We start from the raw sequence: 57,671 nt of genomic DNA, 5'->3' as shown, positions 1-57,671 counted from the left end.
CGGAGAAAATCCTCGCGGAAAAAGCGCCGATTGCGCCGATCTATCAGTACACCAACGGGCGCTTAATCAAACCCTGGGTGAAAGGGTATCCGATTAACAACCCGGAAGATGTGGCATACAGTCGCACCATCTATATCGAGAAGCATTGATAGAGTATGTTTTCCTTATAACGGATGCTATAACCGGAACTGGCGCGAATTGCAGCGCCAGTTTTTATCTGATTTAGAATTATGCAAGAATCTACCGTAGCTCTAATTTTACGTTATTATCCTTTCTGTAAAAATCATAATTACCCATCGATATTTATTAAAGCATAGATTGAGTATTGATATGGTATTCGCCTCGCAAATACATAATTATTGTTTAATATTACTCACTGACAGGAATTAAAGTTAACTGTTTGATGGAAGTCTACTTTTGGACCAAGAGTTAGTTGATTACATGTAATTACTTGTTCTAATATCGCCTCTGCAAACAAATGTAGTTTTACTTAATAACTATTCCTTAAGGAAAAGGGACTGCTATGGCTGATACATTTCAGAATGAAGTGCCCAGGGCACGTATAAATCTCAAGCTGGCTCTCCATACGGGGGGCGCGCAAAAGAAAGTTGAACTGCCGCTAAAGCTCCTTACCGTTGGTGATTTCAGTAATGGCAAAGAAAAACGGCCGTTATCAGAGAGGGAAAAGGTTAACGTTAATAAAAATAATTTCGACAGTGTACTTTCAGAATTTAACCCGGGAATTAACCTGACTGTACAGAATACACTGGCTGGCGAGGGTTCAGAAGAAAATATCCAACTGCAATTTTCATGTATAAAAGATTTCGAGCCCGAACAGGTTGCCCGTCAAATTCCTCAGCTTCGCGCCATGCTGGCGATGCGTAATTTATTACGCGATCTAAAATCCAATCTGCTTGATAACGCCACTTTCAGAAAAGAGCTCGAGAAAATTCTTAAGGATCCGGCGCTGTCTCAGGAATTACGCGACGAAATGAGCGCGCTTGCCCCGAAATAAAACGTGGGTATCTCTTTTAATGGATTAACCGGGAATATGCTGATGTCTGTAAATACTGAAACTGGCTCTGCTCAAGGGCAAACCACCGTACTTGAAAAAGAGGGCGTTTACGCCTCCCTGTTTGAAAAAATCAACCTCACCCCAGCGTCCAGCCTTGGGGATATTAATGCATTTCTGGACGACGCTGCGCTGGCGGATGCGCCTGCGGGCGAGCGCCTGACGGCTGCGATGCATGTGTTTATGGACTGCATCCTTAAATCAGGCCAGCAGGTGGAAAAGCTCGATAAAACGCTGATCGATCACCATATCGCAGAGCTGGATTTTCAAATCAGCCGCCAGCTGGATGCGGTGATGCACCATGAAGAATTCCAGAAGGTAGAATCCCTGTGGCGCGGCCTGAAACAGCTGGTGGACAATACCGACTATCGCCAGAACGTAAAAACCGAAATTCTTGACGTTTCCAAAGATGACCTGCGCCAGGACTTCGAAGATGCGCCGGAGCTTATCCAGAGCGGACTTTACTGGCACACCTATACCGCTGAGTACGACACCCCGGGCGGGGAGCCGATTGGCTCGGTGATTTCTTCTTACGAATTTGACGCCAGCCCGCAGGATGTGGCGTTACTGCGCAACATCTCCAAAGTCTCCGCTGCGGCACATATGCCGTTTATCGGATCCGTCGGGCCAAAATTCTTCCTGAAGGAGTCGATGGAAGAGGTGGCGGCCATTAAAGATATCGGCAACTACTTCGACCGTGCCGAGTACATCAAATGGAAATCCTTCCGCGACACCGACGACTCCCGCTATATAGGTCTGGTGATGCCGCGCGTGCTGGGGCGTCTGCCGTACGGCCCGGATACCGTGCCGGTGCGCAGTTTCAACTATGTTGAACAGGTGAAAGGCCCGGATCACGAGAAATACCTCTGGACCAGCGCGTCATTCTCTTTCGCCTCCAATATGGTGAAGAGCTTTATCAACAACGGTTGGTGCGTGCAGATTCGTGGCCCGCAGGCCGGTGGCGCAGTGAAAGACCTGCCGATCCATCTGTACGATCTGGGTACCGGCAACCAGGTGAAGATCCCGTCCGAAGTGATGATCCCGGAAACCCGCGAGTTCGAATTCGCCAATCTCGGTTTCATCCCGCTGTCGTACTACAAAAACCGCGATTACGCCTGCTTCTTCTCGGCCAACTCAACGCAGAAACCGGCGCTGTACGACACCGCCGATGCCACTGCCAACAGCCGCATCAACGCACGTCTGCCCTATATCTTTCTGCTCTCCCGTATTGCTCACTACCTGAAGCTTATTCAGCGTGAAAACATCGGTACCACCAAGGACCGTCGCCTGCTGGAGCTGGAACTCAACACCTGGGTACGCGGTCTGGTGACCGAAATGACCGACCCGGGCGATGAACTGCAGGCTTCCCATCCGCTGCGCGATGGGAAAGTGGTAGTGGAAGATATTGAGGACAACCCGGGCTTCTTCCGCGTGCGCCTGTACGCGGTACCGCACTTCCAGGTGGAAGGGATGGATGTGAATCTGTCGCTGGTTAGCCAGATGCCAAAAGCGAAAGCGTAAGGCGGGCGCAGGGATGAAAATTTATCGTCCGCTGTGGAACGAGGGGGCGCTGTTGTCCCCTCAGCAGTTCCAGCAACAGTCAGAATGGGGATCCTTTCGCAGCACAGGCGTAGCGGCGCTCGCCTCGCCGTTTGCGTGGGGCGTGGAGCGGGCTCAATTTGATGAAAGGCTGCTGGGTTCAGGCCTGATTCAGGTGACACACCTGCGGCTCTGGCTGCCTGATGGCACGCTGGTAGATACAGGCGTCAGCGATCTGCCGCCGGAACCACGCGAACTGGATTTATCGCAGCGTTCAGACAGGGTTACGGTGGTGATTGCCCTGCCGCTCCTGCAGTCCGGGCTGAATAACGTGCAGCAGGAACCGGTTATGGCAGACCGGCCGCTTCGCTACCGTGAAGAGTGGGTGAGTGTCCAGGATGCGTTTGGCAGCGAAGAGGAGTCCGTCGCTGTCGCCCGCTTTAACCTCGCTATCCGGTTTGAACATGAGGATAACGCGTCGTGGGAGTGCTGCCCGGTTGCACGGCTTATCCGCGACGGACAGGGATGGCGTCAGGATCCTGCATTTATTCCGCCCATGGCATTGTTTTCTGCCAGCCCGGCGATGCGGGAAAGACTGGTGTTACTGAACCGCCAGCTTCGCTCTCGCCGCCAGCGTCTGATGTCCATGCGCCGGGAAAGCAACGAGCGTCTGGCCGATTTCGCGGTGGCAGACGTCTCTCTTTTCTGGCTGCTCAATGCGCTGAACTCCCATGCGCGGGTGCTGACAGAGTTTGAACGTTTTCCGGCCCGTCATCCTGAACAGGTGTGGGCGGAGCTTGCGCGGCTCGCGGGCAGCATGCTGACGTTTTCTCTCGACAGCGATCTGGACGCCATTCCCGGCTATGACCATGCCGAACCGGAAAAAACGTTTCCGCCGCTGTTTGAACTGATTACCGGCTTACTGGAAGCCAGCCTGCCGTCCCGTGTTATCGCGCTTGACATGCTTCGCCCGGACGAACAGACGTGGAAAGCCTCGCTGCATGATATTCGTCTGCGTGAGGAGGCCGATCTCTGGCTCTCTGTTAGGTCTGACGTTCCCGCCTGGCAGGTGGTAGAGAAGTTCCCGGCATTATGTAAGGCGGGTTCACCGGATGAGGTGAATGCGATTTCGACCGTCGCCCTGCAGGGGATCCCGATTATTGCTGTTAACCGCGTGCCGGCAGCGCTGCCGGTGCGAATGGAGAACCAGTACTTCGCGCTGGACATGGAGAGTGCTGCGGCCAGGGACATGCTGGAGCAGGGTGTCTGCATGTTCTACGTGCCAGCCCTGCTGGGACGGCTTGAACTCGAACTGTTTGCGGTACTGCGATCATGAGAAAAGGTATTGATATTGATGCACTGATGGCCGACACCTGGCTCACTGTCACCCTTCTTAAGCAGGGGGCAACAACACCGGACGGTAATGTGCTGTATGAAACCTGCAGCAAACAGGTGGAACAGGTGCGCGGGGCACTGGAACGTGCCGGATACGACGAGGCCAGCATTGCGCATATTTCCTATGCCCAGTGTGCGTTGCTTGATGAAGTGGTGATGAGCAGAGCGCCGGGTGAAGCCGATGCAGGCCATAAGGCATGGCGAAAAGCGCCGTTACAGGCACGCTATTTCGGATCATTACACGCAGGCGAAGCCCTCTGGGATCGTATCGCTGAGGTGTTGCGCCAGCCTGCGCCGGATATGGCCGTTCTGACCTGCTACCACCGGGTGATCGCGCTGGGGTTCCACGGATTATACAGCAAGAGCTCAGTCAGCCAGTCGCAGCGGGAAGAAGTGATTAAAGCGCTTGCTGAGCGGGTGCCGCCTCTGGATGCGGAGATCTCTCTGGTGGTGCGCCGGACCGCAAAGCACCGTTACAGCCTGCTTCGTTCCGTCTGGTTCTGGATCGTGGCGGCGGCTGTGGTCATGGCCGTCGTGTGGTGGGGCGGTCATCTCTGGCTTCAGGCGCTGTTATCCGCGCAGTTACCGGAGTTGCCCCACTAATGCGCAAATCAGTCATGGTTTCTCTGATACTCCACGTAATGGCGAGTGCCGCTGCGCTTTTGTGGCTTCTGTGGGGTTTCATTCCGGCAGGCACGCTGTTTAAAGGGGTGATGACACTGTGCATCGTTGCGCTGACCGTCTGGCAGATCCGGCGAAAAAGCCGTTTCAGCCAGGCTCGGGGCAATGGCGGAACGTCTGGTACTGAGCTGCCTGTATTCGCTGACGCGGGGCCGATTGTTCTCGTCTGTGGGGACAGCCTGGATGCACTGTTTGGGGTGCAAACGCTGCGTAAAACAGCGCAGGGCTGGTGGCTGCGGGTGAATGACATCAGCAGGCTCACTGATATCGTGCGCGATATCCAGGAGCAGCAGCCGCGGCAGGCCGGACAAATCGCCGTTATGTATACCTGCCACCCCGACGGGCATCAGGATGAAGCGGTGCTGCGCGCGACCCTGAAAGCGTTGCGCCAGCAGATGAAACAATTGTGTCTGATCGCTGGATTCACTCCGCCGGTGATCCTGAGCGGTGAGTTTTCCGGTCCCGAAACCCCGTGGGTTATTGTCCGTGGCGATAAACCGGTTGTTTGCCCTGTTGATGAGACGCCACAGGCGCTTGATGACTGGCAGCAGGACAATCATCTGGCGCTGATGCCTGTCCTTCGGGAAGCCTTTGCTTTTATACGCACCATTCTGATGGATGAACTGGTGAAAGAGGATCGACTGTTCCCGTCGGTTCATCTGTTTGCTGTGGCGTTTCGCAGCGGTATGGCCTCTGCTGACACGGGTTCGCTGTGGCCGCATCACCTGAGTCGTCTGACGCATCTGGTTTTACCACCGGCAGCCGGATCCGCAGAGGTGGCAGGGCGTTTTCCTGATGAGGTGTTACCGATGCTTGCGCCTTACTGTGCGCCCGTCCAGGGTGGGCAGCGTACCCGTCGCCTCGTTTTATGGATGCTGGTATGTGTTCTTGCTGCCATCGGTTTTTCTGGTGTGAATAACGCGGCGCTGATCCGCCAGGTCGGGACGAATTTGCAGCGCTGGTATGCCATCCCCATGAACCATTATGAGCCGAAGGCGCAGTCACTTGCCGCGCTGAAACAGGACGCCCTTCTGCTGGAACGCTGGCAGCGGCAGGGGGAACCGCTCAGGTATGCGCTGGGCTATTACCCCGGTCAGCGTCTGTGGCTGGCGTTACAGAAGGCGATTGACTCGTATGTGCCCCCTCCGGCACCCGCCATTAAGCCAATACCGAAAATCATCCGCCTCGACAGTATGTCGCTGTTCGACACCGGCAGGTGGGCGCTGAAACCCGGCACCACGAAGCTGCTGGTGAATTCGCTGGTGGGGATTAAGGCGAAGCCCGGCTGGCTGATTGTGGTGGCGGGCCATACCGACAGCACGGGGGATGACAAATCCAACCAGGTGCTGTCGCTTAAGCGGGCGGAGTCCGTACGCGACTGGATGCGCGACACCGGCGACGTGCCGGAGAGCTGTTTTGCGGTGCAGGGCTACGGCGAAAACCGTCCAGTCGCCACCAACGACACCCCGGAAGGCCGCGTGCTGAACCGCCGTGTCGAAATCAGTCTGGTGCCGCAGGCTAATGCCTGCCGGTTGCCGGGCAACACACTGGCGTCATCGGATGATGATGTCTCAAAAAATGAAATGGAGTAATTAACATGGCAATTCCTGTTTATCTGTGGCTGAAGGACGACGGCGGCGCGGACATCAAAGGGTCCGTGGACGTGAAGGACCGTGAAGGCAGCATTGAGGTGGTGGCGCAGGAGCATAACCTGTACATCCCGACCGACAATAATACCGGCAAACTGACCGGCACGCGTATCCACACGCCGTTCCTGTTCACCAAGGAAATCGACTCCTCCAGCCCGTATCTGTACAAGGCGGTGACCACCGGCCAGACCCTGAAATCTGCCGAATTCAAGTGGTACAAAATCAACGACGCCGGCCAGGAAGTGGAGTACTTCAACACCAAGCTTGAGAACGTCAAGCTGGTGAAAGTGAATCCGAAGATGCACGACATTAAAGATCCGGCGTTCGAGAAGCACAACCACCTGGAGCAGATTGAGCTGCGCTACGAAAAAATCACCTGGACCTACAAGGACGGCAACATCATTCATTCCGATTCCTGGAACGAACGTACCACCGCGTAAGTCTCGTGCGGACAGGGTTGCCTGTCCGCCGTTTTTGCTGAACGTCTGTAACCGCGGGCGTTCAGCAAAGAACAACACAATCTGCCTGCCTGACCTGATGCGCTTCGGGTTCCTGAATGACAGGGAACAGCGACGGGCGGTAGCGTGCCCGGAACTGATAAAGAGAGAGTCTCATGGAAAACCCAGCCATCCTGTTACGCCGTCTTAACCCCTACTGCGCCCGTGCGATGGAGGGCGCGGCTTCCCTGTGCCAGACCCGCGCCCACGCGGAAATCCTGCCCGAGCACTGGCTGCTGAAGCTGCTGGAGCAGGGCGAGTGCGACCTGACGGTGCTGGCACGACGCTACGAATGGGATATGGACGCCATCTGGCAGGATTTGCTGGTATTTCTCGACACGCTGCCCCGTTCAGTGCGCAGCCGTCCGCAGCTATCTGACAGCATTCAGAGCCTGATGCAGGACGCCTGGCTGCGGGCGTCGCTGGCGGGTGAAGAGCAGATCCGCAGCATTCACCTGCTGATGGCGCTGGTGGAGAAACCGTTGCGGGTGCGCTGCGATGGTCTCTGGCCGCTGCTGGCCCTGGCGCAGAGCCAGCTTGAGCGCCTGCGGCCGCTGCTGGACGCGCAGTCGGACGAGCGCCCGGAGGTGCAGCAGGAGGCGGGGTTGTCGCAGACTGGCGATGCGACGCTTATAGATGAAGAAATCAAGGAAGGTGAACTCACCCCGGCACTGCAGAACGCGCTGGACAAGTTCACCCTCGACGTCACCGCCCGTGCCCGCGAGGGCAGAATCGACCCGGTGTTCGGCCGCGACAACGAAATCCGCCAGATGGTGGATATTCTCTCCCGCCGCCGTAAGAACAACCCGATTCTGGTGGGCGAGCCCGGCGTGGGCAAAACCGCCCTGGTCGAGGGGCTGGCACTGCGCATCGCGGAGGGCAACGTGCCGGATGCGCTGAAGCCGGTCTCGGTAGGCACTCTTGACCTTGGCCTGCTGCAGGCCGGCGCGGGCGTGAAGGGCGAATTTGAACAGCGCCTGAAAAACATCATTGAGGCAGTGCAGCAGTCGCCGCTACCGGTGCTGCTGTTTATTGACGAAGCACACACCATTATCGGCGCAGGCAACCAAGCGGGTGGTGCGGATGCGGCCAACCTGCTGAAACCTGCGCTCGCCCGTGGCGAACTCAGAACCATCGCCGCGACGACCTGGAGCGAGTACAAACAGTACTTCGAGCGCGACGCCGCGCTGGAGCGGCGCTTCCAGATGGTGAAGGTGGATGAGCCGGACGACGATACCGCCTGCCTGATGCTGCGGGGTCTGAAATCACGCTACGCGCAGCACCACGGAGTGCACATTACCGATGAGGCGGTCAGGGCGGCGGTGACCCTGTCAAGGCGCTATCTGACCGGCCGCCAGCTACCGGACAAGGCGGTGGACCTGCTGGACACTGCTTCGGCCCGCGTGCGTATGAGCCTTGACACCGTGCCGGAGCCGCTGACCGGGATGAAGGCACAGCTCACGGCCCTGGCGATGGAAAAGCAGGCGCTGCTGGAAGATATCGCGGTGGGCAACACTCCTCCCGGTGAGCGCCTGGCGGCCATTGAGCAGGACGAAGTCCGCATCATCGTGGAACTCGACGAACGGGAAACGCAGTACGGCCAGGAGCTGAAACTCACGGAAGAACTGCTCGCCTGCCGCGCGGATAATTCTCGTCAGGCAGAAATTGCCGACCTGCAACAGCAACTGAGTGAGGTTCAGCAGAGTAACCCGCTGCTGGGGCTGGACGTGGACGTGCGTACCGTCGCAACGGTGATTGCCGACTGGACCGGTGTGCCGCTCTCTTCATTAATGAAGGACGAGCAGACGGAGCTGCTGAGCCTGGAAACCAGCCTCGGTAAACGCGTGGTGGGCCAGGTTGCGGCGCTGAATGCCATCGCGCAGCGCCTGCGCGCGTCAAAAACCGGCCTCGCGCCGGAGAACGGCCCGCAGGGCGTGTTCCTGCTGACCGGGCCAAGCGGCACTGGCAAAACCGAAACCGCTTTAGCGCTTGCCGGTGAACTGTTCGGTGGCGAGAAATCCCTGATTACCATCAACCTCTCCGAATATCAGGAACCACACACCGTCTCCCAGCTTAAGGGTTCACCGCCAGGCTACGTCGGCTACGGTCAGGGCGGTATTCTGACTGAGGCCGTAAGAAAACGCCCGTACAGTGTGGTGCTGCTGGATGAAGTGGAAAAGGCCCACCGCGACGTAATGAACCTGTTTTATCAGGTGTTCGACCGCGGCTTTATGCGTGACGGCGAGGGGCGTGAAATCGATTTTCGCAACACGGTCATTCTGATGACCTCCAACCTCGGCAGCGATTACATCATGCAGATGCTGGACGAACAGCCGGAAAGTACCGAATCAGACCTGCATGAACTGCTGCGCCCGCTGCTGCGCGATCACTTCCAGCCTGCGCTGCTGGCGCGTTTCCAGACGGTGATTTACCGCCCGCTCACCCGGGAGGCCATGCGCACGATTGTGGGAATAAAGCTGAACCAGGTGAGCCAGCGTCTGGCGCGCCACTATGGTATGCAGACCTCCATCGATGAATCCCTGTACGACGCGCTGACCGTCGCCTGCCTGCTGCCGGATACCGGGGCGCGCAATATCGACAGCCTGCTGAACCAGCAGATACTACCGGTACTGAGCCAGCAACTGCTCAGCCATATGGCTGCGGGGCAGAAGCCGCAGAACCTGCGACTTGGCTGGGATGACGAGGATGGGTTTGTGCTGGCGTTTGATGAAGGTGCGGGCGTATGAGCGAGTCTTTAATAAACGATGCGGCCAGTCTGGTACAGCAACTGCTGGGCCAGTCGCGCTACCGGGTCGATGTTCATGACTGCGCTGAATTTCTTGACGTACTGAAATTCAGCTCGGTGGAATCCCTGAGCAAGCCCTGGCGATATGATATCTCCGTGACCTGCTCTTCGCCGGATATCACAAGTGAAGCCGTGCTGTTAAAACCCGCATCCTTTACGTTCCAGACCCCGGTATTTGACGGGACGCCTGCTTTACCTGTGCGTACCGTTTACGGCGTGATTGAGGAATTTGAGCGCAAATCCACATCAAAAGAGGATACCGTTTACGCCCTGGCGCTGGTGCCGCGTATTGCCTTGTTAGCGAAAACGAAGGGCTGTGAAATTTTCCTCAATCAGTCCGTTGTTGAAGTGGTGGAGCAGATCCTACGTAAACACAGGCTGGAAGGGGCAGACTTTGAATTCCGCCTGTCCCGCGAGTATCCGGTCCGGGAATTGATTACTCAGTGGTGTGAAACCGACCTGGAGTTTATTGAGCGTCTGCTGGCCGAAGTGGGGATTTTCTGGCGGTTCGAGATGGACAGCCGCCTTGAGCAGGATGTCGTCATTTTTCAGGACTCTCAGGAGCAGTACCAGTTTGGTGTGATCCTCCCGTTACGCAACCCTGCCGGGATGAGTGACAGCGGAAGGGAGAGTGTCTGGGATATTCATACCGCGTACCACGTTGTCAGTGGCGGGGTGACGACCCGGGATTACAACTACCGGGAAGCGCTGACGCCGCAGGACAGCACGGTCAGCCTCAGCAGTCAGGAAGGCATCACAACGGGTGAAACCTACCACTACGCAGAGCCGTTTCTGACAGCCGGTGATACGGAAAGCCCCGAAACCGGCGCGTTCTTCGCCCGTCTGCGCCACGAGCGCATCCTGAATAAGCAGTATACCGTCAGCGGGCGCACCTCCAGCCCGCATCTGGCGCCGGGACAGGTGCTGGAAACCAATGCCGGCCTGCCGGAGGTGGTGAAGGACGGGATAGTTATCACCACGGTAAAAGCCAGCGGCTCGCGGCAGGACAGCTTCCGGATGTCGTTCGAGGGTATCCCCTACAGTGAGACCGTCTGTTACCGCCCGGCACCGCTTAACCGTCCGGTGATTTCCGGCACGCTGCCGGCGCGCGTGGAGAGCACGCAGAAAGGGGATATCTATGCCTGGCTTGACCCGCAGGGCCGTTACCGGGTGAAGCTGGATTTTGACCGCAACAGCAGCGAGCAGGGTTACGCTTATCTGTGGCTGCGGCTGGCGAAACCGTACGCCGGTGACACCTACGGCTGGCATGCGCCGTTGCTCGACGGTACGGAAGTGGCGGTAATGTTTGACAGCGGAGACCCTGACCGGCCGTATATTGCGTATGCGCAGCATGACTCTGAACACCCTGACCACGTAACCAGTGATAACCACACGCGCAACGTTCTGCGTACTCCGGCGAATAACAAACTGCGGCTGGAAGACAGGCGCGGTGAGGAGCATATCAAGCTCGCCACGGAGTACGGGAAAAGTCAGCTTAATATGGGCCATCTGGTTGATGCGCAGCGCGAACGTCGCGGTACAGGTTTTGAACTGCGCACGGATGAGTATGGTGCAGTTCGCGCGGCGAAAGGCCTTTTCCTGGCCGCACATGGACAGCCAAAAGCTCAGGGGCCGGTGCTTGAGATGACCCCGGCGGTGACTCAGATTAATCAGGCCAACAGCCAGATGCAGGCGCTGAACGGTGCCGCCGAAGCGGCCGGGGCGCTGGTATCGGATATCAGCACCCAGATCAACCTGGTCACGGGCAGGCTGAAAGACCTTCAGTCGTCGGTGATACTGGCAAGCGCCCCACAGGGGGTGGCACTGACCTCCGGTGAACATCTCCAGCTGACCAGCACGAAGAACACCATGATTAACGCCGGCGCGCATCTGAATATCGGCGCCATGCAAAACCTGTCCGTGACGGTAGAAAAGGCACTGGGGCTGTTTGTACATAAGGATGGGGCGAAGCTGGTTGCGAATCAGGGGGATATTGAGGTTCAGGCACAGCATAACACCATGGCGTTGTTCTCTGAAAAGCAGATGACCATCACCAGTAACGAAGACGAAATCACCATTACCACGCCGAAAATCTTAACGCTGAACGGCGGCGGATCATATCTGAAGCTGAGCCAGAACGGGATAGAGCATGGCTCGGAAGGGATGATGATAATGAAAGTGGCGACGTATCTGGTTCCCTGTACTCCTGCAAGTCTTCCCTGTGACACTCCCGATTTTCCTTTAACCTCTTTAAACCCGGACACTAATAACGAGCCAGGAACGGATAATTCGGACCCATCGAAAAATGATGATCAACATCGACAGAATCAGCCTGAAAAGGATCCTGCCAAAGGTTCTGCAAAATGGGCATGTGATTAACACGGAGGTTTTTTATGGCTGCAGTTATACCTAAACAGAGTTTTCCCGTCCCTTCAGATGCTAAAGGTCAGGAGTTCACTTCTGCTGAAGAGTTATTATCGAAGCTTGAACGTGAAAGGTCGGGACTGTATCTGGTAGGAAGTCAGGGAATGTGGCATGGAGGCATTCATATTACCGATGCTACCATCCCCTGGTGTGCCCTGAGTACGGACAGCGAGGCCGAGAAAGAATATCGCAGTGAACTGTATAAAGGGGAACAATTTATTCGTTGTATGGCCGACGGAGAAATCGTGGCCTGGCGTGTGTGTAAGGACTACGAAAGCGCCGCTATTGAATGGCGGGGAGAAAATCTGCACCTTTCAACGTCCTTTGTGCTGGTGAAACATCATATTCAGCCGGGCGACACGGAAGAAAGTGGACTAACATTTTTCACGCTGTATATGAATCTGGCGCCCTGTGTTGCTTATAAACAACAGGGAAGCCTGTCAGACAGAAAAGTGGCAGGCGTCCAGCGTTACTACACCAGCGCGGAAGATTTGCAGGCTGGGCGCGCAGCCGGAAAACTGGCTAAAGACACCCCTGTCACGCTGAGTGACACCATCGTGACCCGCAGCAGTGACCGGCGTCAGTTTACAGAAGTGACCATTACCAGTGACACAAAAAATACTGCAGGAGAAACGCTTACAGCAGGAACGAAAATCTGGACGGTGTCTGACCGGGGCTCACTGAAAGCAGCGGCGTCAGCGCCCGTTCCCTCCTGGTGGGCAAAATGCGTTCCGGCTTACACCACTCAGTCAGAAGGTATCGTGAACTGCACCTCGCGTACAGACTGGTCATACTATCTGAGCCGTGAAGACGTACTGCAATATAAAAATGCAGGCAGACTGACGGCAGATTTCCCGCTTTCTTACGAGCCCGGTAATACCGCGCAGCAGGTCGTTCGCCCCGGCAGGAACGCCGGCGATGCAGCAAGAACATTCAGTCTGGTCACACTGGGCCGGGATAAGGATAAGCTGAAGAAGGGCGACCGGGTGTGGGTGGTGTCAGATGGTGACAGCCTGACGGCTGCCCCGGCAGCATCCGGTAGTGAGCCTGTTTTCAATGATGTGCATGTCCCTTCCGCGCCAGTGCCTGTCAGTGCCGGAGACAGTCTCGGGCATATGGGTTTTTACCAGCTACCGGAAGAGAACGGGAAACGCTCGCGCTACCAGGTGCACATTGAGTGCCTGAGCATGGATGATATGGAAACGTTCATCACCAATCCCGGAAAGGCGGGGGACGATGCTCCGGTTTACCTGACCTGGCAGAAGGATGCGCCATTATCAGAAAGGGGCGATACCGGAATAACTGCAGGCAGCCGTAAAACAAAGGCTCCGGGTATTCTGACGCTTGCAAACGTGCCCGGTGCTGATGCGGCAGGGAATGCGGTGGCCGGTACTCAGGACGCGGCCTGGTATCAGATACGCCCTGAGGGTGGGTGGTTGCCCGCAGCCAGTGTGAAGAAAGTGTCGCAGTATGCGTTAGGCGAGCTCGGGTTTGTCACGCTGAACAGGGCACCTGCAAGTTTTGAACTGATTGATGGCATACAACAACCGGATAACGTGGTGAAGGGCATTCTGGAGCAGCTGTATAAAGCGGCGCAGGATGAAACGCGTACGACTCACGCGCTGAACAAATATAACTACCAGCGGTTGCTGGAGTTGATTGACAGCAACCATGACGGTTGTTACCCGGAGCAGGAGTACCTTCAGGCGGTGCATAATGCCTCCTACCGCGACCGCTTATACCGTGTGATTGCGAAGCACGGGAGTGAATGGTATTACGGCAAGGATGACCCGCTGTGGAAGACGTACCTGGGGACGTTAAACAGGGATGCGCCGTTGTGGAAGACGTATCTGGAAACGTTTCTGGATAAGATGACGTGGATGAAGAAAGTGTCTGAAAAGGGCGTTGCGCTGGGGCCGGAGGCGTGGCATATGCATCCGGTGGTGTTTTTGGAGGCAATGAACAGTTCATCTAAATGGTTTGATATCGAAAAATTTATTCAAAAGTATAAAGAAAAACATTCTGTAGTTTTTGGATTCTATGATAGCGGAAACAAAATAACCATCCCTGCATTGACTCAAGACTCTGAAGATTCATTGCGAAAACTTTTAAATGAAATGAAGAGACAGTATTATAATTATTTCGAGGATTTTAATGAGAAATATATTTCTTATATGCTTGCTACAATAAGAATAGAGTCTTATGCCTACAAGCAAAGATTGTTCTTTAAACCAATTAGTGAAGATATTTCATATAACAAAGCGGAAGTCGATTATGGTTCAGGTCCAACAGCATCTAACCGACAAAGAGCTATGTTGAACCACAACACAAATATTGGCGATGGGTATAAATATCGCGGGCGTGGTTTAGTTCAGTTAACATGGAAAATTTCCTATGAGAAGTTCAAATCTATAACAGGTACAGATATTGTTACCAGCCCAGATCTCTGCCTTGAAATCGGTACTGCTGTTTCAATTATGATGAAAGGTATGAAAGAAGGTAGTTTCAGGGCCGGCCATACATTAGAGGCTTATTTGGGAACAGGTAAAAAGGATTACTTTAATGCAAGATTAATCATCAATGGTTATCGGCATGGTATTCCTGATAAGGCTGATGAGTTTAAGGATTATGCTGAATTATTTGAGGTGATAATAAATGAAACAATCTAATAATATAGTATGTCTTGTTTTATCTTTATGTTCCTTTTATGTACATGCAAATGTTGACTTAGATGTTTCAGACTGTTCTTTAAAGGGAAGTGTTTCTTGCGATATTTTCTTGAAAATGGAACGGAATATTGGTGATGTATCTTACAAAGTTGAATTGGCAGATATTGAAAATGGAAAAAAAATATTCCCTTATTTTGATATGAATGAAACAACAGAAAATGTCTCTTTGCAAAAATATGGAGAAAGATACGTTTTTTCGAAAGCGTACCTTGATAGTACAAAGGCTATAGAGTTTATTACATTTAAATATAACAATAAACTCCTTTCACCTGTAAGGTATTATTACATTGAAAGCTCTGTTGATTTCAGTAATAACGTGAAAAAATGGTCTGGCAAGGAATGTGATACATCGGCAGGGGAAATTTCTGAAAAAAAAGATGGCTTGCTTTTACAAGTAGCTTCAGAATTATGTGTGAATCAAATTAAGTTAGCATATAAACCCAATGAATATACAGGAAATGATATTTTGTTTTATCTATCACATATTATTAATGGTGTTGAAAACAAACAATTCCCTGTAATTGCTCTTGATAGCAAAGATTCTGACTCTATAAATTTGAATGATATTGGTTGTTTAAGTAACTGTGGTATAGACTCTGATTCGACTAATTATATAGGAAAATTAAACGGAAGATTCAGAATAGGCTTGCATCTCGAATATAACAGTGACAATGTTTCTGGTTATTATTTTTATGAGAAAATGAATAAAAAAATAAATGTAACTGGCTGTCGGAAAGATAAGCGATTGATCTTGAATGCTTTTGTTCCTGAGGGAACGGAGACGTTTGATGGTCTGTTTGAAAAGGGACAGTTGAAAGGGGTATGGTCAAATGCAGCAGGTAATAAAAAATATCCATTCACTTTTTATATGAAGTTAATCCAGTAAAGCTACGTCTGGTATTGTGCATGCCAGGTTCAGAATGAACTAGTATGCGCTGGAATCACAGGGTTTTGTCACGCTGAACAGGGCACCTGCAAGTTTTGAACTGATTAATGGCATACAACAACCGGACAACGTGGTGAAGGGCATTCTGGAGCAGCTGTATAAAGCGGCGCAGGATGAAACGCGTACGACTCACGCACTGAACAAATATAACTACCAGCGGTTGCTGGAGTTGATTGAAAGCAACCATGACGGCTCCTACCCGGAGCAGGAGTATCTTCAGGCGGTGCATAATGCCTCCTACCGCGACCGCTTATACCGTGTGATTGCGAAGCACGGGAGTGAATGGTAATACGGCAAGGACGACCCGCTGTGGAATACGTACCTTCAATCAATAAAATGAACAATAAACTATCTTCATTGGATATCCGACGTGCAAGTAATATGCTTCGTTGCGATGTCCCCTCAAAAGAAAATATAGACAAATATCAACGATTAGCGAAAGAGAATGAAAAAACGAAAAATTTCTAAAAAATGCCATCTCTGATTACTTGCATAGTATTGAAAATGAATCATCAATTAACTTGAAGACACATTTTTTCACTGTTTCAGATAGTAACACACAAACTAAAGCCTATCTTGTAACGCTGAAACAATAAAAATAATACAGTAGTCCTTCGATAATAAATGGGTGAATGTCGGCTATATCAATTCAAAAGGCACTCCACTTGTTGTCTTGGTTAAGGTTGATGCCGTTGTTAAATAAATATTTATTTCAAAGTCAGAAGTGAAGCACGTATTCGATTTTTTTGTGGATAAAAATATCACACCTTACGATTTTATTTTTTATAAATGAACTAAAACTCGTATCTTCGATAAGAGAACAGTAAATCATCTATAAACGAACAATGAGGCTTTAAATAATGCTCCAGATTATTCGAAAAGGCGATAAAACCACTCACGGTGGCTCAGTGATGACCGCTTCCGAAACGATGAAATTTGGCGGGCTCGGTGTGGCGCGTAAAGGTGACATGGTTTCCTGTCCGATACCCGGACATGGCCCGACAACTATCATCGAAGGTAACCCGAATTATCTTGATAACGGGATCCCGGTTGCCTTTCATGGACACAGATGTGGGTGTGGCTGCACATTGATCAGTTCTTATGCACCTGCAAAGGTCGCCTGATTATGCCCGTCTGGCTGGATGCTGTTCCCGAAAAGGCGGCGAAAGTTCCGCGTCCTGATACCCGTCGCTGGATGCTGTTTCTGGTATTTATCATGCTGGGCGGTATTGCCCTGACGCTCTGGGGATGGACCGCTGAGCGTACGGGGTTTGTATTCTGGTTTACTGCACTGGGTCTGCCGTTCTGCTCATGGGGGCTTATTTTTGGGCTTCGCCGGTTCGCCTATAAGGCGGAACAGACTGGAGCCGAATCCCGCAATACAGAACGTGAGCTTTTGATTGAGCGTGAAATTCAACGGGGTCAGCGCTGTGCGTGGATACTGGGTACCAGCGTTCAGCATATTACAGGAAACAAAACGGGTGTACTGATTAAAGCGGTAGAAAGCTCTTCGCTGGCGGCAAAACTTTCAACCCCTCGTGGTCGGTTGTCTGCTGTCAGGTATGCAGCCCTGAATGCCTTCCAGACCGATTTAGATGCTGAAATCATCTCCACTACGTCAACACTTGTCACCCGGGTGCAGAAGATAACGGAAATGCTCCCGAAAGATATTCCCTGCTGCCTCATGCTGGACTGCGATGATGATATTCGTTCCAGAGTAGAGGAACATTTCAGAAATGAACTCTCAGCCAAAACAGGGCGGCTTTTCAGGCTTCTGGCTGGCAAAGGCCTGGCGGCGTTTGATGCCTGGCTCGACCAGCGCTGGGAGCAACCGGGCATTCTTGTAGCAGTGACGTTTTCGTTGCCAGCGCTGCCATATGAAGGTGATGCCGACGCCATCACGCTGCTGGTACTCAGCAACCGTAAGGCTGTCGCCTGGCCTGATGCTGTGTGTCTCCACAGGCCTGAAAAAGGCCAGGAAGCCGGGCTTGAAAAAACACTAAACAGAGCGCTGTTATGGGCCGCAACAGACTCTGTAGCACTGAAAGCCGGCTGGCATACAGGCTCGGCGATAGCCAGCGGAAGTGGATGGAATATGGCCTGTGAGAATAACGGGGTGGTATTTAGTTTGTCGAAAGATAACAGGAGTATTGATCCCGCGCTGGGATATACCGGACGTGCCGCGCCCTGGCTTGCCATTATTCTCGCTTCTGCTGCCTGTAACGACAATGGCCCGCAGGTTATCGCGGCGCAGCCTGCCTCAGATGAAGATGACATCTGGGTCACCGTAATCACCAAAGAAGAAGTTCGCAAGGGATCGTCAGGGAATGTCTAAGGTCAAAGTCAAAACACTCATCGGCTCTGTTGTTACTGTCATTTTTTTCCTGACAGTCATCGTTGCATTTTTGTTTTACGCCTTTCCGGAAAATATGGCTTCGTCCACCGGGTTAGGCCCGTATGATGGACAACGAATACTCACATTTTGTGCAGTGCTAGTGGCCGCGTTGTTACTCCTGGGATGGCTGGTGGAAAGGGCATTCGATTTTGCGGGTAAATCAGGTCTGTACGTCCACTGGAATCAGAATAAAAAGCAGATTCTCGCCCCGGTAGCGCAGGTTATTGCAGGGGCAGAGGATAACAGTGAGCCTGTTTTTCTGCATGAACCGGTAACAGAGCATCTGCGCCTGCGGTACGGGCGTCGCTGGCAGCATCAGGTCAGGATCCTGCTCGTTATGGGCAATAAGGATGAGGTTCAGAAGGCGGTGCCGGGGCTGTGCTGCGATCTCTGGCAGGAAGGTGACGGCAATGTGCTTATCTATGGTGGCAATGCGCAGTCACTGCCGGATGAAATTTTCCTGTCCCGGTTAAAACATCTGCTTTCGGGTAAAGCTGTGGACGGCATCATCCAGGTAATAAATACCTCAGCGCTGCCAACCGACGCTGAGCGTGACGCCTTCTTACGTTGTCGCCAGAAGGCCGATTATCTCCTCGGCTGGCAGGCTCCCGTCTGGATATGGCTGACAGACAAAGAAACGGCTACCGGTGATAAGAGTGAACCGGTAGCCACCGGTGCGCTGTTCGGCCCCGTAGCCACCCCGCAGAATGCGCTCGCCACGCTGGATACGCTGGTGTCGCGTTTACGTCAGGCCGGAATGTCTAAGGTGCTGAACAACCCGCAGCACAACTGGTTGCTGCAGCTCTCCTCCCGCCTGCAGGGTGACCTTAAAGCAAACCTGAACATCCTGCTGAGCGGACTGGTGCAGGGAACGGCGGCATACCGTCTGCGGGGAATAATGTTCAGCCCGGAACTGGCTGTTGCCGGCTCAGTACCCAATACCCGGCTCGATAACCCTGGCTGGAAAGCCGTTATTGATGACTGTGCTGTCGTACGCGCAAGAAAATTGAGTTTCGACTGGCTTAAGGGGCTGCGTTTACTGCTGCTTGGCCTGATTATGTTCTGGGGCACAGGTACAGTCGTGTCCCTCACCGTCAACCGGGCGCAGATTTACCAGGCGCAGAGCACCGCCCGTCTTGCTGCCGATACCAGACAGCCGCTGACCGAACGTTTGCATAACCAGCTCGTGCTTCAGCAGGCCATTGCCCGGCTGCAGAACCGTGAGGCGACCGGTGCGCCGTGGTACACCCGCTTTGGACTCAATCAGGACCGCGACACGCTGACGGCGCTCTGGCCGTTGTATGCCCGCAATAATGCCCTGTTAATGCGTGATGCCACCGCAGCGCGCCTGAAGCAGCAACTGAACGCCTATGTTCAGCTTCCCCCTGCCAGTGATGCCCGCACGCAGGGAGCACAGCGGGCTTACGATGTGCTGAAAAGCTATCTGATGATGGCCCGGCCGGACAAAGCGGATGTCGGATGGCTGGCGAAAAATGTGCTGCTGGCCTGGTCAAAACGACAGGGCGTGCCGGATGGCGCCTGGCATGAACTGGCCCCGAAACTGCTGGGTTTTTACGCGCAGAATCTCCCGGCTCATCCGGAATGGAAAATTAAGCACGATGCTGAACTTGTCGCAACCGTGCGCCAGATCCTGCTCAAACAGATTGGCCAGCGCAATGCTGAATCGGGGCTGTATCAGGACATGCTGAAGCGTGTGGCCAGTAACTGGCCAGATTTAACGCTGGCGGATATGACCGGCGACACCGATGCCTCCACCGTTTTCAGCACGGACGAAGTAGTGCCAGGCATGTTTACCCGCCAGGCCTGGGAAGAGCAGGTGCAGGATGCGATTAACGACGTGGTTAAAACTCGCCGCGATGAAATTGACTGGGTCCTGACGGATAAAACCCGTCAGCCAGGGAGCGATATTGCACCCGAAGCGCTGAAGGCCCGGCTGACCGAACGGTATTTTACCGATTTTGGTAATGCCTGGCTGAATATGGTCAACAGCATTCAGTGGCAGGAAGCGACATCGCTGTCAGAAACCATTGCCCAGCTCAGCCTGATCGGCGATGTGCGCCAGTCACCCCTGGTGGCGTTAATGAACACCCTGAACTACCAGGGAAAAACAGGCGAGAAGGGCGAAGCGCTGGCGGATTCGATCGTGGATTCGGCGAAAAAACTGGTTGGCCGAAAAAAATATGCCCGGCCGTTCATCGAACAGGCACAGGGGCCGAAAGGACCGCTGGATGACGTGTTTGGTCCGCTGACGGGGTTCATGGAGGGAAAAGAGGGCACCGGACGTAACGGTAACCTGAGTTTCCAGTCCTGGCTTGCCCGCGTGACGCAGGTGCGCCTCAAGCTCCAGCAGGTCACCAGCGCGCCGGATCCGCAGGCGATGTCCCAGATGCTGGCCCAGACAGTCTTCCAGGGCAAGGCTACCGACCTGACCGATACGCGTGACTACAGCAGTCTGGTGGCGGCAAGCCTCGGACAGGAGTGGAACGGATTCGGTCAGTCACTGTTTGTTCAGCCGCTGGATCTGGCCTGGCGACAGGTGCTGACTCCGGCGGCAGGAAGCCTTAATACCCGCTGGCAGACGACTATTGTCGATCAGTGGAACAAAGCCTTTGCCGGTCGCTATCCGTTTAAAGCCACCGGTGGTGATGCCTCACTGCCGTTACTGGCGCAGTTCCTGCGCAGTGATTCAGGCCGTATCGCGACGTTCCTGAAAACCAGCCTCGGCGGCATCCTTCACCAGGAAGGGAGTCACTGGGTGGTGGATCCTTCAGCAAACCAGGGTATGGAGGTGAACCCGAATTTCCTTCGGGCCATTAACCAGCTGGCTGAACTGTCGGATATCGTTTTTGCCCAGGGGGACGCGAACGTTCACTTCGAACTGATGGCGCGTCCTTCCCGTGATGTGGCTCGTATGCAGCTGACGCTTGATGAACAGAATCTGGACTTTTTTAACCAGATGGAAAGCTGGCAGAGTTTTACCTGGCCGGGAAACACGTACTACCCCGGTGCGAGCCTCCGCTGGCGCAGCGTCAGCAGCGGAATGCAACTCTACACCAGCAACCAGGGAAACTGGGGTTTCATCCGTCTGCTGGATAAAGCCCAGGTTACCCCCCTTGATGCGAGCCGCACTCAGATGGTTTGGATAGCGCCGGACGGTAATCCGCTGAAATTTGTGATGCGCAGCGAACTGGGCGACGGTCCGCTTGCGTTGCTGAAGCTCCAGGGGTTTACGTTGCCTGAAACCATATTTACGGTTACGGCCAGCGCTGAAGACGTCGAATAAAGATGAGACAAGGAAAAACATGAGTTCACCCCAAGCCCTGTTATCGGCATGCGCCACAAATCAGGAAGAGCAACAACGCCTTATCGATAACGCCTCCGGCACCCTGTCACTTTGGGATAACTGGTTAAAACCTGTCAGCCCTGAGACGGAAACGGGTGACGATCCGGCCTATGACGACAATTTCCAGCTGATGCGCGAAGAAATTAATAAGCTCTCGGGGACCGATCCGGCGCTGCTCTGTACGCTGGCGGAAAAGATACTGTGTGAAAGCGCCAAAGATATCCGTGTCGTCACATGGTATATCCAGGCCCGGCTTAGCCGCGACGGTGAGAAAGGACTGGCAGAAGGGTTATTACTGCTGGTCGCGATGCTGTCCCGCTACGGCAAACGCTGTCACCCACTGCGCGCTAATGCCAGGAAAGCTGCACTGGAATGGTTAAATAGCTCAAAAATGCTGGATACACTTTCGCGCTGGCCGGAAGTGGATCGGGATGATGCCGTGCTGACTGCGGGGGCTGTCAGTTTGCTGGCGGCGAGCGTCGCTGACTGGCCTGAAGATGAAAAACCCTCTTTTGCCGGTTTCTGTGCCATCCTGGATAATCGCCTGGCGCATTCCGGCGGGGTGGAGGTGCTTATACCCCAGAACAGCAGCATTCATGAAACCGGACGCGACACCGTCTTTTCTCCGTCGCCACAACTGACTGCCGTGAAGTCCGGGCGTGATTTGCTCGATCAGGCAAGGCTACTTTCCGACTGGCTGGGTGAGCAACCGCAGGGATGGTTGGCCTCTCACCGGCTGATAAAAACCATTCGCTGGGATACAGTCGATCAGATCCCGCCGCTGGACAGCGCTGGCCGTACCCGGCTGCTCCCGCCTAAACCCGAGTACCGGGCGCAACTGAAGCGTCTGTATCTGCAGAAAAACTGGGCTGAGCTGGTCGAACAGGCCAGCCAGATGTTCTGCGAAGCGGTGAACCATTTCTGGCTCGATCTTCAGTGGTATCTCTGGCAGGGGCTCAGCCATTCGGGGCAGCCGTGGGAGAACTGGTCGGCGTCAGTCCTGCTGGATCTGCGGCTGCTCCTCAGACGCCTGCCCGGGCTGGAAGGACTGGCATGGAATGACGGCACTCCGTTTGCAGATGAGGTGACCATGGGCTGGATTGCGGAAAAGGTACACGAAGAGGGGTTGTCATTTGGTACTGAGCCAGTAACGGCTGCCACTGGGCATGAAGACGACGTGCTGTTACTGGAATCTGAAGCGATGGAAAAGGGCGACAGCGAAGGGCCTGAAGCTGCACTCGCCTGGCTCCAGTCCCGCCCGGGAATGGATACCCCGCGTCAGCGCTGGCTGGTGCGCCTGCTGATGGCCCGGGTGGCCGAGCAGTATGGACGCAACGAGATGGCGCTGCATCTGCTGGGGGAACTGACGGCTTCCGCTCCGCTGTTGACGCTAGCGGACTGGGAGCCGGGCCTGCTGTTCGAGGTTCAGGCCCGCCGCCTGAAGCTGCTGCGCATGAAAGCCAGTCGCAGCGAGTCCGATAAAACCCGGCTGATGCCCGAGATGGATGTGTTGCTGGCGGGGCTGATTGCCATCGATCCGGCCCGGGCCATGGTGCTGTGTGACTAGAATATCTTTGTTAACTATCAGGAATACTGTGCATGGATGACTTAACCCTGCGCTATTACGAGGCCGAAATGCGCTATCTGCGTGAGGCCGGAAAAGAATTTGCCCGCGCCCACCCGGACCGGGCGGCGATGCTTAACCTGGATAAACCCGGTGCCCGCGATCCTTACGTAGAACGTCTGTTTGAAGGATTTGCCTTCCTGATGGGCAGGCTGCGTGAAAAGCTCGATGATGACTTGCCGGAGCTGACTGAGGGGCTGGTGAGCCTGTTATGGCCACACTACATGCGGACCATCCCGTCGCTTGCCATCGTTGAGTTTACGCCGGACTGGCGGAGCCTGCGTCAGGCAGAGACGCTGGCAGAAGGATTTTCGGTGCTGTCGCGTCCGGTGGGGCCACACAAAACCGCCTGCCAGTACCGCACCACGCGGGATGTCCCCCTGCAACCCCTGCACCTTGCGGGTGCGCGACTGCATACCGAAACGGACGGCCGTTCGGCCATCCGCCTGCGTTTTGAATGCCCGGAAAAAGTGGACTGGAGCAAGGCCGGGCTTGAGAAAGTCGCTATTTTCCTGAATGCCGAAAGCCCGGTCAGTTCCGCCTTGCATCTGGCGATGACCCGTCGGGTGCATGCCATGTATGCCCGTCATGCCGGAACCGGCACTGAACGCCATACGTTTGACGGCTGGTGCAGACCGGTGGGTTTTGATGACAATGACGGTCTGTGGAAGAAAAGCGACACGGCATTCAGCGGCTATCAGCTGCTGCTGGAGTATTTCAGCTTCCGTCCGAAGTTTATGTTTGTGGAGCTGCGCGGCCTTGACACTATCGGACTGACGGCGGCCAGCACCTGGTTTGAAATCGACATGGTGCTCAGTGAAGCCTGGTCACCTGACCTGCCGTTTGAAACGGATAATTTCCGCCTGCACTGTGCGCCGGTTATCAATCTCTTCACGCTTGAGGCAGATCCGCTGACGCTCAGTCCGCTGGAGAATGAGTACCTGCTGCGGCCGCTGCGCCTCCAGGACGGGCACACCGAGATTTACAGCGTGGATAATATCCACGGCGCGGTGAAGCTCGGCAAGCACCATTATGTCCCGTTCACCAGCTTCCGGCACCGGGGCGGCATGATGCGCCACGATGCGCCGGAGCGCTACTACCACACGCGCGTTAAGCGCGGCGCTTCCGGTCTTTATGACACCTGGCTTATCCTCGGCGGACGTTCTTTCGAGCTGGATCAGCTTTCCGAAAAACCGGAATCGCTCTCCATGCGGATCACCGGCACCAACGGCCAGCTGCCGCGTAAGGCACTGGAAAGTACCCTGCTGGACAGGGTGGTGAAAGCGGGCAAAGTTCCGGTCAGGGTACTGAACGTCACGGCCCCCACCATGCCCCTGTATCCTCCGGCAAACGACCGGTTCCACTGGAGGGTGATGAGCCATCTCGGCTCAAACTTCCTCAGCATGATGGATAACCCGGAAGTGCTGCGCGGGACGCTGGCGCTGTACGACTGGACCGGTGATGAGATGAACCGCCGTCGCCTTGAGGCCATCGTTGCGGTGAAGCACACACTGATCCGCCGCTTTGAAAAAGGTTTAATGCTGCGGGGCGTGGATATCGAGATCACGCTGAACATGGACAACTTTGCAGGCGAGGGCGACGTGAACCTGTTCGGCGAGATGCTGCACCGTTTCTTCGCGCTCTATGCGGATATTCACCTCTTTAACCAGCTCACGCTGGTACTGCAACCGACAGGGAAACGACTGAGATGGAACGAGAATCACAGCCAGCACGTACCAGGCTGACGTTAACCCTCAATAAGGACATCTGGCAGGCTAATTTTTATCGTTTCTGCCAGTTGCTGGAGCAGGAGCATCCAGATGCGCCGAAGCTCGGTGCGACCAGCCATCCGGGCGACGATCCGGTGCGTTTCCGCTCCTGGCCGGGGATGGGATTCCCGGTCACCGAGCTGCGGACGGTTGAGACCGATGAGGAAAATCCCGGGTTACCCCCGACCGTCCGCACCACCTTCCTGGGGATGTACGGTGTGGATTCACCCCTGCCGGGCGCGTATCTGGATGATATCGCACAGCGCCGGGATGGTTATGAGGCGGTCACGTCGTTTCTGGACATCTTCAGTCACCGCATCACCACGCAGTACTACCGGATCTGGCGCAAATACGCTTATCCGGCCACCTTTGAGGCGGGCGGGGAAGATGCGACATCACAGTGCCTGCTGGGGCTGGTGGGGCTGGGTATCCCGGGCACGGCGGAACATGTGGAAACGCCGGTTTCCCGCTTTCTGGCGCTGCTCGGCACCATGCGGCTGCCCACCCGCAATGCGGAAGGTATCCGCGCGCTGGTCAGCCTGCTGGCTCCGCATACCCGTGTGGTTATCACCCAACCCGACCCGGTTACAGTGCATATCGAAAACCGCACCGGGCTGGAAGCCGGAAACCGTGTCCGACTTTCGCAGCGGGCAACGCTTGGCAAAACCGCCAGGGAAGCCTGTAGCAGGGTGCGGGTTACGCTTGTCACGGAAGATCCTGACGAAGCCGAAGGCTGGTTACCCGGTGGTCAGATCCATACTGACCTGCTGGTTCTGATGCGGGTTTATCTGGGTTACCGCAGCGATGCACGGCTGCGTCTTACCGTACCGGTCCGGTTGTTGCCTGATCCCCGGCTGGGTAAAGCCCGGCGAATACAGCTGGGACGCACCGGACTGCTCGGCCTGAAGGACGGCAGGCTCAGCGATAACCGGGAAACCCTGACGGTCAGCCTGGGCTGCTATGAAGGGCTGCACAGCCAGGCTCTGTCGCCCGCTGAAGACGGTCATTACCGTTTCGATTAATTACGCACTTTCCCTCTTCAAAAGGATTGCTAAATGACACAAGTCACCCGCTGGCTGACGCTGGCGCTTATCGCCTGCACCCTGCTGGCAGGCTGTGGCCTGACCCAGACCGTGACGGACGGTACCGTTAGCCTCACAAAGTCCATTTTTTACAAGAAAATTAATACACTGCATCTGGATTTTACCCCCCGTACCGCGGCAAATGCTGACGGTGCCCAGACGCCGCTGGCCACCATGGTACGGGTTTACCAGCTGAAAGACCGTCAGGCAGTCGATAGTGCTGATTATCAGGCTCTGTTGCGCAATGCTGATGCGGTACTGAAAGACGATGTACTGGCCTCAAAAGCGCTGCTGGTGATGCCCAAAGGCAGCGTGACGCTCAATATGCCGATGGATGAAGACGCACAATTCGTCGCCGTGGTGGGGCTGTTTAACCGCCCGGACATGCAGGACAACCGCTGGCGTCAGGTGCTCACGCGGGATGACCTCGACCCAGATAAACCTCGTATCATTGAACTGGGCGACGGCTGGCTCAGCCTTGTGCCTGTAAAGGAGTGATGTGATGGACAAGGACAACTGGCTGGCGCTGTTTGACGGGCTGCCGCGCTATCTGCTGGAGATTAACGACAGCCCGGTAAAACCTGATGTGCTGAAGTTTACCGGACGCGAAGCACTCAGCGAGCCGTTTCGCTGGGAAATCGACTTCACTACCCCGCAGGGCTATATCGCCCCGGAACAGGTGCTGATGAAATACGCCACCCTGCGTATGCGCAGCGGGAAGGCGGTGCACGGCATCATCACCCGTCTGGAGTGGATATCCACCACCGCCGACCAGTCCCATTACCAGGTGGTGCTGAGCTCCCGTCTGGCACTGCTGACGCGTATCCGTCAGTGCAGTGTATTTCAGAATCAGTCGGTGCCGGAGGTGGTGGAGCAGGTATTACGCCAGCATGGCCTTGAAGGCGCGGATTTTGATTTTCGTCTGGAGCGCACCTACCCGGCACGTGAACTGATTACTCAGTGGCGGGAGACGGACCTGGAATTTATTCAGCGCATACTGTCAGAGGTCGGGATTTTCTGGCGCACGGAAATGGACGAGGCGCGCGGGCTGGATATTTATATTTTTGCCGACAGCCAGCTGAACTACCGGTTTGACGTTCATCTGCCGTACCGCGAGCCGTCCGGGCTGTATGACGGGGCACAGGAGTCAGTGTGGGACGTGTCCACCCTGAACCAGGTGGTGCCGGGCATGGTCAGCGTACGGGATTACAACTACCGTATCGCCGGAACACCGATGGACGCGACGGTGAGCGTGCGCAGTGAGGCGGTGACCACCGGAGAGCATTACCGCTACGTCGCGCCGTACCGGGAGGCAGGCGACGACACCGACCCGGAGCCGGAGACCGAATCCGGTGCCTTTTATGCCCGCATTCACCATGAGCGGGAACTGAACGCCTCGGCGCGTATTCATCTGGAGAGTAACGCCGCATGCCTGCTGCCGGGCCAGGTGCTGGAGCCGCAGGGCGAGGTGATTCGGGCGCTTAAGGAGGGTGTGGTCATCACCACCATGGAGTACCATGCCGCCCGTGACACCCGCCTGCATGTCTCCGTCGACGGGATGCCCTATACCGAACGTTACTGCTTCCGCCCGGCAGAAACCTAACGCCCGGAAGTGCACGGCACGTTGCCCGCACGGGTTGAGAGCCGGGAGAAGAACGACATCTACGCGCATCTGGATGAACAGGGTCGCTACCGCGTCAGGCTGGATTTCGACCGGGACGATACTGGACAGGGGTTTGCCTACCTGTGGCTGCGGATGGCGAAGCCGTATGCCGGTGGGACATACGGCTGGCACACCCCGCTGCTCGACGGTACCGAAGTGGCCATCGCATACAGCAACGGCGACATCGACCTGCCGTATATCTCCCACGCCCTGCATGATTCTGAGCACCCGGACCATGTTGCCCGCGACAACCACACCCGCAACGTGCTGCGCACGCCTGCGAATAACAAGATGCGGATGGAAGACCAGCGCGGGGAGGAGCATATCAAGCTCGCCACGGAGTACGGCAAAACGCAGCTGAATACCGGGCATCTGGTGGACGTGCAGGAGATACCCCGTGGCAAGGGTTTTGAACTCAGAACCGATGAGCACGGCGTGATTCGCGTCGCAAAAGGGCTGTTTATCACCGCGGACGGACAGCAGAAGGCGGCGGGCGAGGTGCTGGAGATGGAGACCGCCCTGAAGGAAATCGATATCTGCCTGCAACAGCTTCAGCAGCTTGAGGTGGCGGCAGAGCAGGCGCAGGCGCTGAAAGCCGACATTGACAGCCAGATTGCGATGTTTGAAAAGTGCCTGAAGCCGCTGAACGAAACCCTGCTGTTCTCCGCGCCGGAAGGGATGGCATTCACCAGCGGTGAGCATCTGCAGATGACCGCCGCGAAGAACATTGCCATTAACGCCGGGAGCGATATCAGCACTGGCGTGATGGGCAACATGACGGCGCTGGCCGGAGAAAAAATCGGGCTGTTTGCGAGAACGGGGCAACTGAGCCTGAAAGCCAGCGAAGGCCAGGTGGAGATGCAGGCGCAGAACGGGAAGATACAGTTGATTGCAGAGAAGAAGCTGACGATGAGTTCGGCGAGTGACATCTTGTTTGCCGGAAAAAAACGCATCACCCTGATTGGTGGCGGGAGCTACCTGCGGCTGGAGGCGGGGAAGATTGAGTACGGCACCCTGGGGACGTATCTGAGAAGGACGAAGCGGACCATGGCTGCGAGGGCGGCGAGTATGCCAGCTAAGGCCGTAACAGGTGGAGGGATTTGCCTCAGTTGCTTGATGAAAGCGGCGATGAATGGTAATGCTTTCGTCATACGGTGGGAGTCATGATTAATAGTTCATATGATTTCATTATGAGAACTTTAATGTCCTATCCTGATTGTTCATTATTTGCACTTGTTGACGGTTTGCAATACGAGCGTCATTTCGGGGATGAGATTCAGCACGAACCGGGGGTTGCTGAACCTCTTTTAAATAGCTGGCCTGACTCCCGTCTTGCATTTGCAGGGCCTTGGTTATTTCGGCTTAATAACTCAGTCAGTCATCGTGACAAACTTAAACAACTGGCAGTGGCTGTTCCATCTGTTTCTTGGATAATTTCCTCCGAGTCACTTGAAAGTTTAATCGACCATTTCAAATTTTTTTTAAATTTGCAGCTACCGGACAGACGGTGTGCTCTTTTCCGATTTTATGATCCAAGGGTTCTGGCAGAAATCGAATTTTTGTTGGATGAAACTCACTATGAACAGCTTGTTAACAGAACGAAGGAGTGGGTATTTTGGGTAGGTGGAGAAATTGGAAGTATGAAAGACAAAGCTAACTATTACACCGGTCGACAATTGGAAGACAGCGAGAATTAAATGATAATTAAATTATCGCAGCAGCAGATTGAACAACTTACACAACTAGAAACAAAAAATTATATTAAGCGCCTGCATGAGCTTATTGTCAGAAATTCCCCCTCTCTTTCTGCAGATAAACAATTGATTACAAGACTAAAAGACGCTGATGAGTTCGTGAGTGTTCATGATTTTCAGAATCAAGAAGTTAAAACAGACTTTTTGATAATGAATGCCTTTGAACCCAATTTCTATAAAACGGAAGCGATGCAAGACTGGTTACTGAATGGTGAAGAAAGCACCGAAAGTGAATACATCAAGTACCAACAAATCAGGGAAAATCTGGTAAAAAGAATGTTCGGAGGAGTCAATGAGTGATATTGGAAGTACGTTCACCGTTCCATCCGGCAGGACAGGGACTTTTCCGCGAACCGGAGGAGGCCGCCTGGGTGGTATAATTGGTGTTATTCAGGAGCTTGACTCTGCCAGAAAAGCATATCTTGTACGGATGGCTGAAATGGAGAAAGTGAAAGCAGAAGCTGCAACAATGACGAAGGAATTAAGTGAGGAAGGTTGTGATCCTTGTGTCTATACTCAAGGGCAGGTTACCTTACAGAATATAGAAGGTTGGTCCGATGTCAGTATTGCGTATCAGTTTTATATTTGTCAGTTCCCTATTCATTTTCCTGTTATGAAAATAATGGAATGGACTTATGGCGTGGCATTTGATGGATTTGCGCCGAAAGAATGCGTACTGAAAGAAAGCAAGGCCAACTATGATCAATTTTTCAATACTAACGGGACGCTAAAATTCTTTATTGCACTAACTAAAGGTGATGATGGTCTTTTTTTGGAACAAGCTAACAGACAAAATGAGTGTGCAATTAAAGGGATGCCTCCAGGTAAACTCGAGTGGTACTTTATGCAACCAGTGAGCGCAAATTATGCACAAGAGATGTTTGCGATGAGTGGGCTGCGGATAAATGTCATCCACAAACCAATGCCTGCTAAATTCATTAAAAATATTTTCCCTGGGAATGTATGAGGTCTTATATGTTTTATAAATTACAGCTTGTATTTTATAGAAACAAACAAACTAAATTAAGTTTAATTTTTGAAGAGTTGGCTGAATTTATTAGACAATTGCCGGATTGGAAGGAGAAACCTAGCACATGGTTCATAGCTCATCCAACGGAAACTATGATCGCAATAGATAATAATTACATAGCGGAAAAAGCTAATGATTATGTTGGTGTCATGATTGCGAAAAAGAAGAATTTCAATATTGTTCTGGCAGATAAAAATAAAGATGATAGTGTTTTGACAGTATGGCTAATGAATACACCGGCAATCTCGGACAATAGATATTATCTGACATTAACAATCGCATCGTTATCTGATAAAAATAATAAAGCAATATTCATTAACTTAATTAAAAGTCTTTTAAAAAACATACCTTGGGATTTCAGGTATATTATGCTCGATACTGAGCAATATAAAATGAAACAGAAGGCTGTATTTAACGATAGAGTACCCGTTGGATGGATGTTATATCTCCCCAAAGTTATTGATGCAAACGATGCAGTTAATGCGTCTGAAATTATATACTGCAATGATAAGTTAGGTACAATTATTGTATCAAAAGAAATTTTTATTGGTAATAACCAAAATGATATAACTATTTCGAATAATATTGAAATTGAATTAGCTGCAAATGGTCACTTACCGTTGATGACGGAGCTTTGAGCCTACCTTACGCGCACGTGAATGAGCAGGGCCGTTACCGCGTCAGGCTGAATTTCGACCGGGACGATACTGGACAGGGGTTTGCTTACCTGTGGCTGCGGATGGCGAAGCCGTATGCCGGCGAAACGTACGGCTGGCACACCCCGCTGCTCGACGGTACCGAAGTGGCCATCGCATACAGCAACGGCGACATCGACCTGCCGTATATCTCCCACGCCCTGCACGATGCTGAACATCCGGACCATGTTGCCCGCGACAACCACACCCGCAACGTGCTGCGCACCCCCGCGAACAACAAGCTGCGGATGGAAGACCGGCGCGGGGAGGAGCATATCAAACTCGCCACGGAGTACGGCAAAACCCAGCTGAATACCGGGCATCTGGTGGACGTGCAGGAGATACCCCGTGGCAAGGGTTTTGAACTCAGAACCGATGAGCACGGCGTGATTCGCGTCGCAAAAGGGCTGTTTATCACCGCGGACGGACAGCAGATGGCGGCGGGCGAGGTGCTGGAGATGGAGACCGCCCTGAAAGAAATTGATATCTGCCTGCAGCAGCTTCAGCAACTGGAAACTGCCGCTGAACAGGCGCAGGCGCTGAAGGCGGACATTGACAGCCAGATACAGATGTTTGAAAAGCGCCTGAAGCCGCTGAACGAAACCCTGCTGTTCTCCGCGCCGGAAGGGATGGCATTCACCAGCGGTGAGCATCTGCAGATGACCGCCGCGAAGAACATTGCCATTAACGCCGGGAGCGATATCAGCACTGGCGTGATGGGCAACATGACGGCGCTGGCCGGAGAAAAAATCGGGTTGTTTGCGAGAACGGGGCAACTGAGCCTGAAAGCCAGCGAAGGCCAGGTGGAGATGCAGGCGCAGAACGGGAAGATGCAGTTGATTGCGGAGAAAAAGCTGACGATGAGTTCGGCGAGTGACATCTCGTTTGCCGGAAAAAAACGCATCACCCTGATTGGTGGCGGGAGTTACCTGCGGCTGGAGGCGGGGAAGATTGATTACGGCACCCTGGGGACGTATCTGAGAAGGACGAAGCGGACGATGGCGGCGGGGGGTAATTCCTTGGAGCAAGACCAGACTAAAATGCCCACACCATTACCCATTTTGTCATGTGGACCAAACTCCGCCTGTTTCAGAATTTCAGATGCATTAACAGGGGCAGAAGATATGGAATTTGCTTATCAGGTTAATACACCCACAGGTGCGTTGCAGGGAAGAACTGATTCAGCACTGACGTATACAGTGAATTCGTATACTGAAGAAAACGTGGTCCTGGACTATGTTTTCCAGATTAGAGCGGGGACTAGGTGATGACCGTTTCATCGACAACGACGTCAAAGGAACCGGAACAGCAGGAAAAGAAAGTCAGTGTGGAATTCTTTCATATTGATAAGATTCCGGATGCGATGAGAAATATGGGGTGGGAGATGGCTCCTAAGTTAATGGAACAGTGGTTTGAAATTTCGCCAGCATTTGCGTTCACTGCTGAAAGTAAAAGAAAATCATTAGATGAGGACGCAAGAAACTTGCCACCAACTCAAGTTAGTACTGAAATAGTCAAAATGTCCTGGGCAATAAAATTTGAACAAGTTAGCGCTGGGATTGAAGAACTTTCTGGTCGTTGGAAAAGTACAAAAGGTATTGCCCGACTAAAAAAACTTCTTCAGAGTAAAGGTGATTTCAATAAAAATGTGATATCTCTTGGGTACACTGACGATGTTATAGAATTGGATAAAACATCCCAGGTCAATCTCATTCCAATAGGTAGTAAATTGGATACGATAAACGATTGGTATGGTGCAATGGGTAACTCAAATCTTAAAATATGCGTTCGTGGAATGACACAAACCAGGAAAGAAAAAACATTTTTTATTGTAGATAAGCTGGGATTCTACTTGAAGGATACCTATGATTTTGTTGATGAAGGGAATTCATCAGAGCCTCTAGGGATTTGGAGTAAAGATCGCATTCTCAATAAAGAAGAAACTAGTATTTACATGTCTACCTACTTATCTGGTTTGTGGGGGCATCTGGTGAGAAGTTTTTCAGGATTTGTACCTATCTTTAATAAAGATTTTCGGGAGTGGCAAAGAAAAAATGATTCAGGTGGGGATTATATTGTTTTTTCTGATGTATTATGGGTCTCACCGAGAGGAAACGACAAGGAGATCCCTCTGTAAATGAAAATAAAAAAAGTACACATTGTTTTTTTCCTATTATTAATTACTTGGTTTTTTTTGCCTTCTACTTTGTTTGTCAATGAAAAAACAAAGAGGTTTGATATGGTCAGCCCTGATGGAAAATACAAAGTAGATATATACCATGCTAAAATAATATCTCCGCTATCACTTTATAAATACCTGAAGAATGAGGATTATTATTTTATTTTATACGACGTTGAAGGGAAAGTAATATTTAAACCTTCCCCATTTTACGGCACATCTGAAGTTGCAGCCTATGACTCTATTGAATTCTTATACGGCACAGATAAAGAACTTCTTTATCCTGGCGAACTAGGTTATGACGGCTATGTCTTAAAATAAACCCATCCAAATCCTGACCTCGGAGAGCGACATCACGTTTGCGGAGAAAAAGCGCATCACGCTCATCGGCGGCGGAAGCTACCTGCGGCTCGAAGCCGTTAAAATCGAGTACGGAACCCTGGGGACGTACCTGCGGCGAACGAAAAGGACGATGGCGGCTGTATCTAATAACTTACCAGTCGTAACAAAAACATTGCCACTAGTAGAGGAGTTGATAAAAGATGGTTTATATGATGAGCAATTTCGTGTGATAGATGACGAAGGTATACCAATAGTGAACACACTATATTTTATTCGTAATAAGAGCGGAGAAAAATTTAAAGATTTTACAGACTCTCAGGGTTATGTAAACGAGTGTTCACTAAAGAATCGTCAAAATTAACTGTTTGGCTTGGAGTGCATGCACTGGGGGTTTCGCTAGGTTTTGTAATGATATATATGAGATATATTGTTATCCCGGTGAGGTTTCTTTCTGTTTTATAAAGATAAAATACACTTTATTGGCTATTGGCTATTGGCTATTGGCTATTGGTTTGGTTATTATCTATATGATCTCTTCTTGGTATGGCACAAATCCACTTCGAGTTAGTTTGATGCTTTCCTGGTGTTTAACCGGATATAGCATAGTAGTTATTGGTGGTGTTGTAAAAAAGAGTATTTATGAAAATAAAGAAAGCACAATAAAGTATGTGATTTGTGCTTCGCTATAGGATTCACGAATTTATTATGAATTATAAACGCCCATCTTTATATGAAACGCTTACTGGTAATTTTACAGGGGATCTCTCCATGGAGCTGGCAAGCGAAGAGGACCAGGTCATTTTGTCTGTACTGGATAATATTCAGCGTATTCTCAATTCAAGAGCCGGAGCCATTTCACATTTGCCTGACTACGGTTTGCCTGATATGACAAAAATCCTTCAGGGCATGCCAGGAACCGCACATCAACTGACAGCGACGTTATCGAATGTTTTATTAAAGTACGAACCCCGGTTGCAGTCGATGAATGTGACTTTACTGGAGCAGCACATTCCGGGTGAATTGAGATACTCCATAGATGCGGAGTTGAAAGGTGTCGGGCTGGTGCGTTACGGCACTGAATTCATGCCTGATGGGAAGGTTCTGCTTCGACATCTGAAGCAGCAAAACTATCTTGATAAACGTTCCTGTTTTTGAATTTCTGTGACCCGTCAAGGACAGCATGATGAATCCGGTAAACACCCACCACCTCAAAACCGGCGGGGACCCACGCACGTTTGTGGATTACGCAGTCCTGCGCGATGAAATGAACAAACTGACCCATCCGGCACGCCCGGACGTCAACTGGCGGCATGCGGATACACTCTGCCTCTCGCTGTTTGAGCACAATGGGGTGGAACTCCAGACCGCCGCCTGGTACACACTCGTCCGCACCCGGCTGGCTGGCATGTACGGCATGAACGAAGGACTGGCGATACTGAAAACGCTCCTTTCCCACCAGTGGGTCAATATCTGGCCGCAACCGGTACCTGCGCGAATGGAAATTCTCAGCAATCTGAATAAACGTCTGCAGCAGGAGATGCGCACCCTGACGCTGTCGTATGCCGACCTCAGCCAGTTGCACCAGGCGGAAGCTCACCTGACTGCGCTGGGTGAGGTGCTGCAGCGTCTGGAGCTGAAGCATGCCAGCCAGCTTGATGCCCTGCGCACCCTGATGCATAACGCGGCGGTGCGGCTGGAAAGCAGCGACGGCGGGAGAAATGCGGGTGGTGCTGTCATCCCGGCCAGCCTTACAGCCCCGTCAGAACACGTAAAGCGGGTGCATGTCGTGCAGCCAGAGCCGCTGCCGGACAGGCAGGTGATGACCGGACCGCCGGTACCTGCGAAGCCCTGGAAGCCATTTACCGCCGGAATGCTGACTATGCTGGTGCTGGCCGGGGCGTGCGTATGGGGTTGGCAGGTAACACATCAGCCGGACCCGCAAAAGGTGGAGTTTGCCGCCACGCTTTCTCCGCTGCCCGTCGCGCTTTCCGGTGAGCAACTGGCCCGGCTGCGACAAAAAGCGCCGTCGTCTGAAACGGGTCTACAGCAAACACAGCAGCAACTCACACGGCTTGCACAGTTAAAACCGGACTGGGCTATCAGTTATGGCGACAGTCTGGTGCAGCAGGCACTGTTCCTTTGGCCTGAAGAGGCGAAACCGCTGGCGCAACAGTGGCAGCAGCAGCTGGAGGCCGCTGTATTACCGTCTGAGTCGCTTGATGGCTGGCATCAGGGGATGACGCAGCTACAGCAGCTGGCGAATCAACTGAACGCGCTGGATGAGAAGCGAGGCAAATACATGACCGTCAGCGAACTGAAAACGGCGGTGTTCGCCATCGCGCAGTCGTTTAACCGTACCATTCCTGTGGAAGAACTGTTACGACAGATGGCGGTACAGGCGCAGGGAGGGCAGATTTCTCCGGCACAGAAAAAACAGACTGAAGCCCGGCTGAATCAGTTGCTGAGTCGTTACGCTTTACCGGAAAACCGGCCCGGAGACAAAACGCGATGAATCGGCTTCAAAAATAACGGAATACCCATACCCCGTGGACTGTTGAACATCCGCAGTATCTGGAGTAGCACTACCGGCATCAGCCATTAATGGAGCTGGCGGCATATCTGGGCCGGACGCCGGGAGCCGTGGCTCTGATGGCGGAAAAAATGGGCGTGCTGAGCGGACGGTTCTTGACTGAGGACGAATGACAGATACTGAAAATGTACTATCCGGACGAAGGATTCGCCATTACCGCTCGTCTACCGGGAAGACATTCCGTAGCAGTGAAGGTGATGGCTAGGCGGATGGGGTTGAAAAAATCCGCACGGAGCACCAGTGGTTTTCGTCCCTGGAGTGATGAAGAATGGCAGAAGCTGGAGAGTAATATGCATCTGGGTGTGGCGGAACAACTGAAAACGTGCGCAGTAGAGTAGGCCCGTGAACGGTTATTGAACAGAAAATCATCGTGTAAATAGCATTTAATATTACCGATTCTGGTCAGCCGGAACGGAATAAAACGTCGGGAGAGAATGTGTCAGCCAGAGAACATTTTTTTAAAAAATTGCAGCATAAAAACGACAGAGTACCGTCCGGCATAAAATCTGCTGACGCAGAAGTCAGAACGTTCTGCTCGCGAATGGATGGACTTGCGCAGCAAATCAGCCAGTGGTTCGCGGGTTCCGGAATCGAGGTGACGCTATCCACCAGACATCTACATGACCTGAGCGCGGTGGGCTACAGCCTGAACAGCGGCATATGCCGTTATGACATCACCGCCATCCGGTTGCAGAACGGCGACCGTAGCGTCCGACTTCTTCCAGAGCAGCTCTGGAATGGCGCTGAGACAGGCATTGTGACCCTGCATGTCGATGCGCCCGGTATCCGCCAGACGTTTTATCTGAGCATGGCGCCGGAAACGGGCTGGTTTATCCGGCGTCAGTATCAGAGCGCAAAAGACAACGTCATCATGACCGAAGAGCGCTTTTTTGAGACTGTAGACAGGCTGGCCTGAAACCACCTACCTTACTTCTGCAACACTTCAGCAAACTTCGCCAGCCACTGCGGATGCGCAGGCCAGGCCGGAGCCGTAACCAGATTGTCATCGACATACGCCTCATCGATACCAATATCAGCGTAGTATCCGCCGGCGAGTCGGACTTCCGGCGCGCAGGCCGGGTAGGCGCTGCAGGTCCGTCCTTTCAGAACATCAGCGGCGGCCAGGAGCTGAGCCCCGTGACATACGGCGGCTATCGGCTTGCGCGCCTGGTCAAAGGCCCGCACCAGTTCAAGTACCTTCTCATTGAGGCGCAGATATTCCGGCGCCCGTCCGCCCGGAATTAACAGGGCGTCATAATCCTCTTCTTGCACCTCAGCAAAATCGGCGTTGAGAATAAAACGGTGGCCAGGTTTCTCGCTGTAGGTCTGGGCGCCGTCAAAATCATGGATCGCCGTCATGATAAAGTCGCCTTTGGCTTTGTCAGGACAGACCGCGTCAACCTGATGGCCAATCATCTGTAATGCCTGAAACGGCACCATGGTTTCGTAATCTTCTGCATAATCCCCGACCAGCATCAGGATCTTTTTGCTCATCTTAACCACTCCTCAAGGAATACATTGAAAGACAGATGGCGACATCACGCCGCCAACACTTTATTACGACCATCATTCTTGGCGCGATACAGCGCATCGTCCACGCGCTTAAACAGATCGTCGATATTTTCCTCCGGGTTATGCCGCGCCACTCCGATGCTGACGGTAAAGCGGGGCAGGCCGGAGATAGCAATGCGGGCAACCGCGGCGCGCAGGGTTTCTGCGATCTGCATCGCCGCGTCCAGCGACGTGCGGGGCAGCAGCAGCACAAACTCCTCGCCGCCCCAGCGGAAAACGTAATCATCTTTTCGACAACAGCTTTCCAACATTCGCGAGAGGGCAATCAACACCTCATCGCCTTTCTGATGTCCAAACACATCGTTGATGCGCTTGAAGTGATCCGTATCCACCAGCAGCAGGCTGAACTCCTGCTGGGCCGGAAGATGATTCGGTGAGGCTTGATCGGTGAGGTTATAAAACTGACGGCGATTGAGCAGGCCGGTTAACGAGTCGCGCAGCGCGGCGTGTTCGAGCTCCTGTTCAAGTCGTTTTTGCTCGGTTATATCGTGAATGATGCACAGCATCAGTTTATCGCCGTAAATCTCAATCGGGCCGGCATAGGTCTGTACGTGACGGGTGGTGCCGTCAGCCAGTCGATGGACAAAGTTGAGCGGCTTATGGCCGCCGGGCAGGCGCGCGATTTCGGTCATCACCGGCAGAATATTGCGCCCGAGGGTGTTGATCTCCCAGGTGTGCTTGCTGCACATCTGTTCATGGGAGTAGCCATAAAAATTGAGTGCCGCGAGGTTGGCATCCACCACCTGACCGTCCCGGGCGGGATCGATTAACAGCATTGGCGCACTGTTGGTCAGGAAAAAACGTGCGTAGAACCCCTGCTTTTTGCGCTGGTAAGTCCCGGAGCTGGTGGCTTTAAGACCCGTTACCGGTTGCCGGGCGATGCCCTCAAAAACAATCACCTCGCCGCAGGTATCAAAAAAGGCCAGCGACAGTCGGCAGCTGAGGCTGATCTGCTGGTTATTTACCAGCACGCTCCAGATTTCAATAATCTCTTGTTGGGTCTTTAAATCGGGCACATACATCGCAAGCGTTGCCTGCGCATGTGCCGAGCAGACTCCTTTGCGCAGGCTGTCCAGCGTCGCGTCCTGCATGATCTTTTTTGCTGCCGTATTGGCGAAAAGAACATCCTCCGTGACCGGGGATACTACCCACACGGGCGTTTTAAGCATATCCAGCGCAGCAAACCCTGAAAGCGACATAGGCCAGTCTCAGTTATCAGCACGTCACGTGCCTGAAATCCACGACGGAGCGGCACGCGTGGGCTTCTCTGAAACATACTCTACTTCATCCGATCGGGCAGGATTTTTTTGTGATATCCGTGTGAAATTTGTATTAATTATACCAGCTGGAACAGTTTTATTTTCCGACGATGTTAGTGCATAAAAAAAAGCTCACTTTTCCATTCGTTAATGACCTGCAAAATATATAGCGTTCCAGGGCGCAGGCATATTTTGTCAGGCTTCAGCCCAAACCGGCACTATATTCTGTTGCTCACATCCCCGGACGGTAAACCGTCCAGCCATTGCGTCCCTCATTCCTGGCGTTAAACAACGCCATATCCGCTTTCAGTTTAAGCTCATGCAGGGTCAGGCCGTGTTCAGGGTAGAGACTTATCCCGGCGCTGAGGGATATATTCAACGCATGACCGCTAAGGTAAAAAGGCTGGGCAATATCACTCACCAGCATTGTACAGAGTGCTGACATCTGGGCTTCGTCACAGTCTGGCCCCGAAATCACAAACTCATCCCCGCCCATACGGGCAAGGGTCATGGCGGGGTGCAATCTGGCCTTGATGAGTTTAACGACATTGATCAGCAATGCATCCCCGACAAAATGGCCCCAGGTGTCATTAATACTCCTGAAGCGGTCGAGATTGAGAAAAATAAGCGCAAAAGGGCGGTTGTTTTCATCTGCCTGGCGCAGATCATCCAGCAACATGAGGTCCATTTGATGGCGGTTCGCCAGTCCGGTGAGGCCGTCGTAGCGCGCCTGGATCTCCAGCTGGTTGTTCAGCTGGCGCAGGTTCTCGGTCAGTTGGTGGGCGCGGTTATGTGAATCGATGTGAGAGATAATTAACATAATGCCGAGCAATAACAGCGTTGTGGCTGAAACCCAGACAGAGAGTCTCATTTCGCCGATCCCGGCGGATATGGCATGTGCGCCCGAATGGAAATCCGCGGCGGCCATGCCGGTATAGTGCATCGCGCACACGGCCGCACCCAGCACCCCGGCGGCGATAATCCGCTTCTTCACCACACCTTTGTGTTGATGGCGAAAATGAAAGGCCAGTCGCAAGCCGGTGCCAGAAGCGATGAGCGAAATCACCCCCGACAGCAGCACAACGGGCATATTCCAGCGGATCGCGCTATGGGCCAGCAGGGCAGACATCCCCACATAATGCATCGAGACGATGCCCGCACTGAGGATGACGGTGGCCAGCAGCAGGCGGGGCAGGGAGAGCGAACCCCCTGACACGGCAGTATTGATAGCCAGCGTTGCCGCGACCAGCGAGATGCCGAATGAGGTGAGGGTGAGCTCCGGATCGTAACTCATCATTACCGGCATGCGCATCGCCAGCATGCCGATAAAATGCATCGACCAGATCCCCGTGCCCAGCGTTACGCCGCCAGCGAAGCGCCAGAACAGCGAGGCTCGCGAGTTGGCGAGCCGTATTTTCCCTGCACTGTCCAGCGCGACAAATGCGGCGAAAAACGCGACCAGCCAGGAAACGCCTATGAGGATGGGATCCCACGCGATGTACATCATCAAAATTCTCACGCTTAACAGTCACAGAAAAACACTGGCGGCGTTAAAACGAACCGCACAGGTATACGAGGGTATCTATTTAATTCAGTATCGGATTAGCGCTGGGAAAACATTAATGTTTTTTTCAGTAAAAACGTAAAATATGTTCCTTAATGCGTTAGTTAAGCGTGGCTAAATTGCCATCATCTGGAGTGGGAATAGGGCTTAAGTATGAAGGTTTGAATAGCTGCATTATCGCTCACCGCTTTGACATTCCCTGGTTACGGCAACATCAGTGTATAGTACTTTAATTATTGCTTTGGTGGGCGCATTTGTTCTACCTAACGCAAATAATAAGAGGTATACCATTTATGAGTTGTCTCTACGAAATGAAGATGAAAAATTAAAAACGCAATGCTATATATTCCTTATCATCTAAAAATTCCGTTGTGGGATATATTATGCTCAGGAACATTAGCGTAAGGACTTTTATTCTTTCTTATCTGATGGTTGTCTTTCTTTTAATTGATGGGTTGGTCATTTCTTTAGCACCGCAAACACCTCTGTTAATTTCACTTAATATTCTGTTTATCGTCGCGTTTATGTTCCTCCGGGTTTACATGACCCGGTACCTGGTTGTGCCCATCAATACGGTAAAAAGAAGCATCGAAGAAGTTGTCTCCGGCAATCTGGGCGTTACTATTCCTGAATTTGGTAATAACTGCGCGGGGCGATTGATCCCGGGCATTAACACCCTGTCGGGCAACATCGCCACGCTGGTGCGTGAGATTCGCTCCTCCTCCGCAACCGCAATGAGTCTGTCTGAACAGCTGGCCACCCGCAGTTCGGCACTGGCAGCGAAAACGGAGCTGCAGTCCGCGTCGCTGATCCAGACCTCTGCCAGCATGGAACAGATGGCAGCTACCACTAAAAACACCGCTGATAACACTCGCCTCGCCAATGAAAAGGCAAACGTGGCGACTCTGCAGGCAAAGAGAGGAGGCGAGCTGATGGGGCAGGTTGCCAACAATATGCACTCCATTACTGAATGCGCCCAGCAGATGACCGAGATCATCACCATGATTGACGGTATCGCGTTCCAGACCAATATCCTGGCGCTCAATGCCGCGGTTGAAGCTGCCCGGGCCGGCGATCATGGCAAGGGCTTCTCCGTGGTGGCGGGGGAAGTGCGCAGCCTGGCGCATCGTAGTGCCGAGGCGGCAAAAAGCATTAAATCCCTGATTGCCGTGACCAGCAGCAACGTCAGTCAGGGGGCGATGGTGGTGGCCGAAGCCGAAAAGAACATGCATGAAATCGTCAGCGGCTCAGGACAGGTCAGCAAGCTGATGGATGAGATTTCCACCTCGACCTATGAACAGGAGAAGGGCATCGCGCAAATCACTCAGGCCCTGACCGATCTGGAAAACGTCACCCAGAGTAACGTGGGGATGGTGGAAGAGCTGTCCGGCTCCTCGACGGTGCTAAAAAATCAGGTGGTTGAGTTGCAGGCCCGTACGCGAAATTTCCATCTGGAACCGGCATCCTCTGCGCCATTATTCGATGGGCAACATCACCCCGCGCGTGCCTGACACGCCATCTGATATAAAAGCCTGGTTCGCCAGGCTTTTTTGTCCGCCGCAGTTGATTCAGGAATAGTCTCTTTTATGAATAAATTCAGCGCGATGGCGGGGTAAATGGTTGCTTAACTTGCCGGTGTGGCTAGACTGACAGCAAAGAACAGCTACTGGCGGAGGCGCTGTGGAAGGCTTAAAAGGATCGGAAGTTAACGTTCCTGACGCAGTTTTTGCGTGGTTACTCGATGGGAAAGGTGGGGCGAGACCGCTCACCGATAACGATATTATCGATCGGCAACATCCCTGCTGGCTGCACCTGAACTATACCCAGCCGGAGAGCGCTCACTGGCTGGCTTCAACCCCGTTATTGCCCAACAACGTGCGCGACGCGCTGGCGGGGGAAAGCCTGCGCCCGCGCGTGACCCGTATGGGCGAGGGGACACTCATTACCCTGCGCTGTATTAATGGCAGCACCGATGAGCGGCCGGATCAGCTGGTGGCGATGCGCCTTTATATGGATGAGCGACTGATTGTCTCGACCCGGCAGCGAAAAGTGCTGGCGCTGGACGATGTCGTCGGGGATTTAAAAGAGGGCACCGGCCCGGAGGATTGCGGGAGCTGGCTGGTGGATGTCTGCGACGCGCTCACCGATCATGCCAGCGAGTTTATCGAAGAGCTGCACGATAAGATCATCGATCTGGAAGATAATCTGATCGATCAGGTTATTCCGCCTCGCGGATTTCTGGCGCTGCTGCGTAAACAGCTGATCGTGATGCGCCGCTACATGGCCCCGCAGCGCGATGTTTATGCCCGGCTGGCAAGTGAACGACTCCCCTGGATGAATGACGATCAGCGTCGCAGAATGCAGGATATTGCCGACCGCCTCGGACGCGGCCTCGATGAAATCGACGCCTGTATTGCCCGTACGGCGATACTGACAGACGAAATCGCGCAGGTCATGCAGGAGTCGCTCTCCCGCAGAACCTACACTATGTCGCTGATGGCGATGGTCTTTCTGCCCAGCACCTTCTTAACCGGGCTATTTGGCGTCAACCTCGGAGGGATCCCCGGCGGGGAGTTCCGCTTCGGCTTTTCACTGTTTTGCATCATGTTAGTCGTTTTAATTGGTGGTGTTGCGTGGTGGTTACATCGCAGTAAATGGTTGTAAATTTACACTATTCTGGCGTTCAGATGCGCCTGAAACGCTATTTTAATTGAGCGAGGTCAATAAACCCTTTACCCATAAGGTGCACTATCTCTCCCGCAGGTGAATGCAACGTCAAGCGATGGGCGTTGCGCTCCATATTGTCTTACTTCCTTTTTTGAATTACTGCATAGCAAAATTGATTCGTACGACGCCGACTTAAATAAGTCGGCTTTTTTTTGCCTGCAACCCCGCAGCGACTACCCTAAAAGAGACAATCCGTTCTTCTGGAGGGTAATATGGCTATGCTCTTGACACTGCTGCTGCAACAAACCCGGCAATCGGATCCGATACCCGTCGATCCAGTGCCCGTTCCTGAACCGATCCCACGCCCGCAGCCGATGCCGGATCCGCCACCGGATGAAGTCCCGATTAAAATGTCGCATCAAAGGCGGAGATCTGCGAGGATACGCGCCTGCTGACTGTGAGTTTTTTACCGCGAGAATAACTGTGACTGCTTTTTCAACGCTGAACGTACTGCCTGCCGCCCAACTCGATAATCTTAACGAGTTGGGTTACCTGACGATGACCCCTGTACAAGCTGCCGCGCTGCCAGCGATCCTGGAAGGACGCGATGTCCGCGTACAGGCGAAAACCGGCAGTGGCAAAACGGCGACATTTGGTCTTGGGCTGTTACAGCATATTGATGCCAGCCTTTATAAGACGCAGTCGCTGGTACTTTGTCCGACGCGCGAGCTGGCGGATCAAGTGGCGGCAGAGTTACGTCGCCTGGCGCGTTTTCTGCCAAACACCAAAATTTTAACCCTCTGCGGTGGCCAGCCGTTTGGCGCCCAGCGCGATTCTTTACAGCATGCGCCGCACATCATCGTCGCCACGCCGGGGCGTTTGCTTGATCATTTGCAGAAAGGTACGGTCTCCCTCGACGCGCTCCAGACCCTGGTGCTGGACGAAGCCGACCGGATGCTGGATATGGGCTTTAGCGAAGCCATCGACGAGGTGACGCGTTTTGCCCCGCCGTCGCGCCAGACCATGCTCTTTTCGGCCACCTGGCCCGAGGCGATTGCCGCCATCAGCGGGCGCGTACAGCAAAACCCGATCGCCATCGAAATTGATACCGTCGACGCCCTCCCGGCGATTGAACAGCAGTTCTTCGATACCACCCAGCGGGGAAAAATCCCGCTGCTGCAAAAGCTGCTCAGCGTGCATCAGCCCGCCTCCTGCGTGGTGTTCTGTAATACCAAAAAAGATTGTCAGGCGGTGTGTGATGCCCTGACCGAGGCCGGACAGAGCGCGCTGTCGCTGCATGGCGACCTTGAGCAGCGCGACCGCGATCAGACCCTGGTGCGTTTTGCCAACGGCAGCGCCCGCGTGCTGGTAGCGACAGACGTAGCCGCCCGCGGTCTGGACATCAAATCTCTGGAGCTGGTAGTGAACTACGAGCTGGCCTGGGACCCGGAAGTGCACGTACACCGCATCGGCCGTACTGCCCGTGCGGGTAATAGCGGTCTGGCGATCAGCTTCTGTGCCCCGGAAGAGGCGCAGCGGGCTAACATCCTGGCAGAAATGCTGCAAATCAAGCTGAACTGGGTCGATGCTCCGGCAAACGTCGGTATTGTGCCGCTGGCCGCCGAAATGGCGACGCTCTGTATCGACGGCGGGAAAAAAGCCAAAATGCGTCCAGGTGATGTGTTGGGCGCGCTGACCGGTGATATTGGCCTCGACGGCGCTGATATTGGCAAAATCGCGGTGCACCCGGCACATGTGTACGTGGCGGTACGTCAGTCGGTGGCGCAAAAAGCGTGGAAACAGCTGCAAAACGGCAAGATCAAAGGCAAAAACTGCAAGGTTCGTCTGCTGAAATAAGCGGGCGGAAGAGCGTCTCAGCGGTAGCGCTGAGACGCTTAAAGATTACTTCACTTCAATAACGTTCAGACGCATCTCATCCAGCTGAGTGTCATCCTCTTCCGGCTGCCAGCCCGCGGGCTGCATCGGGATCTCTTCGCGATCGAATGCCAGATCGCCGCCGTTCACCACTTCTGAACCGTGCTTAATCCCTTTGAAATCAAACAGGTTGATATCGCTCAGGTGCGAAGGCACCACGTTCTGCATCGCGCTGAACATGGTCTCGATGCGGCCCGGGTAGCGTTTGTCCCAGTCGCGCAGCATATCGCCAATCACCTGACGCTGCAGGTTCGGCTGGGAGCCGCACAGATTGCACGGAATGATCGGGAAGGCTTTGGCCTCGGAAAAACGCTCGATGTCCTTTTCGCGGCAGTAGGCAAGGGGACGGATCACAATGTGCTTCCCGTCGTCGCTCATCAGCTTCGGTGGCATGCCTTTCATTTTGCCGCCGTAGAACATGTTCAGAAACAGCGTCTGTAAAATATCATCGCGGTGGTGGCCGAGGGCAATCTTGGTTGCGCCGAGCTCGGTGGCCGTACGATACAGAATGCCGCGACGCAGACGCGAGCAGAGCGAGCAGGTGGTTTTCCCTTCCGGGATCTTCTCTTTAACGATGCCGTAGGTGTTCTCTTCGACAATTTTGTACTCAACGCCCAGCTGCTCCAGGTATTCCGGCAGGATATGCTCCGGGAAGCCCGGCTGCTTCTGATCCAGGTTGACGGCCACTAACGAAAAATTGACCGGCGCGCTTTGCTGAAGATTGCGCAGGATTTCCAGCAAGGTATAGCTGTCTTTGCCGCCAGACAGGCAGACCATAATGCGGTCGCCTTCTTCAATCATGTTGTAATCTGCAATGGCTTCACCGACGTTGCGGCGCAGACGCTTTTGCAGTTTGTTGAGGTTGTATTGTTCTTTCTTAGTAACTTCTTGATTTTGTTGCATTTATTGCTACCTGTGGAACCAAAAGGGGCATAAAAGGGGCAAAGTTTTTTTCAGAGTGACAGTTTGTCATACAACGTCATCCCCTGTCCGCTAATCAATTCTTCATCTACGCATCAGAGTCTTCATCAATGTATTGCGTGTTTACTTTCCCATCTGGTTCGTTAAAAAGACGGAGCCGTACTAACTGATGACAGTTAGCATGCAAAAGCATGTTGCGTATGGTACGGATTACGGCGACGATTTCCAGAAAATTTCCGCTTCTACTCAATTCTGTGGCAGTGATTTACGGTTATGGTTTTTGTTGCAACCTTCCAATGAGACTGAAAACGTAAGAAACACTACGCATTTACTGTACGAATATACAATCCTTACATTTCATTCTTGGGTTGCGGTTTAATAATTGATTTCATTAATTTGTTAAATTGTAAAGAATTTTCAAAAAAAGGTTTCACAACAAAGAATTCAATTGACATTTTTTCGGCTCGCTATTTTAATGAGAAAAAAATTGGAGCTGATTATGTCTCAAGTTGAAAATCAGAGTATGAGTGACTTACTGCCTGTTGAAAAGTTATTGGAAGTTATTGGCGCCATTTCGGATACCAATTATTCACGTTACTACTTAAAACAATACGGTTTCGATACTGGTTTAGGGTGGAAGGATACTCAGTCCAATATTTTAGAACAATTTTCTGGAAAGCGAAAAGCACCAGAAAAAGCCACTTATTCTAATCTGGTTAGAATTACTAAGGCTTTAATGTATTTAGGAAAACATTATTGTGAATTATTTACAATAACGGATGCTGAACACCAAGCTTTGTTAAAAAATGCCATCAATTTTAAATTCGATGGCAAACCTTATTCTGAGTCTTTCCCTCTATTTGTTGAACAAAAAAAATTGACTATGGCTTCATTACCGGTGCTAACCAGTATTGAAAATAAGAAAAGTGGGCTTATGTTTTATTTTTCTACTCCGCGTAAAATAATTGAGCGAGTGGAGGAGCTTAAGAAGGTTGATGGTATTCTTCGGCAGTTATCCTATAAAAAAGAGATAAAAAAGCAATTTATAGACACTGTATTTGTACCTCATGACTATAAAAGGATTGAATTCCGAATTTCAACTGATGTCGGAAAAAGAGACATCGAGCATGAAATGGAAAAATTACAGGATGTTTTTGTGAAAATCATATCTGCTAATGGGATTAAACTTAAAGATACAAATCCTGTAAACTTAAATAATGCAATTACATCGATTTATGACGATTCTTCCATCGGTCGAGTGGTTGATTGTGTGTTTTATAGCCACGATAACGGCATTTCCATTCCTCGTACCTGTCGGAAAGAGGTGGACGTGTGTTTACGTGATCAGGAGTATCACTTGGCTGGAGCAGAAAAGGAAGAGGTTGAATGTGTAGCTGTTACTGTTCGATGGGAACAGACAGTCGCTAAGCTTAAGTTAAAAATCAAAACGCAGGTAAGTCTGGAATCTATGGCAAACTTTAATTATACTTTCTGCAGAAGGTTTATAATCGACAATCCAAAAGGATTGCCACATTCTATTTCATTGATTTCTATGGTTGAACAAGGCGCTGGGTGATGGGGCACTTAGAACAGGTGAAGATAAGAATACAGAATGATCCTGTTCTTCAGTTAGAACTCAAGGAGGAAATGTTCCGCCTTATCACTTATATTGAAAAAAATCCTAAGATAAAATATTTTCCGCTCACAAAAATTAAGTCTATAACTAAATCTAATAATACTGAGTGCATGAATATCGCCATTTATTTTTGTGGCGAAACGTTAAAGATATTTGAGCCACGTTATTCATATATTCTTGAAGGAAACCAAGAGATTGAATTGACTAAGAGTGAATTTAAGTATTATTTGTATCATAGACAAGAATGTTTATCAAAAGATGGGTATGTCATATGCCCTGTTTTAAAGGAACGGCTATTTTTCTATTTCACAACTAGTTTGAGTACATACTCAGATGATGAAGACTGGGAAATAGATTAAATGGATCTGAAGGATGAAGTGTTTGATGCAATGTTGGCTTCTGGCCAATTGGATGAATTTCTTGATTTGATTGATCCTCAAAAATTTGATGAATTTAGCCGAAGTGTTTTTGTTGAACTGCGTAAGGCTGTAAGAGCTCTAGAGTCGAATGCTGATAAATACTATAATCAATCTGAAGAGCAGATTAGTACTACTATATCTTTATTGTTAGAAAAATCTGGTTTCCACACGAAAAGCGAACCGTCGTCTAGAGGTCATGTAGACATTTTTGTCGAAAAAGACAAGTTCAAATGGCTAATTGAAGCAAAGATTGGATATAATAATCAAAAGATCTTTGAAGGGTTGCTACAGTTAACGTCACGCTATCTAAATGATCAGCGCTCAGCTTGTTTGTTATTATACTTCAAAAAAGAAAACATCAAATCTAATTTTGAAAGCTGGAAAAAATACATTCAAAATAAATCTTGGATGTCGTACGCAGTTAATGAAAATATCGTTGATCAATGCGAGTTAATGTATGGCGAGACAGTCATAAAACCTGATAGTTTTTGCATTGGAAATAGTTTCTTATCCGATGCTAAAACAACTGCTGGCGAAGTGTTAGATATTTATAACCTGGGCGTTAACCTACATTTTTGCCCAGTTGATAGTAGTGGGCGCAATGGCAAGGCTTTGAAAAAAGAACAGGCAAAAATATATTTTGAGCATTTGTTTCATGATAGGAAAAATGGTAGTCCTATTGACGAGATAACATTGTTTTCAAAGCTTAATGACTATTTCGAGTTCGAAAAATAGTAATTAAAAATAGTGGCTTAATACTAATTTTTCTCGGTTGGCTGAGCTAACTTATTGTTTAACATGTCAATTTGCTCGCCATTCAATTCTTCAATCCACGCACCGTAGACTTCATAAACCATCTGCGCATTTTCGTGCCCCATCTGATTAGCAATAAAAGCCGGGTTAGCGCCTGCCGATAACAACCAGCATGCGAAAGTGTGCCGTGTATGGTACGGATTGCGACGGCGAATACCAGCACGTTTTACAGCAGAGTCCCATCGAGCGCCAATACTGCTCAGAGAGTAGTATGGTTTCTGCGCACCTTTCCTTACTCTGGGCATGAAAACAAAATGTACCTTCTGTTGTTCGGTCAACCCGTATTCGCGGTGGTGATAGGTAATCTCCGTTTTGGGAAAGAGCGCAGTCAGCTCACTCTGCGCCTTAAGAGCTTCGATTGCCGGCGTAAGCAAAGTCACTGTCCGGAACCCTGCATCTGTCTTGGGAGGGACGAACATCCCCAGTGCATTCAGGTTGCGCCGGACATGCACGGTGCCATTTGCCAGATCGACATCCTCCCAGGCAAGCGCGGCCAGTTCTCCATGCCTCAACCCGGAGTAGATAGCGAACTGCCACATATTTCCTTTTTGCCCATGGTTGGCTGCTATAAGCTGATTGAACTCGGCCCGGGTCAGTGGGTCAGGTTTAGGTCTGCTCTTCTGGAGTTTCTTGATGCCCGAATATGCCTTTTCTGTGGTAAATCCTGACCTGTGGGCAAATCTCAAAAGAGAACAGAGCAGTGAGATATAATTATCGACAGTTCTTACACTGCGGCCGATCTTATTGGAGCGAACATGTACGGCATACATTGTCTGGCCCTCAAGCAACTCCGTTCGGTAGCGCAGTACGTCGTTGTGCTTTATCTCGCGAATAAGAGTATCAGCGCCAACCACGGCCACGATGGTTTTAAGCTGCGATGCTGTTTTGCGCAAGGTATTGGCGCTTAGTTCGATTTTACGGTTAGTTAACCAGGTATCCACGAGTTCACCGAATGAACGGATCTGCACGGTGCCGGAGGTAGTATCTGCCAGCTTTGATTCGGGAAAACGGGTGCGGTAATCAAACTCTCCCAGCGAAATCTCACTGACGATGACCGTTCGTAACTGGCCTGCTTTCTTAATATTTGAAAGGGTGGGGATCCACCCCCTGAGCAGTTCCCGGCAGCGCTTACCTTTATACATGAACCAGATGCGAATGCTTTGACCGCGAAGCTCCACACCCGGTGGTAAATCTGCCATTTATGCGTCCTGTATCAGCTGATTAATCTTTGGATAGTTGTACCAGGTTATACCGCGCGATGTCTGGATGCCTGTGGGTGAATGTCGTTTAAAATGTATCCCCTCAATCCAGCAACCCTGACGATATTTTTCAATCTGGCGGATATCCAGACCAGTCTTTGCAGCCAGCCTCTCCGCAACAACCCACTCTTCGTTAAAAATCACCTGTGCCATCTTTCACCTCAGGTAACCGGCATCAGTATAAAGATGCCGGTAAAGTGTTTGTGATATTTCAATATCAGGCGGCTTGGCCTGGTAAGGATCGCAGGCGGCGCATGCCGGTCATCGCTGTGGCCACGTAGCTCGCCTTGCGGTTCACCACCTCCACCCAGACCTTCACGCCTTCCACCCGCACCGTGTACGTCTCCCTCATCTTGCTGCGCCCTTAGTTACCGTAGCGCTCCTGATGGGCTGCAAGGGCGATGTCGCAGGCCTGACGCGCCAGCGGTGACTGCGTGCTGCGGTTAATCAGTCGCATGGTCATCTCCTTTCGTGCCAGAGATCATGGCGGTGAGGCAGGCGTTCCAGCCCTCCATCCAAACCAGCGCGGTGGCGGCCGGTAGCTGCTTGATGTCTGATGGCAACTCTTCAACGGTCATCTTCTCCGGCGCAGCTGGATGCGGTAACTGTGGTGCTGGCGGGGTGATAATTTGAAACTCAGCATTATGCGGCTGGGCTTTTAAAACAAAATCAACTTGGTCACGTCTTATGGTTTGCCACTCCGTTACCTGACCGTTGTAGCAGTTCCGGATACGGTATTGATAAACCGGCTCAGTCGGAGCAGTCAGCGCTGCCAGTGCGATTTCAAACAGGGCCAAATCTTTCAGGCCATATTCGTCACTGGGTACGGCGGCCAGATACTCCTCCGCGCGTTTTTTATGCGTTTGCGCCCATTCGATCAACTGCTCTTTGGTGAATTTGCTCATCTCGTTACCGGGAGGGCGAACCCTCCCGCCTCCCTTAGGCCACGTATTCCGGTTTCATATCCGCTAGGGTGATGCTGAACTTATCGTGCAGGTCATCGCCCAGGTGACGTTTGGCCGACGCCAGCACGCGCTCGGCTTCTGCGAACCTCTCGGCGGAATCCGCTTCTTCAGGCTGAGGAAGGGAGTTGATCGCCGCCTCGACCTTGTTGCGTGCATCCACCAGGTAGTAACGCTTCACGGCTTTGTTCTTCAGTTCAGTGAACAGGGCGGAGCCGAGGGCGTTCTTGGCGCTTTCGATGTCGGCGCGTACTGCTTTGGCGTTATCCACGTCCTGCGCCGCTTCAATGCGATCCCGGAACTCATCGGCCATAGCATCGATGTTGGCAGCCGATTCCTGTGCGCTGTGAGTGGTTGTTACGGTGTCACCTTTGATATCAGCCAAGCTCACGCGCTGGGCGGGCACCGGGTTGATTTCCTTCTCGGTGCGTGGCTCTACTTCATCCGGGCTGTAGACGCCGAGGATGACCTCAGGGCAGTACAGGCGCGCCCAATACTTCACCGCGAGATAAGCGATCTGCTGCTTGGGGGCCGTTTTCCACAGCGGCGAGTTCCGGGTGGTGATGTCAGCAAGGTAGATGTTCTCTCCCCAGGTGATATCGGTTTCGCCGCGCAGGACAGCGCCAACCCGGACAAACAGTCCCAGCTCATCGCGGCCGTCTTTCTTTCCGGCGATCTTTTCCCAGTCGCCGCCGTATTCGTAATGGAAGCGGCCCACAATCGCGCTGGAGCTGGAGATCACCGCGTTAACCAGTTGCGCTTCGTAACCCAGCACGCCGTTGACCAGGTGCGTTTTCTGCGCGACGGCGTAAGGGTTCATGCCCCATTGCATAGCCTGCATGACGATCGCCATACAGTCGGCAGGTTTCCCCGCCAGGTGCTTCGGTACGGTCACAGCAGATTGCGCCATCAGCTCAGCAAAGGCGGTCAGCTGGCCGAGCGCCTGCACGTTGAATACTGCATTGCTGGCAGAGATGGTGTTCGGTGTCTGCTCAGCAGCGATAATGTTGGTGTTTTGCATAATCATTCTCTCCATTAAGCCAGACGCAGCGCTTCAAGGCGGCGCAGGTCGAAGTCGTTCAGTTCGTCGATGTAGTCTTCGGTGATCGGCGCTGGCCAGCAGTTGGTGTCGTAAGCCTGAGCCAGGGCGCGCATGGTTTTCTGATACTCCTGCATGCCCAGCGCCAGCAGATCCTCCGACGCCTCAATGACCGCCACCCAGTGGTAACCCTCGTCTTTGTTGACGAAGATCCAGAAGAACTGGTCAAAGTCAGCGACGTCGCAGTACATGCCCGCGCTAAGGTGGTAGTCGCGGTCGATAATTTCCCGGTGCAGTTTGGCGCGCAGGCCGTCCTGCTTAATGCGGCCCATGCTGATTGTCTTAAGGTCAACGCCGATACGAACGCCGTTGATTTCAACCTCAAGGTCCGGGCGTACACGGACTTCAAGGCCGGTTTCGTCGTCCATACCGAAGTAACTGGTTTCGACTGAACGGGAAGGGTGGCGCAGTAGCTTCCCGGCCGATTTATGGTTCAGCAGGGCCTGCTGAATTGCAGTGGCCAGCGCCAGTTGTTCACTGGACAGAATGGCTTTCCCGGCCACGCTATCGCGCCATTGCTGCTCGTACTCATCAGCGAAAATGGCATCCAGATACACCGCGCGGATCGCCGCCTGCAGTTCCTCTTTCTTGCCAGTGAGTTTCAGCTGCTCGGCTTTTGGCTTATCCGCATTAAATTCGCGGATGAACGCCTTCATGGAGTCGGTGGTGGTGAACGCTCCCTCCGGCACGCCCGGGAACACAGCGAACTCTTCGTGCAGCTTCTCCGGCTCAAGGGCCAGCGTGTGGGCTAGGCTGCCGAACGTCAGCGCCTCGCTGCTTTCGCGGCGGATTGTCTTAGTTACATGGCGGCCGTGATAGAACATCAGGCTGACGCGGGCATCCTTCACCTGCGTGCTGCTGATCCCGTTCGCTGCGTGATACACGTTATTCGGCAGACCTTCATAGCGGCCCGGTTCGAAGTACGCTGGGTATTCCGGCGCGATGGCGGTTTCCTCCGGCGTTTCGGTGGTAACTTCCGGCGCAGTGGCGTTCGCCAGCTCCGGCACCGCGGCGGCCAGCACCTCAGCCGGGTTCAGGGCAACTGTTTGCGGATCAGCTGCATCGGCGCTTTCGCCTGGTTGAACCGCCTCAATACTTTCTCCTTCCGGCGGGTCAGTCTCTTCCATCTGCACATCGCTGGTGGTCTCCTCTTTAACCGGTGAACGGTCATCTGTTTGTGGTTTGTTTTCGTTCATCAGGCCTTCGATGGAGAACATGCCGCCGCCGAGGTTCGCGACCTGTGGCTGGCTGATAGTTTCTTTCGCCCACTTCGGCAGGGTCTGCGTTTCAGCTTCACTCTCATCAGCGAGTTTCTGCTCGCCAGCTTCAGTCCATTTCGGCAGTGGATGCTCTTCGGCAGTTTGGGTATCTGCTTCTGGTTGTGCGATCGGGAGTGGCATCAACTCAGTTGCGGCGTTGAATTCAGCGGTCATCGTCTGGTTCACGAACTCCAGATGCGCAACCGGCGTCAGGTGGATATTCTCCGGCGCGATGCGCACCAGGTTGAATATGGCCGCGCGGTTCACAGCAAGAACGCCAGGCTGGTTGCGCAGGATTTTGCTCCACGATTTCCATGGTTCTTCTTTGGTTGCGACAATCTCTTTTGCGCGACGCAAAACACTGGAAGGGATTTCAAAGTGGTGAAAATCCATCGGCAGCAGGGCGCAGGCGATCTCAAGGTCGAGGGTGTCCAGGGTATGATGCGCGCCTTCACCACGGTCAGTTACGTACCCGCCATCGGCATTGGTCCCGGCGTCAGTGCGTTGTACACTGCTGATGCGGTTGCCGGCGGCCCATTCGCGCGTCAGGATCCCCCGGTCAATGTGCTCGGTGCTGAACCACGCCTTAAAGAACTGGATGACGACAGACAGCTCTGTGCGTTTTCCATCAACAGGGAAGATGGTTTTCAGAGCACTGACCACTTTCCAGATGTCGGGCTCGTGTGCTTTCTTGAAGCCCTCAACATTTTCGGCGGCCAGAATCATGTTCTGCACATAGCTGTTATCCACATCCAGTTCGAGCACCTGGATGGCTTTCTTCTGCTCTTCGTCGACGTGGTAGAAATACTGCTTGTCGGCGATGTACTGCGCCAGAAGACGCTGACGGAAAGGCAGGGTGGCAACGGTCGTTAATACCGGCAGTTCACGTTCGCGGAACTCTCTTACTGCATCACAGACCGTTTCGGTGCTGTTTACATCACCAACGATTTCGCCAGTTTCGATATCCACACCGTCGACAACAGTGGTGTCAGTACCTTCAGCACCCCCTTCGTCTGGTTGTGCCAGCTGTGCGGCGCCGGGGATCACGTTCCAGGTGCGCTGGTCGTCGGCCAGGGTATAGCGCTCACACCAGGTGTAATCGATGGTGCTTTCTTCGGGCAGGTCATTGAACACCGGGAAATCGGTGCGGACAGGCTTGGCGTAGTCTTTACCGCGGCCAGTTTCGATGCCTGCATCTTCCAGCGCGACATCCAGCTGCAACGCAGCTCGTGATTGGGTGTTGGCGGAGAGCCACACTACAGCGTCAGGTTTCCCTGACTTCTGAGTGGCCTTAACCAGGTAGAAAAATTCCATGTCAGATCCTCATTTTTGGATGTAAGATCCCCGGGCCAGAGATAGCGCCCATTGGGTGTGTTTTTGGTTTTGAGTAGTATTCCGGTGTACTTTGGTCGGTGGCACCGGACGTAGATCCCGCCTTGCGCGGGAATACGTTATGCTTCGTGGGCCATCTGGTCGTACGAAGCGCAACGCTCAGAACAGTAATCGAGTTCTTCGCGCGCCAGCTGGGCGCCGCGGATGAAGAGCAATACGTTTTTAACTTCTTTCCCTTGCTCGATTGGTTTGCGGCAGTACGCGCATTTCTTCTCTTGCATGACTCCCTCCGTTAATGGCTCAGGCCATTCCCCACGCCATTCAGGAAAACTTCGACCAGCAGATCGGTGGTGTAAGTGCGCTCAATACCACGATGCAGGTAGAGCTTTCCGCGCTTATTGGCTGATGCCGTCCAGGTGCTGTCTTTGTGCTTAACGAGCATGCCGGGCAGAACTGCGCCGCGGTTGACCGTCTGGGTGCCATAGTGCTGATGAACCATGATGATTCCCTCTCATTTGCCCTTGTCGCCAGGCTGGCGGAACGTTTCTTTAACCTGACAACGGTGCGCGTGTTGTCGATGACCTAACAATACAAATAACTTTTGTAATTGACAAGTGAAATGAAAAAAATAATTTCAATTTAGGGCGGCAGAATGCAGCCAATTGAAGGCTGCATTGAAGATCAGAGGGTAGTGGTTACTTCTGAATGCTTTGGATAATGCTTAACACATCATCCTTCAAGAGGTCGAGTTCTTGGAGGGTTGTCTTTGCGTGGACTATAAGACGTAACTTTTCTGCCTCAGGCATTTGGTTAAACAATGCGAGCAAGGCCGTTTCTTTCTCATCTAACTCCCGCGGAGCAGCGATAGCATCAAGGGCATCTTCACCAGCCTCAGGGGGCATAAAGAACCAATGCTCCGGTTTCCCCGTAGCAGCAGCAAGACGTTTCAGCCTTTCTCCTCTCGGAGCTGATTCACCTTTCGCCCACTGCTGTACCGCCTGGGGAGTAACCATTGCTCTCCTGGCAATATCTGACATGTTCCAACCGAACTGATCTCTAACGAGTTGAAGTCGGTAGGCAAACGCTTCATGAGGTGCTGTTTTCATGTCTTCCATTCTACAAGGTAGCCTTTCATTCCGCATTGCAAAGATTATTTTCAATCAGCGTTGAAAAAATAATTTTCATATTGTAATCTTGGATTTCAACAACTGAGGCTTTGATATGACAAAATCCATCAAACAACGCGTTTGCGCTGTCATGACGCAAACGGAGATAGCAAAAAAGCTAGGTACCACATCACAGGCGGTGAGCCTCTGGCTAAATCATGAGGTGCCTGCTCATCGGGTGCTTCCGATCTGCAAGCTGCTTGAGTGGGAAATTACGCCTCACGAAATTCGCAGTGATATTTACCCAAACCCAACCGACGGTTTACCTCAGCAGGAGACCTAACCATGCAAACACTTTCTTTTCAACAGAATAACAGAGCTCCAGCAGAGCGTCTGAAATTCCAGTTTCATACGGACGAGTTGGAATGCCAGAAGATTGACCACCGCGCCATCTGTTCTGCCGTTCGCGCCTGGGCCGCGGCTGAGGGGCGTGTGGCGGTCGCAATAATAATCCGGGAAGCGGTAGAAAAGGCTGGCCTGGCGGATATCGACACATCCGTTAATGCCGATGTGTGGAACGTGAAATTGTTCCGATGGTTAGATCAGCCAGAGAAATCGGCAGTTTACCGGGCTAACGTCGAGCAGCTGGCGCCGGTAATCATCTCAGTTCTGCCGCTGGCGTACCGGGATCGGGTTGTTAAGCACGATAACTTCGCGCTTCGCATAGCCAAGTCGGTGAAAGAGGATGCTGAGGCCATTCAAGCCGTCGTTCTCAAAGCGCCCAAACAGGAACGCTGGAAAGAGATCAGCGAAAGCATCGTTGCTAAGTACATGTTGGATGGACCGGATTCTGTCGCGCCAATTATGGCAATGGTTACAACAATGCTGAGCGGGGCGCTATGAAGGGTTCAAAAAAGGCGAAAGCCGCGGTGCGCGAACACCAACGGCTTTCAGGTGCAAATACGGGACGTAAATGCGAGGTCATTATGGCAAATGCATGTACAAAACACCAGGCGAAAGGGGCATAGCTATGTCGAATGTCGCTTACGCCGATTTCGCGGCACGCAGTGCCGTCAGGAGCAACCGGATGGAGAACCAGAAGACCGGATTCATCCCGTTGTACCGGAGTGTATTGAAGAAGCCCTGGGCGAAAGATGTGTTCCTGCGCACGCTGTGGGAAAACCTTCTATTGGGCGCTGCCCGTCAGCCTTACACGGCAAACTTTAAAGGCCGTCAGTGGCCGTTGCAAACCGGACAACTGGTGACCACATCAGCCGATCTCGGGCTGAAATTATGTGACCGGGCGGGGGAGCCAACTAGCCGTCACGCAGTGGAGAGAATGCTGGCTCTTTTCGTCAAGGAAGGGATGATTTCTACCGCAGGAGAGAAGCGAAAAGGCACTGTGATAACAATCACAAATTACATGCTTTATGCTCAAAAATTGGACAATTTACCCGCGCATTTAGCCGAGCATAACGGCGAGCATTACGCCGCGCATGAGGAACCCAGCAACGGCGGGGCTTCCGGTGATAGTGCCGCGCATTTACCCGCGCATGAAGCCGCGCAATTCGCCGCGCATCATGAACAACAAGGTAATAACAACAATATAAATATTAAAAGATCCTCGTCCCGGAATTCTGCCG

General features: G+C 52.6%; 50 protein-coding genes and 4 pseudogenes (2 of these 54 only partly in view). 41 read left to right on the top strand and 13 right to left on the bottom strand.

What is annotated here, in order from left to right; genetic code table 11:
• From ES815_RS22325 to ES815_RS22175, 31 genes and pseudogenes are all read left to right on the top strand, one after another.
• Positions 1 to 149, top strand: the 3' portion of a protein-coding gene (locus tag ES815_RS22325) for an ABC transporter substrate-binding protein (protein ID WP_142489776.1). It extends 1,468 nt beyond the left edge of the window; the window shows 149 of its 1,617 coding nt (coding positions 1,469-1,617); its start codon lies off the left edge, out of view; the stop codon is at positions 147 to 149.
• 374 nt (positions 150 to 523) lie between these two features.
• Positions 524 to 1,015 (top strand): type VI secretion system contractile sheath small subunit, encoded by a 492-nt coding sequence (gene tssB, locus ES815_RS22320; RefSeq protein ID WP_142489775.1) that lies wholly within the window; start codon positions 524 to 526, stop codon positions 1,013 to 1,015.
• Between the two features lie 42 nt (positions 1,016 to 1,057).
• On the top strand, positions 1,058 to 2,593 hold the full coding sequence (gene tssC, locus ES815_RS22315; protein ID WP_142489774.1) for a type VI secretion system contractile sheath large subunit: 1,536 nt from the start codon (positions 1,058 to 1,060) through the stop codon (positions 2,591 to 2,593).
• 13 nt (positions 2,594 to 2,606) lie between these two features.
• Positions 2,607 to 3,947: a type VI secretion system baseplate subunit TssK gene (gene tssK, locus ES815_RS22310; protein WP_142489773.1), complete on the top strand. Its 1,341-nt coding sequence runs from the start codon at positions 2,607 to 2,609 to the stop codon at positions 3,945 to 3,947.
• Positions 3,944 to 4,609 carry a type VI secretion system protein TssL, short form gene (gene tssL / locus ES815_RS22305; protein WP_142489772.1) on the top strand — a complete coding sequence of 222 codons (666 nt, stop codon included), beginning with the start codon at positions 3,944 to 3,946 and terminating at the stop codon, positions 4,607 to 4,609. The genes tssK and tssL overlap by 4 nt, the downstream gene beginning before the upstream one ends.
• On the top strand, positions 4,609 to 6,279 hold the full coding sequence (locus ES815_RS22300) for an OmpA family protein (RefSeq protein WP_142489771.1): 1,671 nt from the start codon (positions 4,609 to 4,611) through the stop codon (positions 6,277 to 6,279). The genes tssL and ES815_RS22300 overlap by 1 nt, the downstream gene beginning before the upstream one ends.
• Positions 6,280 to 6,284: 5 nt before the next feature.
• Positions 6,285 to 6,776 carry a type VI secretion system effector Hcp gene (hcp, locus tag ES815_RS22295; RefSeq protein ID WP_029883904.1) on the top strand — a complete coding sequence of 164 codons (492 nt, stop codon included), beginning with the start codon at positions 6,285 to 6,287 and terminating at the stop codon, positions 6,774 to 6,776.
• Positions 6,777 to 6,949: 173 nt separating this feature from the next.
• Positions 6,950 to 9,580 carry a type VI secretion system ATPase TssH gene (gene tssH / locus ES815_RS22290; RefSeq protein ID WP_142489770.1) on the top strand — a complete coding sequence of 877 codons (2,631 nt, stop codon included), beginning with the start codon at positions 6,950 to 6,952 and terminating at the stop codon, positions 9,578 to 9,580.
• Positions 9,577 to 12,018: a type VI secretion system Vgr family protein gene (locus ES815_RS22285; RefSeq protein WP_142489769.1), complete on the top strand. Its 2,442-nt coding sequence runs from the start codon at positions 9,577 to 9,579 to the stop codon at positions 12,016 to 12,018. The genes tssH and ES815_RS22285 overlap by 4 nt, the downstream gene beginning before the upstream one ends.
• Positions 12,019 to 12,032: 14 nt before the next feature.
• Positions 12,033 to 14,732 (top strand): hypothetical protein, encoded by a 2,700-nt coding sequence (locus ES815_RS22280; protein WP_260609651.1) that lies wholly within the window; start codon positions 12,033 to 12,035, stop codon positions 14,730 to 14,732.
• Positions 14,719 to 15,678: a hypothetical protein gene (locus ES815_RS22275; RefSeq protein ID WP_142489768.1), complete on the top strand. Its 960-nt coding sequence runs from the start codon at positions 14,719 to 14,721 to the stop codon at positions 15,676 to 15,678. The genes ES815_RS22280 and ES815_RS22275 overlap by 14 nt, the downstream gene beginning before the upstream one ends.
• 133 nt (positions 15,679 to 15,811) lie before the next feature.
• Positions 15,812 to 16,027 (top strand): hypothetical protein, encoded by a 216-nt coding sequence (locus tag ES815_RS22270; protein WP_260609650.1) that lies wholly within the window; start codon positions 15,812 to 15,814, stop codon positions 16,025 to 16,027.
• A gap of 571 nt (positions 16,028 to 16,598) precedes the next feature.
• The gene (locus ES815_RS22265; RefSeq protein ID WP_142489767.1) at positions 16,599 to 16,862 is read left to right on the top strand and encodes a PAAR domain-containing protein; all 264 of its coding nucleotides are present in this window, start codon (positions 16,599 to 16,601) and stop codon (positions 16,860 to 16,862) included.
• Positions 16,863 to 16,864: 2 nt separating this feature from the next.
• Positions 16,865 to 18,073 (top strand): hypothetical protein, encoded by a 1,209-nt coding sequence (locus ES815_RS22260; RefSeq protein WP_142489766.1) that lies wholly within the window; start codon positions 16,865 to 16,867, stop codon positions 18,071 to 18,073.
• Positions 18,066 to 21,437 (top strand): ImcF-related family protein, encoded by a 3,372-nt coding sequence (locus tag ES815_RS22255; RefSeq protein WP_142489765.1) that lies wholly within the window; start codon positions 18,066 to 18,068, stop codon positions 21,435 to 21,437. Before ES815_RS22260 ends, ES815_RS22255 begins: the two co-directional genes overlap by 8 nt.
• A 19-nt stretch (positions 21,438 to 21,456) precedes the next feature.
• Positions 21,457 to 23,064, top strand: coding sequence for a type VI secretion system protein TssA (gene tssA / locus ES815_RS22250; protein ID WP_142489764.1), 1,608 nt, complete (start codon positions 21,457 to 21,459; stop codon positions 23,062 to 23,064).
• Positions 23,065 to 23,096: 32 nt separating this feature from the next.
• A complete protein-coding gene (gene tssF, locus ES815_RS22245) occupies positions 23,097 to 24,866 on the top strand; it encodes a type VI secretion system baseplate subunit TssF (RefSeq protein ID WP_142489763.1) in 1,770 nt (589 codons plus the stop codon).
• Positions 24,830 to 25,912, top strand: coding sequence for a type VI secretion system baseplate subunit TssG (gene tssG / locus ES815_RS22240; protein ID WP_142489762.1), 1,083 nt, complete (start codon positions 24,830 to 24,832; stop codon positions 25,910 to 25,912). The genes tssF and tssG overlap by 37 nt, the downstream gene beginning before the upstream one ends.
• Before the next feature lie 33 nt (positions 25,913 to 25,945).
• A complete protein-coding gene (tssJ, locus tag ES815_RS22235) occupies positions 25,946 to 26,470 on the top strand; it encodes a type VI secretion system lipoprotein TssJ (protein ID WP_142489761.1) in 525 nt (174 codons plus the stop codon).
• A gap of 4 nt (positions 26,471 to 26,474) precedes the next feature.
• Positions 26,475 to 28,802: pseudogene (locus tag ES815_RS22230) on the top strand (type VI secretion system Vgr family protein).
• On the top strand, positions 28,799 to 29,332 hold the full coding sequence (locus ES815_RS22225) for a DUF4123 domain-containing protein (RefSeq protein ID WP_260609649.1): 534 nt from the start codon (positions 28,799 to 28,801) through the stop codon (positions 29,330 to 29,332). The pseudogene ES815_RS22230 and the gene ES815_RS22225 overlap by 4 nt, the downstream one beginning before the upstream one ends.
• Entirely contained in the window at positions 29,333 to 29,689 is a 357-nt protein-coding gene (locus ES815_RS22220) for a hypothetical protein (RefSeq protein WP_142489760.1), read from the top strand.
• The gene (locus tag ES815_RS22215) at positions 29,682 to 30,356 is read left to right on the top strand and encodes a restriction endonuclease fold toxin 5 domain-containing protein (protein WP_142489759.1); all 675 of its coding nucleotides are present in this window, start codon (positions 29,682 to 29,684) and stop codon (positions 30,354 to 30,356) included. Before ES815_RS22220 ends, ES815_RS22215 begins: the two co-directional genes overlap by 8 nt.
• Before the next feature lie 8 nt (positions 30,357 to 30,364).
• Positions 30,365 to 31,057: an Imm52 family immunity protein gene (locus tag ES815_RS22210; RefSeq protein ID WP_185902365.1), complete on the top strand. Its 693-nt coding sequence runs from the start codon at positions 30,365 to 30,367 to the stop codon at positions 31,055 to 31,057.
• An 8-nt stretch (positions 31,058 to 31,065) separates the two neighbouring features.
• A pseudogene (locus tag ES815_RS22205) lies at positions 31,066 to 32,382 on the top strand (DUF2345 domain-containing protein); the annotation flags it as partial.
• Positions 32,382 to 33,251 carry a DUF6402 family protein gene (locus ES815_RS22200; RefSeq protein WP_142489756.1) on the top strand — a complete coding sequence of 290 codons (870 nt, stop codon included), beginning with the start codon at positions 32,382 to 32,384 and terminating at the stop codon, positions 33,249 to 33,251. The pseudogene ES815_RS22205 and the gene ES815_RS22200, both read left to right, overlap by 1 nt.
• Positions 33,252 to 33,614 (top strand): DUF6201 family protein, encoded by a 363-nt coding sequence (locus ES815_RS22195; RefSeq protein WP_142489755.1) that lies wholly within the window; start codon positions 33,252 to 33,254, stop codon positions 33,612 to 33,614.
• A gap of 151 nt (positions 33,615 to 33,765) precedes the next feature.
• Positions 33,766 to 33,996, top strand: a complete 231-nt coding sequence (locus tag ES815_RS23810; RefSeq protein ID WP_185902364.1) for a hypothetical protein — start codon at positions 33,766 to 33,768, stop codon at positions 33,994 to 33,996.
• Between the two features lie 344 nt (positions 33,997 to 34,340).
• The gene (tssE, locus tag ES815_RS22185) at positions 34,341 to 34,790 is read left to right on the top strand and encodes a type VI secretion system baseplate subunit TssE (RefSeq protein WP_142489754.1); all 450 of its coding nucleotides are present in this window, start codon (positions 34,341 to 34,343) and stop codon (positions 34,788 to 34,790) included.
• Between the two features lie 28 nt (positions 34,791 to 34,818).
• Positions 34,819 to 36,147 carry a VasL domain-containing protein gene (locus tag ES815_RS22180; RefSeq protein ID WP_142490108.1) on the top strand — a complete coding sequence of 443 codons (1,329 nt, stop codon included), beginning with the start codon at positions 34,819 to 34,821 and terminating at the stop codon, positions 36,145 to 36,147.
• A gap of 514 nt (positions 36,148 to 36,661) precedes the next feature.
• Complete coding sequence (locus tag ES815_RS22175) at positions 36,662 to 37,141, top strand: hypothetical protein (RefSeq protein ID WP_142489753.1); 480 nt, start codon at positions 36,662 to 36,664, stop codon at positions 37,139 to 37,141.
• A gap of 11 nt (positions 37,142 to 37,152) precedes the next feature.
• On the opposite strand, the gene ES815_RS22170 is transcribed toward ES815_RS22175, so the two are convergent.
• The 3 genes from ES815_RS22170 to ES815_RS22160 all read right to left on the bottom strand — a co-directional run bounded on the left by ES815_RS22170 (position 37,153) and on the right by ES815_RS22160 (position 40,563).
• The gene (locus ES815_RS22170) at positions 37,153 to 37,719 is read right to left on the bottom strand and encodes a DJ-1/PfpI family protein (RefSeq protein ID WP_142489752.1); all 567 of its coding nucleotides are present in this window, start codon (positions 37,717 to 37,719) and stop codon (positions 37,153 to 37,155) included.
• A gap of 44 nt (positions 37,720 to 37,763) precedes the next feature.
• Complete coding sequence (locus ES815_RS22165) at positions 37,764 to 38,996, bottom strand: sensor domain-containing diguanylate cyclase (protein ID WP_142489751.1); 1,233 nt, start codon at positions 38,994 to 38,996, stop codon at positions 37,764 to 37,766.
• A gap of 292 nt (positions 38,997 to 39,288) precedes the next feature.
• Positions 39,289 to 40,563 (bottom strand): diguanylate cyclase domain-containing protein, encoded by a 1,275-nt coding sequence (locus ES815_RS22160; protein ID WP_142489750.1) that lies wholly within the window; start codon positions 40,561 to 40,563, stop codon positions 39,289 to 39,291.
• 599 nt (positions 40,564 to 41,162) lie between these two features.
• Between ES815_RS22160 and ES815_RS22155 the strand changes: the two genes are divergently transcribed.
• From ES815_RS22155 to dbpA, 4 genes are all read left to right on the top strand, one after another.
• Positions 41,163 to 42,131, top strand: coding sequence for a methyl-accepting chemotaxis protein (locus ES815_RS22155; protein WP_260609648.1), 969 nt, complete (start codon positions 41,163 to 41,165; stop codon positions 42,129 to 42,131).
• A 169-nt stretch (positions 42,132 to 42,300) separates the two neighbouring features.
• The gene (zntB, locus tag ES815_RS22150; RefSeq protein WP_142489748.1) at positions 42,301 to 43,284 is read left to right on the top strand and encodes a zinc transporter ZntB; all 984 of its coding nucleotides are present in this window, start codon (positions 42,301 to 42,303) and stop codon (positions 43,282 to 43,284) included.
• 281 nt (positions 43,285 to 43,565) lie between these two features.
• On the top strand, positions 43,566 to 43,742 hold the full coding sequence (locus ES815_RS24075; protein WP_285111870.1) for a hypothetical protein: 177 nt from the start codon (positions 43,566 to 43,568) through the stop codon (positions 43,740 to 43,742).
• A gap of 28 nt (positions 43,743 to 43,770) precedes the next feature.
• Positions 43,771 to 45,144: an ATP-dependent RNA helicase DbpA gene (gene dbpA, locus ES815_RS22140; RefSeq protein ID WP_142489746.1), complete on the top strand. Its 1,374-nt coding sequence runs from the start codon at positions 43,771 to 43,773 to the stop codon at positions 45,142 to 45,144.
• A gap of 45 nt (positions 45,145 to 45,189) precedes the next feature.
• On the opposite strand, the gene ttcA is transcribed toward dbpA, so the two are convergent.
• On the bottom strand, positions 45,190 to 46,125 hold the full coding sequence (gene ttcA / locus ES815_RS22135) for a tRNA 2-thiocytidine(32) synthetase TtcA (protein ID WP_142489745.1): 936 nt from the start codon (positions 46,123 to 46,125) through the stop codon (positions 45,190 to 45,192).
• 517 nt (positions 46,126 to 46,642) lie between these two features.
• On the opposite strand from ttcA, the gene ES815_RS22130 reads away from it, so the two are divergent.
• The 3 genes from ES815_RS22130 to ES815_RS22120 are packed head-to-tail and all read left to right on the top strand — an operon-like array spanning position 46,643 to position 48,933.
• Positions 46,643 to 47,719 carry a hypothetical protein gene (locus tag ES815_RS22130; protein ID WP_142489744.1) on the top strand — a complete coding sequence of 359 codons (1,077 nt, stop codon included), beginning with the start codon at positions 46,643 to 46,645 and terminating at the stop codon, positions 47,717 to 47,719.
• Positions 47,719 to 48,138: a hypothetical protein gene (locus tag ES815_RS22125; RefSeq protein WP_142489743.1), complete on the top strand. Its 420-nt coding sequence runs from the start codon at positions 47,719 to 47,721 to the stop codon at positions 48,136 to 48,138. Before ES815_RS22130 ends, ES815_RS22125 begins: the two co-directional genes overlap by 1 nt.
• Positions 48,139 to 48,933, top strand: coding sequence for a hypothetical protein (locus ES815_RS22120; RefSeq protein ID WP_142489742.1), 795 nt, complete (start codon positions 48,139 to 48,141; stop codon positions 48,931 to 48,933).
• A 23-nt stretch (positions 48,934 to 48,956) separates the two neighbouring features.
• Here ES815_RS22120 and ES815_RS22115 read toward each other — a convergent pair whose 3' ends face one another.
• The 9 genes and pseudogenes from ES815_RS22115 to ES815_RS22080 form a co-directional block, all read right to left on the bottom strand.
• Positions 48,957 to 50,210 (bottom strand): tyrosine-type recombinase/integrase, encoded by a 1,254-nt coding sequence (locus ES815_RS22115; protein ID WP_142489741.1) that lies wholly within the window; start codon positions 50,208 to 50,210, stop codon positions 48,957 to 48,959.
• Positions 50,211 to 50,423, bottom strand: a complete 213-nt coding sequence (gene xisR, locus ES815_RS22110; protein WP_142489740.1) for an excisionase family protein — start codon at positions 50,421 to 50,423, stop codon at positions 50,211 to 50,213.
• Between the two features lie 64 nt (positions 50,424 to 50,487).
• Positions 50,488 to 50,727: pseudogene (locus tag ES815_RS22105) on the bottom strand (DUF4060 family protein).
• Positions 50,714 to 51,175, bottom strand: a complete 462-nt coding sequence (locus ES815_RS22100) for a hypothetical protein (protein ID WP_142489739.1) — start codon at positions 51,173 to 51,175, stop codon at positions 50,714 to 50,716. The pseudogene ES815_RS22105 and the gene ES815_RS22100 overlap by 14 nt, the downstream one beginning before the upstream one ends.
• 34 nt (positions 51,176 to 51,209) lie before the next feature.
• The gene (locus tag ES815_RS22095) at positions 51,210 to 52,253 is read right to left on the bottom strand and encodes a RecT family recombinase (RefSeq protein WP_142489738.1); all 1,044 of its coding nucleotides are present in this window, start codon (positions 52,251 to 52,253) and stop codon (positions 51,210 to 51,212) included.
• A 14-nt stretch (positions 52,254 to 52,267) separates the two neighbouring features.
• A complete protein-coding gene (locus tag ES815_RS22090) occupies positions 52,268 to 54,904 on the bottom strand; it encodes a RecE family exodeoxyribonuclease (protein ID WP_142489737.1) in 2,637 nt (878 codons plus the stop codon).
• A gap of 137 nt (positions 54,905 to 55,041) precedes the next feature.
• Positions 55,042 to 55,203, bottom strand: coding sequence for a YdaE family protein (locus ES815_RS23805; RefSeq protein WP_185902363.1), 162 nt, complete (start codon positions 55,201 to 55,203; stop codon positions 55,042 to 55,044).
• An 11-nt stretch (positions 55,204 to 55,214) separates the two neighbouring features.
• A pseudogene (locus ES815_RS22085) lies at positions 55,215 to 55,430 on the bottom strand (cell division inhibitor protein); the annotation flags it as partial.
• Between the two features lie 187 nt (positions 55,431 to 55,617).
• Positions 55,618 to 56,037: a helix-turn-helix domain-containing protein gene (locus ES815_RS22080; protein WP_142489736.1), complete on the bottom strand. Its 420-nt coding sequence runs from the start codon at positions 56,035 to 56,037 to the stop codon at positions 55,618 to 55,620.
• A gap of 106 nt (positions 56,038 to 56,143) precedes the next feature.
• On the opposite strand from ES815_RS22080, the gene ES815_RS22075 reads away from it, so the two are divergent.
• The 3 genes from ES815_RS22075 to ES815_RS22065 form a co-directional block, all read left to right on the top strand.
• Positions 56,144 to 56,371 carry a transcriptional regulator gene (locus ES815_RS22075; RefSeq protein WP_142489735.1) on the top strand — a complete coding sequence of 76 codons (228 nt, stop codon included), beginning with the start codon at positions 56,144 to 56,146 and terminating at the stop codon, positions 56,369 to 56,371.
• Between the two features lie 2 nt (positions 56,372 to 56,373).
• Positions 56,374 to 56,931: a toxin YdaT family protein gene (locus ES815_RS22070; RefSeq protein ID WP_142489734.1), complete on the top strand. Its 558-nt coding sequence runs from the start codon at positions 56,374 to 56,376 to the stop codon at positions 56,929 to 56,931.
• Between the two features lie 184 nt (positions 56,932 to 57,115).
• Positions 57,116 to 57,671 carry the 5' portion of a replication protein gene (locus ES815_RS22065; protein WP_142490107.1) on the top strand. The gene runs 431 nt beyond the window's last position, so only the first 556 of its 987 coding nucleotides appear in the window; it begins with the start codon at positions 57,116 to 57,118; its stop codon lies beyond the right edge, outside the window.

The sequence above is a fragment of the Leclercia adecarboxylata genome (assembly GCF_006874705.1).
GTDB classification, from domain to species: domain Bacteria; phylum Pseudomonadota; class Gammaproteobacteria; order Enterobacterales; family Enterobacteriaceae; genus Enterobacter; species Enterobacter adecarboxylatus_C.
This window is presented reverse-complemented; position numbering and strand designations above follow the sequence as displayed.

Excerpts from the sequence above, each read along its gene's own strand:
- tssB (WP_142489775.1), top strand. The coding sequence starts at position 524 with ATGGCTGATACATTTCAGAATGAAGTGCCCAGGGCACGTATAAATCTC.
- tssC (WP_142489774.1), top strand. The coding sequence starts at position 1,058 with ATGTCTGTAAATACTGAAACTGGCTCTGCTCAAGGGCAAACCACCGTA.
- tssK (WP_142489773.1), top strand. The coding sequence starts at position 2,607 with ATGAAAATTTATCGTCCGCTGTGGAACGAGGGGGCGCTGTTGTCCCCT.
- tssL (WP_142489772.1), top strand. The coding sequence starts at position 3,944 with ATGAGAAAAGGTATTGATATTGATGCACTGATGGCCGACACCTGGCTC.
- ES815_RS22300 (WP_142489771.1), top strand. The coding sequence starts at position 4,609 with ATGCGCAAATCAGTCATGGTTTCTCTGATACTCCACGTAATGGCGAGT.
- hcp (WP_029883904.1), top strand. The coding sequence starts at position 6,285 with ATGGCAATTCCTGTTTATCTGTGGCTGAAGGACGACGGCGGCGCGGAC.
- tssH (WP_142489770.1), top strand. The coding sequence starts at position 6,950 with ATGGAAAACCCAGCCATCCTGTTACGCCGTCTTAACCCCTACTGCGCC.
- ES815_RS22285 (WP_142489769.1), top strand. The coding sequence starts at position 9,577 with ATGAGCGAGTCTTTAATAAACGATGCGGCCAGTCTGGTACAGCAACTG.
- ES815_RS22280 (WP_260609651.1), top strand. The coding sequence starts at position 12,033 with ATGGCTGCAGTTATACCTAAACAGAGTTTTCCCGTCCCTTCAGATGCT.
- ES815_RS22275 (WP_142489768.1), top strand. The coding sequence starts at position 14,719 with ATGAAACAATCTAATAATATAGTATGTCTTGTTTTATCTTTATGTTCC.
- ES815_RS22265 (WP_142489767.1), top strand. The coding sequence starts at position 16,599 with ATGCTCCAGATTATTCGAAAAGGCGATAAAACCACTCACGGTGGCTCA.
- ES815_RS22260 (WP_142489766.1), top strand. The coding sequence starts at position 16,865 with ATGCCCGTCTGGCTGGATGCTGTTCCCGAAAAGGCGGCGAAAGTTCCG.
- ES815_RS22255 (WP_142489765.1), top strand. The coding sequence starts at position 18,066 with ATGTCTAAGGTCAAAGTCAAAACACTCATCGGCTCTGTTGTTACTGTC.
- tssA (WP_142489764.1), top strand. The coding sequence starts at position 21,457 with ATGAGTTCACCCCAAGCCCTGTTATCGGCATGCGCCACAAATCAGGAA.
- tssF (WP_142489763.1), top strand. The coding sequence starts at position 23,097 with ATGGATGACTTAACCCTGCGCTATTACGAGGCCGAAATGCGCTATCTG.
- tssG (WP_142489762.1), top strand. The coding sequence starts at position 24,830 with ATGGAACGAGAATCACAGCCAGCACGTACCAGGCTGACGTTAACCCTC.
- tssJ (WP_142489761.1), top strand. The coding sequence starts at position 25,946 with ATGACACAAGTCACCCGCTGGCTGACGCTGGCGCTTATCGCCTGCACC.
- ES815_RS22225 (WP_260609649.1), top strand. The coding sequence starts at position 28,799 with ATGATTAATAGTTCATATGATTTCATTATGAGAACTTTAATGTCCTAT.
- ES815_RS22220 (WP_142489760.1), top strand. The coding sequence starts at position 29,333 with ATGATAATTAAATTATCGCAGCAGCAGATTGAACAACTTACACAACTA.
- ES815_RS22215 (WP_142489759.1), top strand. The coding sequence starts at position 29,682 with ATGAGTGATATTGGAAGTACGTTCACCGTTCCATCCGGCAGGACAGGG.
- ES815_RS22210 (WP_185902365.1), top strand. The coding sequence starts at position 30,365 with ATGTTTTATAAATTACAGCTTGTATTTTATAGAAACAAACAAACTAAA.
- ES815_RS22200 (WP_142489756.1), top strand. The coding sequence starts at position 32,382 with ATGACCGTTTCATCGACAACGACGTCAAAGGAACCGGAACAGCAGGAA.
- ES815_RS22195 (WP_142489755.1), top strand. The coding sequence starts at position 33,252 with ATGAAAATAAAAAAAGTACACATTGTTTTTTTCCTATTATTAATTACT.
- ES815_RS23810 (WP_185902364.1), top strand. The coding sequence starts at position 33,766 with ATGGCGGCTGTATCTAATAACTTACCAGTCGTAACAAAAACATTGCCA.
- tssE (WP_142489754.1), top strand. The coding sequence starts at position 34,341 with ATGAATTATAAACGCCCATCTTTATATGAAACGCTTACTGGTAATTTT.
- ES815_RS22180 (WP_142490108.1), top strand. The coding sequence starts at position 34,819 with ATGAATCCGGTAAACACCCACCACCTCAAAACCGGCGGGGACCCACGC.
- ES815_RS22170 (WP_142489752.1), bottom strand. The coding sequence starts at position 37,719 with ATGAGCAAAAAGATCCTGATGCTGGTCGGGGATTATGCAGAAGATTAC.
- ES815_RS22165 (WP_142489751.1), bottom strand. The coding sequence starts at position 38,996 with ATGTCGCTTTCAGGGTTTGCTGCGCTGGATATGCTTAAAACGCCCGTG.
- ES815_RS22160 (WP_142489750.1), bottom strand. The coding sequence starts at position 40,563 with ATGATGTACATCGCGTGGGATCCCATCCTCATAGGCGTTTCCTGGCTG.
- ES815_RS22155 (WP_260609648.1), top strand. The coding sequence starts at position 41,163 with ATGACCCGGTACCTGGTTGTGCCCATCAATACGGTAAAAAGAAGCATC.
- ES815_RS24075 (WP_285111870.1), top strand. The coding sequence starts at position 43,566 with ATGCTCTTGACACTGCTGCTGCAACAAACCCGGCAATCGGATCCGATA.
- ttcA (WP_142489745.1), bottom strand. The coding sequence starts at position 46,125 with ATGCAACAAAATCAAGAAGTTACTAAGAAAGAACAATACAACCTCAAC.
- ES815_RS22130 (WP_142489744.1), top strand. The coding sequence starts at position 46,643 with ATGTCTCAAGTTGAAAATCAGAGTATGAGTGACTTACTGCCTGTTGAA.
- ES815_RS22125 (WP_142489743.1), top strand. The coding sequence starts at position 47,719 with ATGGGGCACTTAGAACAGGTGAAGATAAGAATACAGAATGATCCTGTT.
- ES815_RS22120 (WP_142489742.1), top strand. The coding sequence starts at position 48,139 with ATGGATCTGAAGGATGAAGTGTTTGATGCAATGTTGGCTTCTGGCCAA.
- ES815_RS22115 (WP_142489741.1), bottom strand. The coding sequence starts at position 50,210 with ATGGCAGATTTACCACCGGGTGTGGAGCTTCGCGGTCAAAGCATTCGC.
- xisR (WP_142489740.1), bottom strand. The coding sequence starts at position 50,423 with ATGGCACAGGTGATTTTTAACGAAGAGTGGGTTGTTGCGGAGAGGCTG.
- ES815_RS22100 (WP_142489739.1), bottom strand. The coding sequence starts at position 51,175 with ATGAGCAAATTCACCAAAGAGCAGTTGATCGAATGGGCGCAAACGCAT.
- ES815_RS22095 (WP_142489738.1), bottom strand. The coding sequence starts at position 52,253 with ATGCAAAACACCAACATTATCGCTGCTGAGCAGACACCGAACACCATC.
- ES815_RS22090 (WP_142489737.1), bottom strand. The coding sequence starts at position 54,904 with ATGGAATTTTTCTACCTGGTTAAGGCCACTCAGAAGTCAGGGAAACCT.
- ES815_RS23805 (WP_185902363.1), bottom strand. The coding sequence starts at position 55,203 with ATGCAAGAGAAGAAATGCGCGTACTGCCGCAAACCAATCGAGCAAGGG.
- ES815_RS22080 (WP_142489736.1), bottom strand. The coding sequence starts at position 56,037 with ATGGAAGACATGAAAACAGCACCTCATGAAGCGTTTGCCTACCGACTT.
- ES815_RS22075 (WP_142489735.1), top strand. The coding sequence starts at position 56,144 with ATGACAAAATCCATCAAACAACGCGTTTGCGCTGTCATGACGCAAACG.
- ES815_RS22070 (WP_142489734.1), top strand. The coding sequence starts at position 56,374 with ATGCAAACACTTTCTTTTCAACAGAATAACAGAGCTCCAGCAGAGCGT.